We start from the raw sequence: 57,671 nt of genomic DNA, 5'->3' as shown, positions 1-57,671 counted from the left end.
CGGCACCGCGTACCCCTGCCCGGAGCCGTGGAGGTCTTCACCGACAAGGCGCAGGGGCTCTCGAAGGTGCTCGGGCTCAGCCGCGTCCTGCACCCGGCCTTCGTCGCCGAGACCGGGGAAGCGGCCCGGGTCCGTGCGTGGCTGAGGGACCAACAGGTCTTCATCACAGGCGCGGATCCGGTGCCCGCCATCCGTCAGCTCGCCGCACGTGGCAGCCGAAGGGACATCGCGCCTCTGGCCCTCGACGATGCTCAACTGGTGGCGCTGCGCGACGGATTCCTGCGCGTCCCCGTCAAGGAGCGCAGTCGGCTGGGCAAGGAGGTGGGTCGCGCCGTCCTGCTGCAGGGCCGCCGGTCCGGGGCGGGGAGCCGCTGGGAGGACGTACAGGTCTGTCCCGCGAACGCCTACCTGCCGGCCAGGCTGGACAGTGTGGACCGGGAGGACAGCTTCGAGACCGCCTCAGGCGCGGCCAGCGGCCTGACCTGGCTGCGCCCCCGCTATGCCCAGGTCCTGCCCGGGGCGGGGACTGGCCTGGGCGCCCGGGCATTCTTCCACCTGCTCGGTGCCGAGAAGGGACCTCGGCTCAGGCCGCACCCCGGAGTCGAGCACCGTTTCACCGCCTCCTACCCGAACGAGGGTCTGCCGGCCCGGATCCAGGGCGGCCCGGCGGAGCGCCGGAAGGATCTCCAGAACCGGTCGGCGACCTATACCTTGGAGGACTGCGACAGCCCTGACCTGATGGCCGTCGTCCATGACATCGCCGCGGAGCAGGACGGGACGGTACGACGCCGGCGGGCCGCCGCACTGCTGCGGGTGCTGGGACGCTCCTGGGGCGCCTTGTCCGAGCACCACAAGGTCCGCGCCGTCTCTGACTACCACACGTGGAACCCCCGCGGAGAGACGGACGGCTTCTGGCTGTGGCAGCTGAAGACCGCGGCGTGGCTTGACAACCAGGACGGCGAACCGGCCGCTCCCTGCCTGCTGCGCGAGCGTACGACCGGTACCGTCGCCGTCTACGGTGCGGACAGTGCCGGCTTCCTGCACCCCGACCTCCAGCAGGCGGTGGGCAGGCGAGGAGAGGCTCTGGTCGCTCTGGGCGTCACCGGCGAGCCGGGCGTGGCCGACCTCCTGGAGGCACTGGGCCGACTGCGCGACCGGGAGGCCGGCGCCTTTGACCATCCATCGGCGCAGCTCCTCTACCGGGCGCTCGCCGATCGACTGGCCGCCCACCGGGGCAAGGACGCAGCACAGGTGACCGCTGGTGTCGTGGGTGCCTTCGGGCACGGCCGCGGACTGGTTCTCACGACCCTGGGCTGGCGCCGACCGGGCGACTGCTTCCGCGGCCTCCCGGTTTTCGGCCGGTGGGCCGCCTTCGCGCCGTCGTTCAAGGGCAGTGACGTCCTCTGGGAGACCCTCAAAGTCCCGGAGGCCAGTGTCGAGGACGCGGTACGGGTTGTCAGGGAGGTGGCCCGTGAGGCGAGGGAGGAGCGGGACGTGCGGGCGCCGGCCGACGCCGAAGCCGAGACCGTGATGCTTGAGACCTTGCAGATGCTCGCCAGAACAGCCGGCGAACGGCCCGAGAAGGTGACCGCCTCCCTGGTGGGGAGACTGCCGTTGCGCACGAGCCGGGGGTGGACCAGCAAGCGTCCGGTCTACGTGGCCGACGCGACGTCGGCCGAGGCGCTGGGCTCACGGATCCCGGTGTGGCTGCCGGGCGCGGAACTCGAACAGTTCAGGGCACTCCTCGGACCCCTGCGGGTGACCGAGCTGGGAGCGACGGACATCACGTTCCGCCCGGCGGAGGACGCGCCCGTCGACAAGGAGGCGACCAACCTGGTGCGTCATGCCCTGGATTTGCTCCGTGAGGACCTCCAGCGCAACGCCGTCGCCGTCGCGGGATCGCTCGACTGCCCCTGGGAGGACCTGGCCGCGGTGGAGGTGCGGATCACCTCGTCGTTGGAGTGCCTGGTCACCCTCCCTGGCGGGGAGTCGGCTCGGGGGCCCGTGCGTACCGCCCTCGACCGGGACTCCCGCACGCTGTGGACGGTCGACCGCGAGCTGCTGAGGCGGCCGTCAGAGGCGGGCCGGGCCATCGCGACGTGTTTCGCCGAGGACCGGCGCCAGGTCGCCCATTCCTGGGCGGCAGCCTACGACGAGGCGGAGCGCGGCCGAGAGGCGGTGCGGCTCGAACTGGCCGAGGAGCGGGTCGCACAGGACCAGGCGGCGACGGAGGCCAAGCGTGCCCAACGCCTTGCCGCGCTGGAGGCCGAAGTCAAGGCGGCCCAGAACAAGGAAGGCGTCCGGCCGACCGCGTCGGCACCCCTGCCGCCGGTCACGGTCCGCCCCGCCCCGGCGATCCCCTTTCCGGAACCGAGAGAGTTTGTTGATCCGGCAGCTCTCCGCATCACCGGCATCCGCCGGACCCCCCAGACGCCGCCGTCCGATGGCGGAGTATCCGGGGCCGGCAGAGAGACACCCGCCAGGACCCGCCTCACCCTGCCCACACCCGCACCAGCCGTGCCCACCCCGCGCCCGGTTCCTCCTGCACCCAACATCGACCGCCAGGAGAGTGTGGCTCTGGACCTCCTGCGCAAGGTCCTGGGCACGGAGCAGGAACCGGAGTGGCTGCGCGATCTGCGGCACCGGCATGGCGTAGGCGCCGACGCCGTGGACGGGCTCGATCGGTTCTACGAGCTGAAGACGACCTATGGACCCGAACAGGACACGGTGACCCTCACTGCCAGGGAATGCGAACGGGCAGCCTCGGGAGCCGAGTTCTTCCTCGTCGTGGTGTCCGGACTCGCAGCGGACTCCGATCCCGTCCTGCGCCTCGTCCCGGATCCACTGCACCAACTCGGCACCCGCCCGAGCGGAAACGTCATGCTCACCGGGATCAAACAGTCGGGAAGCCTCATTGTCGAGTTCGGCGCAAGGGAGGAGCCGGAGCCATTGCCGCCCGCGGAAGCGGGTGCCGACTCATCCTTCACATGACGGCGTGCCGGGGGCAGTGCCAGCGGTCCATGTGAAGGCGGCGGATAGGGACATGAGGCTGACTGCTGGGGGAGAGCGTCAGCAGCACCGCCCCTGCCAGGGCGGCATCGCACTCACCCACCGTGAGCGCCCCGCAGGCCACATCCAGCGCCCCAAGCCCGACGAACAGTTGCCTGGCGCCCTGAGCTGTCCGAGCGGGGCCTTGGCTGGACGTGCATGACCGCTCCGGGGCATCCGCATCGTGAGCCTGGCTTCAGGTGCCCGCCGACGCGAGTCGCTGCTGACATCCTGTCACCGTCGGCAGTTCGTGTAGATCGCAGAGGAGCAGCGCAAGGACCAATGGGCCAACCGCCGGCGCCGCGGTAGCGCGGGCGGTCGGCCCAACCGGCTTCGACGAGGCGATCTCCCAGCGCCGCCGATTCCGGGCGCGGGGGTGCGGTTGAACCGCCGCACCACCGCGCCCCCGAAATGACCGCTCGCACCCGGGCTGGCGTCCAGCATCATCTCGGCACCCCCGAACCCGTCGTCCAGGTTGTCGCCCCGCCGACGGTTCGCGTCGAGAGGCGTGGACTGACCGGGCAGAAATCAGCAGAGGTCGTAGTACCAGCCTGTCACGGCCAGCCTTGCTCCACCTTGGCGGGGGCGGTGTTCCAGCTCTTGGGTATGAACGTGATCACGTAGGCTCCGCGGTCGAAGTCCGCGTACCCGGCAGACCACTTCCGGAACTTGCTCTCGTGTACGTGCATGGGGCCCAGGTCGCTATTGGGCGCGTGGTAGTGGTCGCCGTGGGTCCATGTGGTTTTGTCGGCATCCGCTTCTGTTTGAGCCCCGAACCAACCGTAGTCGAAATTGACCCAACCTTCGCCGGGCTTGGCCGGACTGCGCGGAATGCTTCTGTCCTTCGACATGTCGACCAGGCCGGTACCCTGGTCGGGGCGGAAGGCTTCCGGGTCGCCGTACTTCCTCTTGTCGGAGGAGCCCCGCTGGTCCTGCCCGCTCCAGAAGTGCTTCGAGTAGATCACCGCCTTCATCTTGGACGGGTCGTAGTTGCCGCCGTCCCTTTCCTTGAAGGACGGTGTGTTCCTCAGCGCCGAGTAGAAGTTCGAGCGGCTGTCCTCGCGGAGCAGAGCGTCATTGTTGTTCGTGAGCTCCGTCTTGAGGTTGTTGATGTAAGTCCCCTCGTCGTGGGCATTTTCCAGGGCCTTGTTCATGACGGACGCCACATCACGCGCCCGCTTGAAACCCTTCCCCTCGTCGAAACTGCCCTTGGCGATGCGACCCTCGAACTCCGCCCGCGTTTCATCGGGTCGGGGGCTGGTGTTCTTCAGGTCGTTCTTGTACTTGTTCTCGTCGAAGGACGCGAACGCCAATCTGTTCGTCGGGTAGGGGCCCGAGTTGACCCAGGTGACGCCAACGCAACCGTAGGACAGCTTTTCTCGCTGCTCTTCGGTCATTTGCTGTTTCTTTCCGTCGCGGTGACTGTAGACCTGCTGCCACTTGCGTATGTAGTTGTTGACGACCGTAGTGGCCCTGCCTCCGTAGGCCCGGTACGCCTCAGGCATCCTGTCGAGCGGCTCGGCGGGAGGAGTTTCCCGGTCATCGGAGGGGGCCCGGGAGGGCGCGCTGGCGCTCGGAGGTAATTCCTTCGGAGGCTTGCCAGGTTGGCCCAGAGTCAGAGCTCTTTCGTTCAGTGCGTTGATGCTCTCGACGTCATCCGCCGTCAGGCCGTGCGTTTCGGCGTAGGACCCCTTCTCTTCCCCATCGCCACTGCTGGCGGCCTGGCTGACCGAAGGTGTGAATCCTGCGGTGCATATGACCGCACCCACAGTGGCGAAGGCGAGAAGTCTCCGACGTTTGTGCATGGAAATCAATAACTCCCTTGTGGTGAAGCCTCGTGAAACGAGGGCATGTGAGAGCACGACGCGATGGAGGGGTTTGCGACGAGCTGCCGCTCAGGGCCTTGGCCGCGCCGTCCTGCGTCGCTGCGCCGGCGGCAAGGAGGGCTGCCGCCGCGAGGCGGAAGGGGATGCAGTGAATGCGGGAGATGGCGGTGGCGGCGCGGTCGTCGCCGGTCATCACCGTGGTGGCCGCCGGGCGGGCTGGGCGCGACTCGGTCGCGCGCCCGGCGGCGCCGGCCGCCCGGGTGGGGCGGGGCCGGTGGCTCGCTACATCAGGGTCGTCGCCGATGCGGCGACGCGGGCCCGGTCCGGGTGGTCGGGGTCGCCGTAGCGGACCTCGACGCGCGGGTGGGAGCGCATGAACTCGGTGTCGACCAGGCGGACCTGGCCGGGATGGTCGACCGTGCGCACGGCGATGTCCGTGTCGAGGAAGAAGCTGAACTCACCGGTGGCCGGGGCGGTCGTGTCCGGGTGGCTGCCTGGGCTCTCTGGGTGAGGGGCAGGGCGGGGGTCCCGGTCACGGCGACGGTGGTGAGGGCGCGGGGAGCGGTTCGGCGTATCACTTCTCGGCTCCTGGATGAGTGATCAGGTGGATACGAGCAGTGATCATGTCTCTGTGTTAACTCCCCGGCAACATCACGGCTTTAAATCCGGCCAACGTGTCACGTGGGACGGTATCTGGCCATGCATCCGATCCGGCCCAGCGTGGGTGATGCGATGCGGCAGCAAGCCCACGGTGCGGTCGATGACGTGGTTGCCGGCCGGGGCGAAGCGTCCCATTCAGCGGCGGTAATCCGGCTGCGGGAGATCCAGCGAGCCTGCCGCGGCAGGCTCGATACGCGGTGCGTTGTGGGCAGATGGAGGGTCCGGCTCGGCTGGTGGACCGCGTGGCCGCCCCAGATGGTCCACGTGGGAAGAGGGCTGCTGGTCTGCCGGGCGGCGAAGGCGTCGAACTGTACGCCGGCAGCAAGGACGCCGGGAGCCACCCACGTGAGGTAGCGCCCGTCGATGGCGTGTTTCCGGCCCGTGTCGTGGAGGCTGTGGCTGTGCCGTGCCACAACAGTCGCTGATCGGTATTTCGTGGGCCGTGATGATCGACTTGATGTCGCGGCCTTCGGCGCCGTGGCCGAAGAGGGCGCGCAGGGTGAGTGATTCGTGGCTGGCGACGGTCGTGTTGTGGGCGTGGATGACGAGGCGGCCCGAGCCGACCCCCGCGTCGGTTGTGGAGGCCGTGGTCAGGTGGCGGTCAGGACCAGCACCGCTTGGTCGTCGTGCGTGGCATCAGCCGCGAAGGCGGCGACCGCGGTGGAGATCGACTCGAGGAGCACGCCGGCGGTGGGGGACGAGGTCCGGAGTGCGCCGAGGGCGTCGGCCAGGCGATCCTCCCCGAAGAGTTCGCCGCTGGTGGAACGGGCCTCGGTGATGCCGTCGGTGACCAGGATCAGGCTGTCGGCCGGGTACAGGTCGACGTCGCACGGGGACGAGTCGGGGTCGGGGCCGATGCCCAGGAGCAGACCCGGTTGGGCGACTTCTTCGACCGTGCCGTCGGCCCGGCGCACGAGTGGGGGTACATGACCGGCTCGAATCAGGGTCAACGCCAGGTGGGATGCGACGTGCCGCAGTTCGCCGTAGACGAGCGAGACGAAGCGTTCCTCGTCGACCGCCGGATCCGTCAGAGCGGCGTTGATGACGGTGACCACGGTCGCGGGGTCGTTGAGGAGACGGGCGGCGGCGCGTGCGCTGTGGCGGACCATGCCGGTGGTGGTGGCGGCGCGGGCGCCGCGTCCGCATACGTCGCCGATCATGAGCGCCCAGCGGTCGTCGGGAAGCGGGAAGACGTCATAGAAATCGCCACCGACGTCGAGTCCTTCGCCGGCAGGGTGGTAGGAGGCCGCCAGCGTGGCGCCGGGGACCTCGGGCAATTCGGGAGGCAGCAGGCCGGCCTGCAGGTCGCGGGCGAGTCTGGCCCGGTCGGTGAACTGGCGGGCATTGTCGGCGCTGGAAGCGGTCCGGCGGGCGAGCTCCTCGGCCAGGGCGACGGCGTGGCCGTCCAGGGGCCGGTCGGTGGTCAGAAGGGTCAGTACGCCGAAGGCGCGGCCGTGGGTGGCCAGTGGCACGCACACGTAACCGCTGACACCGAGATGTGCGGACAGGCCGCCCGGACAGGAGCCGACCTGACCGGTTTCGGTGGTGCCGGAGGCCAGCACACGGGCGACCACCTCGTCGATCTCGCTGCTCAGTCCGGGCGAGGCGAGGAGGCCCTCCTCGGCGCGGGTGGCGGCGGCGACGGCGATCCGCTGGATCTGGTCGCGCTCGACCACGTGGACGGCGCACAGTGGCGCCAAGGCCGGCACGGTCAGCCGAGCCATGCGCTCCAGGCAGTCGACGTAGTGGGGCTGGCGCGCGATGGCGGTACTGGCCTCCAGGACGAAGGCCAAGTCCTCACGGGCCGCCTTCTCACGCTCCTGGGCGGCGTGGCCCGCCTCCACCGCGCGGTGGCGCTCGATCGCCAGGGCGGCGATGCGGGTGAAGGCTGCACTGAGCGCCAGGTCCCGGTCGTCGGGCGCCCTGGGAGTGCGATGGTAGATCGCAAAGGTGCCCAGCAGCCGGCCGTCCGAGCCGCGGATCGGAGTGGACCAGCACGCCGCGACCCCGGCCCGCTGTGCCAGGTCGCGGTAGCCCTCCCACAGGGGGTCGGTGGCGATGTCGCTGACGATCACCGGTGCCTGCCGGTGGGCGGCCGTGCCGCACGAGCCGACTCCGTCGCCGATGGCGATCCCGTCGATCGCGTCGTTGTAGAAGTCGGGCAGGCGTGGGGCGGTGCCGTGGCGCAGGTGACGGCCGTCGGGATCGAGGAGCAGCACCGAGACGATCATGTCCGGAGAGAGCTCCTCGATCGCCCTCGCCATGCCGGTCAGGATCTCGCTCAGCGGGGCGTCACGAGCGATCTGCTCCAGCAGGACGCGCTGCTCGGCGGCCAGGAGCTGCGCGTGGTGGTACGCCGTGGTCTCCACCGCGATCACCGTCACCCCGTTGACCCGGCCGGCCGCATCCCGGCGGGGCTCGTAGGTGATGTCGAAGAACTCCTCTCGCCGGGCCCTTCGCCCACCCAGCACGAAGTGCCCGCCTCGGTTCCGGTACACAGTGCCGGTGCGGTACACCTCGTCGAGCCGAGCGAGGACACCCTGCCGGGCCAGTTCCGGAACCAGCTCCCCGACCGGCATGCCGGTGGTCGTGCGGCCGTCCGTGAAGGCGTCGAAAAACGCCGGACTCGCCGCCTCCAGTACATGTTCCGGGCCGCTCAGCGCAGCGAAGACCACCGGAGCCTGCCCGAACAGGTCCGTGTAGTCCTCGCTCCGCCCGTGCAGGACCATGGGACGTGCAGTGGCGAGGCGATCAGGCTGTGCCGGCATGACAGGAAAACCTCTCCCGCGTCCTCACCCGCGCCGTCGCGCCGTACCTCCACTCTGGCACATCGCTGACACGTCGCTGGCACGTTGCTGCGCGGATTTCCGGGGCCCAGCCCCGGACCGGTGCAGCGCGGACCATGACGTGCCCCCGGAACCACCGGCCTCCGGCCGACGCCGACGAGGGGTGCCCGCGACGGCTTCGCTGCTCTCCTCACCGGACGGCCGCGAATGTCCCCCACGTGGCGGACCCGCACCTGCTCGGAGCGCCATCGTCTGGCGGACCTGATCGACCACGGGGAGAATGGCGATCATGAGCTCTCTCGGGGGCGCGAGCTCTCCAGGCGAGATCGCGAGCCCTCCAGGCGAGATGCGGAGATGGATGCAGGGGTGAAGCTCTTCGGTGGTCCGGTCGACTCCGCTGCGCCGCTCGCGCCCGGCCCCGGGGCGGGCGAGAAGGGGCTCAAAGCCGGCGCCCTGGGACTGTTCTCCTCGGTCGCCATGGGGCTGTCCTCCACCGCTCCGGCGTACAGCCTGGCGGCGACGCTCGGCCTGATCGTCGCGGGGGTCGGCCTCCAGGCGCCGATCATGACGATGCTGGCCTTCATCCCGATGCTGCTGATCGCGTACGCCTACCGGGAGCTCAACGCGGGCGACGCCGACTGCGGGACCACCTTCACCTGGGCCTCCCGCGCCTTCGGCCCGCGCATCGGCTGGATGGGCGGCTGGGGCATCATCGTCGCCGACGTCATCGCCATGGCGAACCTCGCGGAGATCGCCGGCATCTACGGCTTCCGGCTGCTGGGGTTCGACTCGCTCGCCGAGGACCAGCTGTGGACCACCGTCGCCGGGGTCACCTGGATCGCCGTGACGACCGCGGTCTGCTACGTGGGCATCGAGGTGTCGGCGGCCCTCCAGCGCTGGCTGGTGTGCGCCGAGGTGGCGGTGCTGATCCTGTTCGCGGTGACCGCCCTGGTCAGGGTCTACACCGACGGGCCGCCGACGGCGATCCACGTCTCCGCCTCCTGGTTCAACCCCCTCCATGTGCCGTCGGCCAAGGAGCTGACCGCGGGCCTCCTCGCCGCGGTCTTCATCTACTGGGGCTGGGACACCGCCGTCGCGGTCAACGAGGAGACCGCCGACAGCAGGCACACCCCCGGACGGGCGGCGGTCGTCTCCATCGTGCTCCTGCTGGGCATCTACGCCCTGGTGGCGACGTCGGCGCAGGCGTTCGCCGGGATCGGCACCGAGGGCACCGGTCTGGGCAACACGGCCAACTCTGGGGACGTGCTCTCCGGCCTGGGCGGTGCCGTCTTCGGCACCACGGGCCCCGGCTGGATCCTCACCAAGGTGCTCATCTTCACGGTGCTGACCTCGGCGGTCGCGTCCACCCAGACCACCATCCTGCCGCTGGCCCGCACCGTCTTCTCCATGGCGGCCCACAAGGCCGTCCCCTCGCGCTTCGCCCGCGTGCACCACAGGTTCCTCACCCCGACCTGGTCGACCGTCGGCATGGGCCTGGTCTCCATCGGCTTCCTCGTCCTGCTGACCGTGATCAGCCGCGACGTGCTGGCCGACTCCATCAGCGCGGTCGGCCTCGCGATCTCCTTCTACTACGGCCTCACCGGCTTCGCCTGCGTCTGGTGCTACCGCAGGCTGCTCACGCGCAGCCCCCGGGACCTGCTGTTCAAGGGGGTGCTTCCGGGGCTGGGCGGGCTCCTGATGCTCAGCCTGTTCTGCTACGCGGCCTTCGTCGTCTACGCCGCCCCGGACTACGGCTCGACCTCCTTCGACCTGCCGCTCCTCGGGCGGACCGGCGGGGTGAGCGTCGTGGGCCTGGGCGCCCTGCTGGTCGGTGTCGTCCTGATGCTGGTCATCACGCGGGAACACACCGCCGCCCTCAAACTGCAACGCGGCCTGCTGCCCCACCACCTGCCGTCGCTGACCGGGGTCGAGGCGGCCAGCCGCTACGTGCCCGCCGACAGCCGCTCCGGGGTGGGCGGCGACTGGTTCGACGTCATCCCGCTGTCGAGCTCCCGGGTCGGCCTGGTGGTCGGGGACGTACGCGGCCACGGGCTGCGCGCCGCCGCCACCATGGGTCGGCTGCGCACGAGCGTACGCGTCCTGGCCCGGCTCGACCTCGCCCCGGACGAGCTGCTCGCGCGCCTGGACGACGTGGTCGGGCGGACCGCCGAGGAGCAGGCCGCCGAGGAACGGGCGAACGGCCACGGCGGGGGCACGCCGGGGGCCCGCGGCGACGAGGCCCTGGGAGTCACCTGCCTGTACGCCGTCTACGACCCGGTGTCCGGGCGGTGCAGCATGGCGCGCGCTGGCCACGCGCCGCCCGCCGTCGTCGACCCCTCCTGCGGTGCCGTCAGCCGTCCGGGCCTCCCGGAGGGCCCGCCCCTGGGCCTGGGCGGCGCGCCCTTCCAGAGCGTGGAACTCCAGCTGCCCGCCGGCAGCCTGCTCGCCCTGTTCACCGACGGTCTCGTCCAGGCCCCGGACCACGACACCGAGACGGGGCTCGGCCTGCTCACCGGCGTCCTCACCGAGTGCCGGCGCCCCCTGGAGGAGCTCTGCGACCGCACCGTGGCCGAGCTGCTGCCCGGCCCGGTGGACGACGACGCGGCCCTGCTCCTGGTCCGTACCCGGATGCTCGGCGAGCACCAGGTGGCGGTCTGGGAGCTGGACGCCGACCCCGCGAGCGTCGCGCGGGCCCGGTCCGTCACCAGCGGGCAGCTGGGCGAGTGGGGACTGGAGGACCTGTCGTTCACGACCGAGCTGATCGTCAGCGAGCTGGTCACCAACGCCGTCCGCTACGCCTCCGGCGGGCCGGTCCACGTCCGGCTGATCCGCGACCGCAGCCTCGTCTGCGAGGTCGCCGACACCGGCCACACCTCGCCCCACCTGCGCCACGCCGCCGCCGACGACGAGGGGGGCAGGGGCCTGTTCATCGTCGCCCAGCTCACCCAGCGGTGGGGCACCCGCTACACCCCTACGGGCAAGACCATCTGGACCGAGCAGCCCTTGCCGGCTGCGGAGTGAGCCCCCGGCTCGGTGAGGCCGAAGCCAGTGGCCGGCCTCGCTGTCACCCGAGACCGCCGTTGCTCTGGAGAAGCTGGGCGTTGATCCATCCGCCCTCCGCCGAGCAGAGGAACGTGACCAGATTCGCGCAATCCTGCGGCACACCGAGACGTCCCAGGAGCGTGAAGCGGATCATCTCTGCCTTTTGCCCTTCGGTCATCCACCCGGTGTCGGTCGGCCCGGGATTGATCGCGCTACAGGTCACTCCCAGGTGGGCGAGCTCAGGGGCGGCGGCCAGAGTGATCCGATCCATTGCCCCCTTGCTTGCCCCATAGGGCAGGTTGCCGGCGGTGTGGTCGCTGGTCAGGCTGACGATCCGCCCGCTTCCGTGCCGCCCGCGAAACCGGAGCCCGTACTCCCGGATCAGCAGCCAGGTTGCCCGCGCATTGACCGCGAAGTGCAGGTCGAAGCTCTCCACCGTGGTGTCCAACAGGCCGGAGTCCACCGACTCGCAAGGGCAGAGCACCAGCGCGGTGACGTTCCCCAGTTCGCGCTCGACACTCTCGAAGAGCTGGGCCGGCACAGTCGGGACGCTCAGGTCCGCCTCGACCGCAAGTGTTCTCGCCCCCAGGGAGGCCACCTTCTGCTGCAACTCTCCGGGCGCCCCCGGCTCCCTGCCCCACCGCATCCGGGCGTCATAAGGAGTCCAGTATGTGAAGGCCACGTCCCAGCCGGCCCGGGCCAGATTCAGTACCACGGACGCCGCGATCCCTGCCGAACGTCCCGCCCCCGTCACCAAGGCGAGCGGGCGCCCGGCCTCTCCCCCGTCCTGCCGACTCCCCACGCGCGTCTCGCCGCTCATGATCCTCATCCTGGCGGGCCGCCACCTCACACGGCACCCGATTTCTCGGACACGCCGCACGTCCCAACTCTGAGGCGCACGGCCGAGCCACCACCACGAGGCACCGAGGGCGCGCAGATCGGCCAGGCATGATTATCTCGTCGACCAGCCACACGGCGCGGACCGGCGTCCACCCCCTCGACACCCTTCTTGACCTCCGGGTCGTCGACGTAACCCAGCAGGCTCGCATGCCCGCGGGCCATCAGATGCTGCCGCGCTACCAGGTGCGCACGCGGATGGGCTGAGAACTCTACGACGGCCACGCCGTCGGGCACCCGGCCGGCGACGGGCGCCCAGAACTCCGGTGTGAGGGTGATGACAAGACGGGACCCGATGCCGTCGAGCGTTGCCGTGTGCCACACGTGAGCAACCCGTCCCCCGTTCGGCTGGCGATCCGGCACCGACAAGACACGGTCGGCCGGCCGGTACCCGCCACGATGCGTGGGCGCCGGCCAACAGGACACCAAGGAACTCACGGTCGGCCAGGACCACCCTCCGTGCTGCCGGGGCGTTCTCACCGCCGTGCCCCCGCGTCTCGCCCTGAGGTGCCGTATTCGCAATGGTGATCGATCAATCCTTGCCGTAATGGGCTTGGCGATATACCGCCCTTTGCGGCCGGTGAACTCGCCGCGAAGGTAGAGGTCGTGTGCCGGTGGGTCCGCCGCCGGTAGCGGAAACGTGAGAGAGGACGTGCCACGCATGGCCCCGATTCCGGTCAAGCCGGGCAAGTACAAGATCCACGCTCACATCATCGGACCGACCTCCCTCCTGACGGCGACCGAGTACGCCGTCAAGCACGGTGCTCCTGTCATCACCGACCGCCTCAATCCCCTGCCGATCGAGCAGGAGTGGATCATCGACGCCGCCGATCACGAGATCGCGGGGTCGCCTTACGTGATCCATCTGGCCTACCACCCGGCCGCGGGTCTCGTGGTCCCCGAGGACAAGCTCTTCGTGAACAGCGTTCCGCGCGCCGAATGGGCGAAGTTCACGTTCGAGCGGGTCATCGGCGGACTCAAGATCCTGTCCGACAAGGGTCTCGCCCTGCGAGCCGGACACCGGGGTGCGCAGATCACGCTCGTGCCGCCCCAGCCCGAGTTCCAGGAGACGTGGACCCTGGAGTACCTGGGCCCGATCCCGGCCGAGGAGCAGTAGGAGCAGCAGGAGCAAGGAGGCGGGGCGACCGGTAGCCGTTCGTGGCCCGGTCGCCCTGTCGTTGCCTCGATCGACACACCCTCCGGATGTGTGGGGCGCGCTGACAGGACGTCCGGTGTCCGGAGATGAGCCCCTTCCGGGCGTCGCGCGTCCTGCACCGGGTCCTGGTCGGCTGAGGGGGCGACCACCCCGTACATGGCGAGACGCGGCACCCTGCCGGCAGGAGGACTCCGTGGGTGCGGTCCGCCCCCCCCCGGCGCTTTCGTACCCCGCCCGCTCCAGCCGGGCGGCAGCCGTTACGTCCAGGTCAGAGGTGTGTCCGTCTCCGGCAGCGGGGTGGGTGCGGCCCCGTGGTGGGCGCGGGCGAAGCCGGGCAGGGGGCGGGTGCTCTCGGCCGCCTGCGTTATCCACCGCAGAGCGCCGTTCGGCGTGCGGGCCGCCTGCCTCTGCGCCTGCGGTGTGCCTGAGATCCAGGTGGTGAGGGTGAACCGGTGGTCGGCGAAGAGGCCGGAGGGGCAGGCAGAGGCGGTGACTTCGTGGAAGGCGCTGGCGGGGAAGAAGACGATGGTGTCGTGGTCGGGCTCGATGGTGCGGTAGGTGTCCGCGCGTTCGGCCCGTCCGTTGCGCACGGCGGTGTCGTACAGGCGTAGCCGGCCTCCGGTGAAGCCGCGGGGGCGGCGGTGGAGGTTGTAGATCGCGGAGACGGCGGTGGACGGGTCGGGGACTTTGGTGGCGTCGGTGTGGATGGTGAAGTAGCCGCCGTGGCCGTGGGCGGTCATGACGGTGGTGGTGTGGGTGAGTTCGGCGTCCATGCCGAGGAGGCCGGTGACCAGGGGCAGGCAGGCTGCAAGGTGTCGGCTGCATCGTTCCGGCCCAGCCAGCCACGGTGGTGAACGAGCTCGTGACGGCAGCACCCTGGACCGGTCCGGGCCGTCCGGCCCGGACGTCGGGGCCGCTCCTCGGACCCGTGGAACGGTCGGAGGCGTGGTCGCCACCAGTTCGCCGACCCGCCCCGGACATCACCACGGGGGCCGGGACCGGGCGGATGACGAGCGCGTCGACTGCGACCGACAGTGCGACGGTGACGCCGATGGCTTTCACGGTGGTGAGGGCCGGATGCGGCCGGGTTCAGCAGAATGGCGGCGACCACGGTGGCCGATGTCGTGAACAGCGGTCCTGCCGCCCGCAGGCCGGCGGCCACGGCCGGGGCGGTCCGGCCCATGCGACGGACCCGTTGCGGACCACCCGCCAGGTTGCGGCAGAAAGCCCTTCTGATCCCGGTCGGTCCTGGAGCGGGCAAGGGTGCGTCAGGGTCACCCTCCTGGGCGCCGCGGCGGTGCCCCGACGCGCGGCGGTCATGCCGTCCGGGAACCATGGAAACGGTGCCTGGCGCTCCGGCCGGTGCATCGCGTCGGCCACGCCGTATCAGTCGGGCGGAACGGAAGCGGATCGCAAACGGTGCGTCCGGGAAGGGAAGTGGTCCGTGCCTGGCCGGATGCGCTGGACGGAACGGAACGTGGGCCTCACTGCCGGGCGGGGCAGGCCGCGCCGGCCGGGGCCGGCCCGTGCACGCGCGGCGGCTGCGGGCGCCCTGGGGCCTCTGCAGGCCGCCGGGAACGCCGCGGTGGCGCGGATGCTGCGGGAGAGGTACCGGGGCGGTCCCCTGCATGACGGCAGTGCCGTACGGAACGTGCTTCGTACGGCAGGGCGGCCCCTGGAACAGGGAGTGCGGCAGGAGATGGAGGAGCGTTTCGGCGCGGATTTCTCCACCGTACGGGTGCACCGGGACGCGGCGGCGCAGCATTCCGCCGCGTCGCTCGGCGCACGTGCCTACACCGCCGGGGAACACGTCGTACTGGGCCGTGACGGTGACGACAAGGATGACAAGAGGGTGCTGGCCCACGAACTCGCCCACGTCCTGCAGCAGCGCCTGGGGGCTCACCGGCCCGCCGGGACGGACGGCGAGGTGTGGGTGGGGGAGCCGGGCGACCGATGGGAGCGCGCTGCCGAGGCGGACGCCCAGCGGGTGCTGCGGGGGAGCGGCGGCCTCCGGGCCGTGCCCGGCACGGCCGACGCTCCGCCGGCTCGTCCCGCCACCCACGGAAGCGTCACGGTGCAACGCCTGCTGGACCACAACCGGCAGAACGGCACGGGCTTCGGCTCCATGCTGGGCCGGGACGGCCGGGTGGAGGCGGCGTGGATCCGTACGGACGGAACACTGACCGGACAAGCGCCGATGGTGGACCCGCCGGGCTACGCCTACATCCGTCGGCTACGGCTTGCCAACTTCTGGATCCGCTTCCACCTGATCAACGAGAAGGCCGGTGGCAAGGGCACCGCGGACAACCTCGTTCCGGCCTCGAAGCGGGACAACTCGCGTTACCACGCCGACATCGAGCAGGGTCTCAAGGAGGACGTCGAGGACGTCCGGGAGAAGAACCGGAAGAAGAAGGGGCGGGGAGAGGTCTTCTTCGGCGTCGAGGTGGACTACCCGGCCGCACCGCTCGCCGGCACCGGCACGGCGGCCCAACTGGCCCATGCCGAGTTCTTCCCGAAGAGCCTGCGTGTCTTCTCGGAGGTCCGCGACCCGGGGAGCGGGCGGTGGACGGAGCGCCAGCGGGGCAAGCGGTTCGCCTTCCTCGACGGACAGCCGGCCGATCCGGGCACCTCCGCCGCCCTGAGCGGCCTCACGCGCGACACGCTGAAGACCCTCGTGCCCGTGCGGAGGGAATGGACCGACGACGAGGTCTCCTTCTTGAGGGCACTCGGCGGCGCGAGGAAGGGCGAGTTCGAGGAACTCATCGACAAGCACAGCGGTGCGGGCCCGGTCGAGTCGCTTGAGGCGGCCTTCGAGGAGATTCCCGTCAGCGCGCCTGCGACGACACGGAGCAGGAGTGGCCGTGCGGTGAAGCTCCCCCGGGTCTCGTTCGCCCACCGGATCGGCAACGACAAGGTGATCAAGGCGCTCAGCGAGGCCATCGCCCACGGCGTTCTGACGCTCTGAGCCCTGACGCGCCCTGCCGGGCCCTGCCGTATCCGTGACAGCGACTTGGAGGGCTGGATTGCGATGTCGGACCTGTGGCGGGTGGAGGTGGAACAGGTCGAGGACGGCCCCGTTCCCGCCGTGACCCTGCGCGTGCGAGCGGTGCACCCCGACGCCGGGGGCTTCCCGGAGACGAAGGTGTTCGCCCTGAGACTACTGACCGGTGCCGTGCGGGACAGGTCCCTCTCCGAGGCTGCGGTGACGAGCGAGGAGGCCGAGCGGGCGGTGGACTCGGTCGAGGTGTCCGACGTGCGCAACTGTCCCTTCGACGAGGAGGCGGCCCGCCGGGGGGTGGAGGGGGCGCTGCGGAACAGGGGCCTGGACCCCGGGCACGAGGACGCCTGGTGGCAGGCGCTGGGCGAGGAGTGGGCCGCCTTCTGGAACGACCCCGGCCGGACGCCGTCGGCCCGGTACGCGATGCGTCTCGCCGACCCGCAGTGGCTCCGGGGCACCAGGCCCGGCGAGGGCTGGGACAGCGCCGCATACGGTTGAAATGTCGACGGAGAGCGCCCTTTCCGCTGCCGGCCGTAGCGGGAACGGACCTGCCGCTTGCTCCCTTCGCATGAAGTCGTCGACGGGGGAGTGGACCGACCGGCGTCGATGGATAGGAGTGTGCGAGTCGGCATGGCGGGGGCACACGCCGTGCGGGTAAAGGCGAGGTGGCGGTTCGATCAGGAAGAGGAGAACCCGAGATGGGCGACCAGAACCCGGTGGAGTTCAAGCTGCACGGTGGCCAGAAGCCGCATTCCATCACTGTTGGGCCGGACGGGTATCTCTACGTGACCACCGACGACAGGTGTGTTGTGAGGGTCCATCCCAAAAATCCGAACACGCAGACTTCCCTGACGGCCGACGTTCCCCTTCTGTCCGCAGGTGTCCTCAGGGATCCGATGGGTGCGAAGGCCATCTGGTTCGCCTCGCCCGCCAATACTCAGGAGTACGACCCTATCTACGAGTTCGGGGTTGCCCCCTGGGAGTACAAGAAGAAGCACGACCTCGACCCGAAGGAACGTGCCCAGACCATCACCCCTCTGCGGCTTAAGGTAAAAGACAATCCGGCAACGTACGAGCACAGGGTGCTCTTCGCCGCTCCCATGCAGAAGGCGGTCGGCTATGTCAAGTGTGGTTCGAAGGGGGCCAATTTCCACAACCTTCCCCGGGGTGCAGGGGAGGAAAAGTTCGACACCTGGCCGTGGTCGGTGGCAGCGAGCCTGAGTGAGGACAAGAAGAAGTTCACCTACTGGGTGACGGGGCGGAAATGGGAGCATGTCCCCGGCAACCATAGGTCGATCAACGGCGTCTATTACTTCACGCCCGGTGGCGAAAAAAAGTGGGACAAGGTTGACCTCGACAAGAAGGAGCAGTCGCCGGTCCACATCATCACGGACTCGAAATACGTGTGGGTCGGTACGGAGAACCCCAACAAGATCGTCCGTATCGACGTCGACGACAAGTCCACGAAGTCCACCAGAGACGACCTTCCCGGGGCGCCCCGTCAGATGATTTTCGGCGTGGACGACTGCATCTGGGTCGCCGGAAAAGACAAGATCTACCGCTTCAAGAAGGACGACGACATCACGCCGGACGACAGCGTCAAGTTGCCGGAGGGCAGCGAGGCGCTGGGACTGTGTCTGGGCACCGTCGATGGAGAGCCGGTGGTCTGGTACACCAACCCGACGGGCAAGTCGATCGGCCGCTACGTCGTCCCCAGCCCCCCGGATCCCCCGAAGGCGGGGACGCATGCCGAGGACACGCTGGTGGAGTCCATGGCCCCCGGCGAACTGTGCGAGACGCCGCTCACCGTCCGGTACATGACCGACGGGAACCCCATTCCCAACGTTCCGCTGACCTGCCGGCTGATCGCCGACGAGGCGACGTTCGCCGACGGAAGCCGCGAGTACGTCCTGCACACGGACAACGCCGGCCGCGTCGTCCTCCCGCCGGTGCAGGCGGGGGACAAGGCGGAGCAGGTCCGGCTGGAGGTCGCGTACGGCGACACGGAACCCCCCACCACGGCGACCATCCGCGTGGGCGCGTAGCAAACGGCCGATGGTCCCACCGAGCAAGGAGAGCAGACGCATGTCATCCGGAACGGCGCTCGCGACCGGAAACCACTATGCGCTCGCGGAGTCGGCGAAGCCCGCCGCGGTGACGCTCTACTCCCATGACATCTGGTTCGTCACCCCGGAAGCGAAGATCGGGTACTTCGCGCCACGCGACTCCCACAAGTCCAAGGTCTTCCCGCCGGAGTACAAAGGAAGGTCCGCGCAGACCCTCGCCGCCTGGACCAGCGCGGTGTGGACCTACGCGCACGACACACAGGACGGCCGGACGGCCAAGTGCGACGCCGGCGGTACGTATCCGCCCCTCGGGAAGGGCGATGCGTCGGCTTGCCTGGCCATGGCGGTCGGCAAGAAGAAGGGCGGAGAGGAACGTCTCGTCGCGACCCTCAAGGGCGCTGCCAAGCTGATGTTCGTGGACGGTGCCGGTTCGGTCTCCACCTCGGGCACCAGTTACACGAAGCCGCTCCATGGGGTCGCCGTCAACCCGAAGAAACCCATGGAGTACTGGGTCAGTTGCCCCGACAAGCAGCATCTGGTCACATTCGACGCCGAGAAGGGGAAATTCTCCACGGACCCGGTGGAAGTCAGCGGAAAACCGCAGCACCTGGCCTTCACCCAGAATAAGGGAAAGCTCCTGCTGTGGGCCGGGACGACAGAGAAGAAAATCATCAGATATGACGTCGGCGATGGTTCGGACAGCCTCGTCGACACGTCCTCCGTGCCGGGCCGCCTCTTCGCCCTCCCCGACGGAACCGTCTGGTACACCATGCCGTCCGCCGACGCGGTGGGGTACATCGCCCCGAACGGCAAGACGGAGCAGGCCGTCATCCCCACGGGCCCGGGTAGCAAGCCGTCGGGGATCGCCTTGGACACCAGCGGCCAGCTGTGGGTCGGCCTCGAAGGCACCGGCCAGATGTTCCGTGTCTCCGAGCACCTGCTCAGCCCCGTGTCCGGTGAGGGACAAGAGGCCGCCGTCGGGGCGGAGTTCCCCCAGCCGCTGAAGGTCAAGGCCGCGAAACTCGACGGCAAGGGTGTCAAGGACCAGTCCGTCACCTTCACCATCGAGGGTGGCCGGGCCACGTTCGTCACCGGCTCGGCGACGGACAACCAGAAGACCGCCTCCGACGGCACGGCCACCAGCGCCAAAATCAAGGCGGTGGCCGCGGGCCCCTGCACCATCACCGCCACCTGGAACGGCAAGGGGATCACCGTCCCCTTCAAGAACATCACGGTCACGGCCGAAGCGGGCCCCCCGGACCACGTGCGCTACCTGTCCGGAGGCGGCCAGACCGCCGAGCCGGACGAGGACTTCGCCGAACCGCTGAAGGTCGTCGTCACGGACGCCAAGGGCGCCCCCGTGAAGCCGGGGACGACGGTCACGTTCCGCGTCATGGACGACTCCGCGGCGTTCGGCGGCAGTCCCGTCGCCGAGGCGGTCAGCGGCAAGGGCGGCGTCGCCGCCTCCCCCACCCTCACCGCCGGGTCCGAGACCGGGCGCTTCAAGGTCGAGGCATGGGTGAAGGACGCCACCGCCGGCATCGTGTTCCGCGAGTACATCCGGAACGAGCCCTGAGCGGACCGCCCCGACGCCCGGCTCCGCCCCGGAGCGGGACACCACCGAAAAACCCCCACGAGCACCCATGGGAGGGAGCAGCGGCATGCAGCAGCACGCCCCGGAGCTGCGCACCGAGTTCGACTTCGTGCTGCCCCACGGCTACGTGGACAGCGACGGTACCGTCCACCGCCAGGGCAGGATGCGTCTGGCCACCGCGCGGGACGAGCTGTCCCCGCTGATCGACCAGCGGGTCCGTGCGAACCCCGCGTACCTGGGCATCGTGCTGCTCAGCCTGGTCATCACCCGGCTGGGGACCATCACGGACGTGCACGCCGAGGTGGTCGAACAGCTCTTCGCCGCAGACCTGGCCTACCTCCAGGACTTCTACCGGGAGATCAACGGGCTCGGTGCCGACGACCAGGCGGTCGCCTGCCCGTCCTGCGGCAAACAGTTCGCGGTCCCGGCGGGCGGTAGCCGCCTGGGGGAATCGTGACGCACTCCGCGCACCGCCTGCGGGAGGAAGTCGCCTACGTCGCCTACCACTTCCACTGGGCGCACCACGACATCCTCGGCCTCCCGCACGCGGAGCGGCGCGCGTGGGTGCGGGAAATCGCGCGGATCAACACCTCGCTCACCCGGAGCGGGACGGGAGGAGCGGAACGGTGAAAGCCGCACGCTTCCTCCTTACCCGCCCCTTCCGGCGCCGTTCCCGCTGCCGGCCCGGAACCACAACCACGACCACGACCGTCCGGTTCGCCGTGGGGGCCTCGGACCGAGTCGTGCCGGTGGCGGCACTCGTCCGACTGCCCCGGCCGCCGTCCGTCGGGCTGTCCGCGTTCCGGGAGGGGCTCGCGGCCTGGAGTCCGTCACCGGCCGTCGCCCTGCCGCGTCGGCTGCTGCCCCGTGCCGTACCGCTCGGCGGCCGGGGCGTTCTCGCCCGTCCCGCACCCGGCGTCTCCCACCCGGGGCGGCACGGCCGGTGGGAGGCGCTGCCGTTCGCGGTTCCCCTGGTCCTCGCCAACCATGCCGGCATGAATCTGCCGGGGCACGGCGATGCCATGCCGTACCCCGGTGGGGCGAGCCACGCGGGCGGCGGTTCCGGCGCGAGGCCCGTGCACATGACACGAGCGGGGGCCCCGGCAGGTGACACCCCCACCGCTGTCGCGCGCGTGTCCCAGGGGGCCGCTGCCCTGGCCGTACGCCTTCTGGGCAAACGGGGGAGACCGGTACGCGTCGATGCGCCCTCACCGCCCGCGCCCTGTGGCACGGTCCACGCACCTTCCGTACGGGAGCCGGTGACCGCACCTCCGGCCCCGGCCCCCGCAGCTGGTGAGCCCGGAGAGGAACAGTTCCAGTGGACCGCCCGGCAGGACACGGGAGCGGAGTCGCTCCAGGGTCACCCGGAGCTGCAGCCGCACGCGGACCCGACGCCGACGCCTGCGTCTGCGGAACATCGGCCCGCGACGCCGCGACGTGCCCTGCCCGCCACGGCTCCTGCCCACGACGGCCACGTCCCCGGTGGTTCCTCGGACGTACAGGAGAACGCGGGGCGGGCCGGGCGGAACGTCGCGACTCCCGTGTCTCCGCCCACACTGCTGCGGAGGCCCGCCTTCGCCCGCGTCTTCCACCCGTTCACCGGTACATGGAGAACCAGTACTTCCGACAGGGACGCGGCCCACCCAGCCGCTTCCAGCGATCCCCCCGCACAAGCCGGCCCCCGTTCCCGGGGCAGCGCCCCGCTCCTCGCCCACCGCTCCGGCAGCCCCGAAGCGGCCGGAGCAGCCTCCGTCGCGCCCGCAGGTGCCGACGGGCCCCGTATCGCCCCGGACCGGGCCACTCCGCCCCGAGGCCGGCAACAGCCCTCCGCGTCTTCCGCAGCACCGGCCTTCCCCTTCGGGCCTGCCGACGTCCCCCCTCATCACCTCCGCCTCCACCTCGCCGGCGCTTCCACCCCCGTACCGGGGCGCCGAACGGTCCGCGCACCCGTACCCAGCGGCAGTCCCACCCCGTGTGCTCCGCTGTCCCCTCCCTCCGGACGGCCGGACACTGCCGAGCCCCCCACCCGCCCCTTGCGAACACCCGGCGCGGAGCTGCGGGTTCCGGAGTTCGGTCTCGGGCCGGCGATGCCCCAGGTGCCCGCGACGGCCATACCTCTGCCGCCGCCGTCCCGGCAGGACGGGCACGGCCCCGGGAACGGACCTGGGCGCGGACCCGGCCTGCCGGAACGCGACCGGCCGGCGCCGGACCGTGAAGCCCGCGCTCCTGCACCATCCGCCCGCCCCGCGCCGGATCGTGCCCAGCCGTCACCGCACCCGCCGGCCGCGGTACGGCAGCCCGGACCGCCCCCGGTCGCTGCCGGACCCGATCCGGCCGAGCTCGCACGGCAGATCGCGCACCGCCACACCGACCTGCTCGCACGGGCGCTCCTCCCGGTGATGGAGCGCCACCGCACGCCGCCGTGGCCCTTCGCCCGACCGGAACCGTGGCGAGGCCACCCCCCGCGCTGACCCGTCCGACGACCGCAACCGGCTCACGCCCTGGCGATCGCCCCTGATGACCGCCCCTGACGACCGCCCCTGACGACCGCCCGTGGAGCACCTGCCCATGCCAGACCAGCCGTTCGCCGTCAGCTCCCTCTTCCAGCTGTCCATCGGCGACCACGCCATGGGCTCCTTCACCTCGTGCGAGGGCCTCGGCTGCGCCATGGACGTCGAGGAGCGGTGCGAGGGCGGCGCCAACGGGCACGTCTGGCACCTGCCCACCCGCCTGCGCTACTCCAACATCGTGCTGAGCAGGCCCCTGAGCCGGCAGACCACGCTGGTGTGGGACTGGCTCCGGCGGCAGGTGCACGAGCCGGCGCGCATGCCGGGCCGGCTGGTCGTCCTCGGGCCGGACCGCAAGCCCCTGGTCACGTGGCTGCTCGACGGCGTGCTGCCGGTCCGCTGGACGGGGCCCAGCCTCGACGCCGAGCAGTCCCAGCCGGCGCGCGAAACCCTGGAGCTCGCCCACAACGGGTTCTTGGAGGTCACCGCCTGAAGCCGGTGACCCCGGAGCCACCCGCTCCCCGTTCCTCCACCCCGCACCACCGGAAGGACCACATGCCCGCCCTGCCCGTCAGGGGTGCGCCGGTACGCGCCACCCTGGTGATCCACGACCCGCCGGCCGGCACCGGGAACACCCCGGGCCGCGAACGCGACCGGATCAGGCTGCACTTCAACCCCGACCGGATCTCCGTGCGGAAGCAGGCACGCTGGGACCGCAGCAGCGGACCGTCCAACGCCGCGGCGGCCCCCGCCCAGTTCGTCGCCGCACAGCCGCGCACCATGACCCTCGACGTCTTCCTGGACGCCCCCGGCGGCCGGGGAGGGGTCCAGCGGGAGGTCGAGAAGCTGCTGGCGTGCTGCAGTCCCACCGCGCGCAGCACGACGGAGAGACCGGCCTCCGCCCCCTGGGTCCGGCTGGAGTGGGGACGGTCGCTCAGCACGGCGTTCCTCGCGCTGGTGACGGAGGTCAGCGCCACCTACACGCGGTTCGACGCCGACGGCACCCCGTTGCGCGCGGAATGCACGCTGAACCTTGAGGAGGCCGGCGGGGCCACGCCCCGGCAGAACCCGACCTCGGGTGCCGACGGTCCGGTCGGCACGCACCGGGTGGCGGCGGGCGACACCCTGCCGTCGGTCGCCTGGTCCGCCTACGGCGACCCCGCGCGCTGGCGTGTCGTGGCCCGGGCGAATGACATCGACGACCCCGAACGCCTGGTCCTGGGCAGTGTGCTCGTCCTGCCCCCGGTGGAGGAGGTCCCACCGGGGGCAGGGGTTCCCTCGGTGGGGGACATGCCGGGGTCCCCGCCCCCGGCCGTGCCTGCCGCCGTGCCGGGAGGCTCCTGGTGACGGAACGGGCGTACGCCGCCGAGCCGGTGCTCGCCTTCGCGGGCGTCCCCTTGCCGGAGACGTGGAGCGAGCAACTGGTGGCCGCCGCCGTGGAGTCCGCGACGAACCTGCCGTCGACCGCGTACGTGCGCTTCCGGGACCCGCAGCACCGGCTGCTGGCCGCGGCCCGCATCAAGGTCGGGTGCGCGCTGACCGTCTCGGTGGCGGCGGCCCGCCACCGCACCCGCACGGTGGTGTTCGACGGGGAGGTCACCGCGCTGGAGACCGAAGTGGACGCGGACGGCAGCTTCACCGCCGTCCACGCCGCCGACCGCGGACACCGGCTGATGCGGGGCCGCAGGGTGGCCGCGTACGTGGACAGCACCGTCGCTGAGGTCGCGGCCCGGGCGGCGGCGCGGCACGGGCTGCGCACCGGGCGGGTCGAGGCCGACGGCACCCGCGTTCCCCATCTGGCCCAGCCCAATCTGACCGACTGGGAGCTGCTCGCCCACCTCGCCGACCAACAGGGCCTGCACCTGACGGCCGAGGGCGCGGTCCTGGAGATGCGGCGCCTGCCGCCCGCCACGGCGGCCCCCGGCACCGGCGCCGACCGCAGCCCCTACGTCCTCCAATACGGCGTCAATCTGCTGTCCCTCCGGGCGGCGGTGTCCTCCACCCGGCAGGTCGGCGAGGTGGAGGTGCGCGGCTGGGACGCGGTGGCCAAAGCACCTGTCGTGGGCAAGGCCCCGGCCACCGGCAGCAACCGGCTGCGGTTGGGCACCACACCGGGCGAGCTGGCCGCGGCGTTCGGCGGGCAGAGCGGGCCGGGGCTGCTGCTGGTGTCGGGCCGTCCGTACACGACAGCCCGGCAGGTGCAGGCCGCGGCACGCGCGCTCGCCGACGAGACGGCGGCCGGCACGGGCGAGCTGGAGGCGACGGTGGCGGGCACCCCGCAACTGCGCGCCGGGGTGGCGGTGTCGGTGAACGGCACGGGGGCGCCGTTCTCCGGGCAGTACGTCCTCACCTCCTGTCGGCACACCTTCGACGGGAACCACGGCTACCTCACCCAGGTGCGCGTGGGAGCCCTTCCGCCGCCGGTGGTGCCGCACCCACCGCCGCTGTGCGTGGCGGGCGTGGCCGTCGGGGTGGTGACGGACATCAGGGAACCCGGTCAGGGCCAGCGGGGCGCTGTGCGGCTGCGCCTGCCCTGGCTGTCGCAGGACTACGTCACGGACTGGGTGCGCACCCTCCAGTGGGGCGGCACGGGCGGGGGCGGGGTGATCAGCCCGGAGGCCGGCGACGAGGTGCTGGTGGGCTTCGAGCACGGGCGGCTGGACCGCCCCTACGTACTCGGCGGTCTCTACAACGGCAAGGACGCGCCCACCGACCACGCCCTGCCCCTGGTCGACTCCGGCACCGGCCGGGTCAACCGGCGGTCGGTGGCCTCCCGTGCCGGCGACCGGCTGGAGCTGCTCACCGCCCCCAAGGGCGGTCCCCAGGGCGTGCGTCTGCTGTCCGGCGACGGCAAGGTGACGGCACACCTGGACCGCGCCGGGACCGCGGTCCGCCTGCGCGCCGGCGGTCCCGGCAAGACCGTACGGGCCGAGCTGGACGGGCGCGGCTCGACCGTCACCATCGACGCCGGGCCTGACGGCACGGTGGTGCTCAAGGCGGGCACCGTGCGGGTGGAGGCGAAGAAGCCGGGCGGCGGCGTGGTCATCACCGGCTCCCGCGTCTGTGTCGAGAGCACCGGCGAGCTGTCCCTCAAGGGAGCCACCACCCGCATCACAGGACTGCCCGTGAAGATCAACTGACTCCGGCGGTTCCCCACTCCGTATCGCCGACCGCCTCTTTCCCATCGCCTCTTTCTTCCACTTCCTGTTTCCCGCCGCCTGTTCTCTCCACCGCCCTGGGAGGCGCCACCGTGCAGCACACCAGCGTCACTGCCGCGGACCCGGGCGCCCCTGAGGCCGTGGTCACCCTCGGGACCCCCGCCCGGGCCCCCGGCGGCAGCCTCGCCGACGTCATCGGTGCGGGCTGGGCCCATCCCGGCGCACTCACCGCCGACGGGCGGGTCGCTCTGGTGTCCGGCGACGAGGAGGTCCGGCAGGCCATCGCCCTGATCCTGGGCACGGTCCCCGGGGAGCGGCCGATGCGTCCCGAGTTCGGCTGCGGCATCCACCGCCTGGTCTTCGAACCGCTCGACGCCGGCACCGTGGCCCGTGCCGACGCGGCGGTGCGACAGGCGCTGGAGCGCTGGGAACCCCGGATCGAACTCGACGACCTGCTGTTCAGCACGGACGCCGAACGGGCCGGCGTGCTCTACATCGACGTCCGCTACCGGCTCAGGGCCACCAACGAGCCGCGCAACCTCGTCTTCCCCTTCTACACGCTGCCGCCGGGCTGACGCCCCGGACGGCGGCACGAACGACCCAGTGGCCAGAGGCCCGAGAGAGGAGCGGTATGCGGCACCTGTCCGTCCCGGACCTGGACGACCTGCGCTTCCAGCCCTTGGTGGACGCCGCCAAGCGCGCGCTGCCGCGACGCGCTCCGGGCTGGACGGACCACAACGTCTCCGACCCGGGTGTCACCCTGCTGGAGGCGTGCGCCCAGCGTGTGGACGCGCTGCTGTACCGGACGGCCCGGATGACACCGCGTGTGCGCGACAGGCTGCTGGCGCTGACGGGGCTCGCCCCGGTGCCGGCCACGCCCTGCCGCGTGCGGGTCGTCCTCACCCGGGCCGCCTCCGGCGGTGGCGTGGAAGTCCGCGAGGGCACCCGGCTGATCGCGCGGGGCACGCCGGACGTGGTGGTGCGGACGGCGGCAGCGGTCACGGTCCCCGCGAGCGGGTCCGTCACGGTCGAGGCAGTGGAGGAGCCGCAACGCGTCGACGAGCGGATCGGCGTCTCCGACCACACGCCCGGGCAGCGCTTCCGCCCGTCCCGCCGCCCCTGGCACCCGCTCGCCCCGGCCGCGGCGCCCCCTGCCTCGCCCCTCCGCACGGTGACCGTCGGCGGCAGACCGTGGGCGCCGGTGCACAACTTCACGGAGGCGACCGGCTCCACGACCGAGTGCTATTGGTGGGACGCCGCCGCCGGTGAGGTGGTGTTCGGCCCGGCCGTACCGTTCGCCGCCGGACAGGAGCAGCTCGGCGCGGTCCCCCCGGCCGGCGCCGAGATCCGCGCGGTGTACGAGGCGCACCGGGGCACCGTGGGCGACCTGCCCGCGGGCACCCCGCTGCGTCCGGCGGACGCCGGGCGCCACGACCTGCTGCGGGCCGCGGTGGACCGCACCCTGGCGGCGGGGCAGGACGCGGAGGACTGGCGGCAGGTCCTGGACCGCGCGGCCCTCGGCCTGGCCCTTCTGTGCCGGGCGGTCACCGTGGCCGACTACGAACGGCTCCTTCTGGAACACGCGGACCTGGTCGTCAGGGGACGGATCACCACGGCTGCCCGCCCGGAGGACACCCGCGTACCGGGCGGACTGTCGGTCCCGGACCGCCCCGCCCGGGTCTCGGCGTCGGCGGTCGCCGTCCGTGCCCCCGAAGTCGTCGTTCACTACCGGCCCGGCGCCGACGGCCGGATCACGCATGTGCGGTTGCCCCTGGAAGGCGGGCACGGCCCCGACGTCATGACGCCGCGGGAGGACGAGGGGGACTCGCCGCCGGAGTTCGCCCGCAGCCGGCTCGACGCCGTGCTGTGGCTCGACGAGGACCGGCCGCGGCTGTGGTTCTCGGGAGACCGCTGCGCGTGGAGCCGCACGGGGCCGAAGCCGCTCAAGGACGTCTTCCCCGGGCTGCCCGCCGAGTTCCACGCGGGCGTCGACGCGGCCGCTGCCCTCCCCGTGGGCATGGGCATGGGGGCGGGCGACACGTACGAGGTCTTCCTCTTCCGGGGCGACGCACTCTTCCACCGCCGTTTCACGTACCGCAACGACGGCTCGTTCGAACCGGCCGGCGACCGGGGGATGCGGTCGCTGATCGCCGAGTCGTTCCCGGCGCTCTCCCCGCGGCTGCACCGCTCGCTCGACGCCGTGGTCGTCCTCGACGAGGTCTTCTACTGCCTGAAGGACGACAGGACCGAACCGGCCCTGTGGCGCCGGGAGGACGCCGCACTGCGCGCCCTCGTGATGCCGCGACTGCCCGACGACGGGGAACCGGTCCCCGAGGACGCGCTGAAGGTGCCCCGGCCCGTGCTGCACCAGGCCCGGGCGGTCCTCGACGGCGCCCGGCTCCTCGGGGAGCGGCTGAGCCTGGGACCGCCCGACTACCGTGCCTTCACCGCCAGGGCGACGGTACGGCCCTGGGCGGGCACCAGCCGGGAGGACACCCGGCGGGCCGCCCGGCGCGCCCTGGTGCGGTACTTCCACCCCGGCCGGGGCGGGCCCGACGGCGACGGCTGGCCCTGGGGCCGTCCCGTCCTGCCGGGCGACGTCTTCGCGGCGCTGGAGACCGTGCCGGAGGTCCGTGCGGTCGACACGGTCGCGGTCATCGACGCCGACGGATTCGAACAGACCGCTGTACCGGTGCCCGAGAGCGGTCTGCCGTGGCTGCGCGAGGCCCGGATCACCGTCACCACCGGCTGAATGCACCGCCGGCCGAAGTCCCCCGGGCTCACGCCCAGGACCGAAGGCACCCCGGCTCACCACCAGGAGGGACACCGCACCCATGCCCGACTCACCGTCCGCCGTACGGCCCGTGGCGCTGCCCGCGCTGTACGCCCATGACACGGTGGCGAAGGCGTTCGCCACCGGCATCGGTGCCGCGCTCGCCCCCGCCGAGGACCGGCTCGACCGTCTGCACGAGGTCTTCGACCCCTGGCAGGCACCGCCCGCCTTCCTCGACTGGCTGGCCCGGCTCACCGGCGCCCGCACCGAGCCGGACTGGACCGAACGGCAGCGGCGCGCCGCCATCGCCCTCGCCCCATGGCTCGCGGCACACCGGGGCACGCCCCGCGCGCTGCGACGGGAGGCGAAGGAGATCTACGGCTGGGATCTGGACATCGCCGAACCCGGCGGGGTCTTCACCGGTGAACAGCGGCCCCCGGAGGGCCGGATGCTCACCGTCACCCTGAAGGCCCGGCAGGGCGAGGACCGGGCCACCCTCACGCACCGGCTCACCCGGCTCGTCCTCGCGCACCGCCCGGCCCACCTGCCGTTCCAGGTCGTGGTCACGCCTCCGCCCGGCTGAACCACCCGAACCCGGTGCCCGGGAACGGCACCGCAGCCGTCCCGCCCATGACCCGAGCCAGCCCGACCAGAGAAAGGCCGTCCCGCCATGACGCTGCCGACCCCCGACATCGACGGGCGCGGCCGCGCGGACATCACCGGTGCCGCGGCAGCCGCCGTGCGCGCCCTGCTGCCGGCATGGACCGGGCAGGACCGCGCCGATCCCGGCCACGCGCTGATCGAGTGCTGCGCCGACATGACCGGGGCCCTGCGCGACCGGCTCAACGGATGTCCCGACCGGCACCGGCTGGAGCTGCTGCGGATGCTGGGAGTCCACCCCCACCGCGCCGCGCCGGCCCGGGCCGAGGTGGTCTTCCAGCTCGCCGCGCCCTCCCCGGAACCCGTGCCGGTCCCCGCCGGCGTCGAGGTGTCCACCCGCCCCGTCCGCGAGGACGAGGAGCCGGTCGTCTTCAGCACGGTGACCGACGCGCTGGTGAACCCCTGCGTCCTCATCACCGCCGGGGATTTCACCCAGACGGGAGCCACGGACGGCGCGGTGGAGGGCTCACTGGCCGCGTTCGGCCCGGGGCAGCCGGACACCGTCGAGCCGCGCGGTCTGCCCTTCGCCGGGCCTCCGTACCACCTCAACCTTCCCTGGTTCGGGGACTTCTCGTCCGGTACGGGCGGCGACGAACCGCCCGAGCCCGGCGCCGACGGCGTCCTCGTCGTCCTGTCGGTGCCCGTTCCGGACACCCGGATCACCGTGGACCTCGCCTTCCCGCTCCCCGACGCACCCGCGTGGCAGGACCCCACCGGGGCTCCGGACGGTGAGGACGGTGAGGACGGTGAGGCGGTCTGGGAGGCGTGGCAGGGCTCCGACTGGGTGCCGTGCCGGACGGTGACGAGGACCGCGGGCGCGGACGGAGCCGTACGCGTCACCCTGGAACTCCCCGCGAACCACGCCCCCACCGAGCTGCGGCTGCACCTGTTCCGTCCCGGCGCTCCCGCTGTGCCCTGGCGGCTGCGCGACGTCGGGCTGCTCCGGCGCAGGAGCACCTGGGAACCCGGCCCCGCGGAAGTCCTGCTGCAGCCGGTCCTCACCGCCAAGGTGCCCGTGGTGCAGGCCCTGCTGGTCCGCGACGAGCACCTGGGCAGGGCCCTGGGCGTCCCGGGCGAGCGCCTGCGCTTCACGCACCCGCCGCTGCGGCCCGCGGCCGACACCCTGGCCGTGGAGGCCGTCACCGGCACCGGCACCCTGCGGTGGGTCCATGTGCCGTCCCTGGCCGGATCCGGCCCCCACGACCGGCACTTCACCCTTGACCCCCGCACCTGGGAGGCGGTGTTCGCGCCCGTCACCCGTACGGCCCGGGGCCCGCGACGGCACGGGGCGCCCCTGCCGCCGGGCGCCACCGTCCGCGCCCCGCGCTACCTGACCGGCGGTGGCGCCCGCGGCAACGTACCGGCCCGCACCATCACCGCACTGCGTACCCCGCTGCCGTACGTCGCCGCCGTCACCAACCCCGCACCCGCCACCGGGGGAACGGAGGCGGAGACCCCCGAGGCGTACGCGCGGCGGCTGCCACTGGGCTCGCCGGTTCCCGAACGTGCCGTCACCCCGCACGACTACGAGGAACTGGCGCTGGCCGCCTCGGCGGGGATGGCCCGCATCCACCTCGTCGGTGACGCCGACGACGCCCTGGACCCGGCGCACAACTACCGCATGCCCGTACCGGCCAGGACGCAGGTACGGTTCCGGCTGGAACCCGGTGTCACCTCCGTCCCCGGCAAGACCCGGGTCAGGACCGAGGACGGGAAGGTCTTCACCACGCACGGCACCGCCTCCCGGGGCGCCGTCCGCCCGGCGGACCTGGCACGGCTCACCCTCGATCCGGCCGCCACCGCGGCGCACGACCTGTTCACGGCCGGGGACTTCCTGACGCACGGGCCGGTGAGCGGACCGTTCCGCACGGGCGGCGGGCTCGTGCTCGCCCTCGTCCACGTACCCGCGGAGGTGGACCTCAAGGAACTGACCCTGTGGGTGAAGCCGAACCGTGCCGTGGCCGCGGGCGAGCGGATGGCCCTCTCCCTCTTCCTTCCCCGCACCGGCGTCCCCTGGTGGAACCCCGAGGCACCGGCCGCCTACGCCTCCGCACCAGCCGCCAGCATCACCCTGGGCGGGAAGTCGGCTGCCCTGGCACACCCCCTGCCCCTCGCCGGTTCCCCCCGCTGGCGCCCGGACAGCGACCGCCCCGCCGACCGGCCCCAGGACGCCGTCAAGGTGAGGGGGAAGAACTACCCCGGCGCCGGCGGCTCCTGGCTCGCGCTCCAGATCCGCGATCCGAAAGGCAACGACAAGACGACGTACACGGTCCACCTCGACGACGGGACCACCGGCCCGGTGCGCGCCGACCAATACGTCACGAAAAAAGCCGGACCGGTGCCACACGGAGGCGAGCCGGGGGAGTCCATCGCCCTGATGGAGGGCAGACTCGGCGAGCTGCCGAAGGTGCTCGTGGGCGGCGAGCCCTGGGAACCCCGGACGTCCTTCGCCGCGTCGGACAAGCACAGCAAGCACGTCGTGATCAACGCCGCCACCGGGCAGGTGCACTTCGGCCCGGAGATCAGGGAGGCCGGACGGTCCGTCCGGCACGGAGAGGTTCCCGCCAAGGGAACCCCGGTCACGGTCACCTCCTACAACAGCACCCTGGGCCGCCTGGGCAACGGCATTCCCAAGGACCGGATCCGCGTCGTGGACCCACCCGTCCACGGCGTCCGGGCGGTGTGGAACACCGAGGAGTCCTCCGGCGGTGACGACGGCTACACCGATACCAGCGGCGGCACCTTCCAGGTGGGCGTACGGCTGCTCGTCGTGCCGTACGTCACCGCGGACGACCGCGGCTGGTTCCCGTTCCACATGCTGACGCCCGGCCAGGACGCCTGCGACGTGCTGCGGCGTGCGCTGCGCGCCCGGCAGCCCGCGGGAGTACCGGTGTGGCTGGACACCCCCGACTACCAGGGCATCCGTGTCGAAGCCCATGTGGTGCCCACCGACTACCGCACCACGGCGGAACGGGCGGCGCTCGCCGCGGCGGCGGAACGCGCGCTGTACCGGTGGTTCAGCCCCGTGGACGGTGGACCGGACGGCACCGGCTGGCCGCTGGGGCGGCCCGTGCACGCCGGCGAGCCCTACCGGGTGCTGGAACGCGTACCGGGAGTGGCACGTGTCGCCTCCCTGCGCCTGTTCGAGGCCGATCCGCGCAGCGGGCGGCCCACGGGGGAGGTCGCCGTGGTGCCGTGCGGTGACCGCCAGACCGTGTACTGCGTCGCGCACCGCGTGACGGTGGCCGAGACGCCGTGAGAGAGGTTCTGCCATGACGCACGGGACATCGCTGATCCTCGCCGTGGACTGGGCGGCCGACGCCCTGGCCACGGTGGAACTGACCGGCGAAGGGCTGCCCGGGAAGCCGGAAGCCCGGCCGGTGGGCACGAACCCGCGGGCGGTGGCGGCTGTGGCGTCCGGCCCCGCCGCCGGGCGCCTCTACGTCTGCGACCACGCCTCGGACACGGTGTCGCTCCTGGACGGGCACGGCGGCGCCGCCCGGCCCCTGCCCGCGCCCGGCCGGCCCTGCGCGGTGGCCGCCGGACTGCACGCCGGTCAGGTCTGCGTGGCGGGCTGGGCGGAGGACATCGTCCACCTGTACGACGCGGACGGTCTCGGGCCGTTGCCCGTGCCCACGGGCGGGGGCCCCTTCGCCGTGGCCGGAGCGCCCGGCGCCACCCGCGTGTGCGTCGCGTGCGAGGACCCCTCCGCGCCGTTGACGGTCATCGACATCGGCCATCCGGGCAACCCGCTGCCCCTCCGGCCGGAACCGGCCCTGCCCGGCCCCGTCCTGGCGCTGGCTGTCTCACCGGACGGCGGCTTCGCGTACGCGTCCTACCGGGCGGAGGGCCAGCCGGGCGGCGGACGGCTGGCGGTGGTGGACCTGCGTCAGGACAGCCCGGGCGTCACCGGCTCGTTCGCCGTGGGCGCCGAACCGCTCGCCGTCCTGGTCGCACCCGCCGGGGACCGGCTGTGCGTGGTGAACCACGGCTCCGCCTCCGTCTCGGTGGCCCTGCTGAACCGGACGACCGGTACCCCCGGGCCGTTCACGGAGCTGCCGGTCGGCCTCCAGCCGTCCGCGGCGGCGTTCGCGCCGGACGGCCGGCTGCTGCACGTCGTCAGCAGGGTCACCGGTGCGGTGTCGGCGGTCCATCTGGCCGGCCCGGGAAGCGACGGCCGCCTGCGGACCGGCGCCCGACGGGACGTCCGGCTGGGCGGGGTACCCGCGTCGGTGGTGTTCGGCCCCTCCGGCGCCTACTCCCATCTCACCGACCAGGCGACCGGCCGGCTGATCACCGTCCGGGCGACCCCGGCGAAGGGAGCCGCGTACGGCACGGGGTCCTCCTCGCGTCCCCTCTCCGTGGCCCTGACACCCGACGGCCGGTGGGCCTGCGCCACCGACTCGGCGGCCAAGCGCGTAGCGGTGCACGACGTCACCCGGCCACCCGCGACGGCGAAGGAACTGCCACTGCCCGTGGACGCCGCGAGACCCTGGTCCATCGCGACCGGCACGCCGACCGGAAAGCCCACGTTCGCGTGCGTGACCAGCCCGGCCACGGGCCACCTGTTCACGCTGCGCCCGAAGGCGGGCGGTGACCTCGGGACCCCGGGCACGGTGACGTGCGAGACCACCCTCATCGGAACGACGGCCGCCCCCCACGGAGTCGCCGTCACCCCCGAGGGCACGTACGCCTTCACCGCTGATGCGGGCGCGGGCACGGTGTCGCGCGTCGACCTGCTGGGCGGGGCGGCCAAGAGGAAGCTGCACACGATCGAGAAGAAGACGGTGCGGTGCGAGAAGCCGTACGGGATCGCAGCCGGCGACGGCATGCTCTTCGTGACCGACACGGAGGGGGCGGCGCCCGGGGAGCAGAAGGGCACGCTCTCGGTCCTGCAGTACGACGGCACCACGTGGAAGAACGTTCAGCAGGTCGCGGCGGCGGACGGACGGTTCTCGGCGCCGATCGGGGTCTCCCTGTTCCCGGACCGGACCAAGGGGGAGTTCCTCTATGTCGCCAACCACATGAGCACCGGCATCCAGGAGAGAGTCTCCGTCCTGAAGAAGAACGGCGCGAGGTGGAGTCACCACAAGAGCATCAGACGCGACGACCTCACCCTTCCTCACGCACTGGTGCTCAGCCCCGACGGGAAAACCCTGTACGTCTCCAGCACCGACAAGGGGAAGGTGGCGCAGTTCTCACTGAAGGATGACCACTCCGCCGAGTTCACCTGCTGGCTGGAGGTCAACACCAAGGGCCCGAATATCTACGTCCCTTCCTGGCTCGCGCTCTCGAAGGACGGGAAATACCTCTACGCGACCGACCTGCAGGGCGACGCCCTCTACGGCGTGAAAGTACCGGCGACGAAGGACACGCCCATGGAAGTGGTGCGAGACGTCACCGTCAAACGGCCCCGCGGCATCGTCTGCGACGGCGACACCGTCATCCACCTCGTCTCCGAAGGGCCGGAGAAGAACCCCAAACCAGAGCTCGTGACCGTCATCCTCGACGACGCCAACCGCCTCAAGGCCAAGTCAGTCAGCAGCCCCGTCCCTCTCGACAACAAGCCCTACACGATCGCAGCCGCAGGTGAGAACAGCCCCCTGTACGTGACCGAGTACGCGAAGGGGACCGTCGCGGTGTACGGGGGCGGCATCACCACCGTCCCCGTGAAGAAGCAGGACGACTCACGCCCCTGGGAAGCGGCGTGCACGTCCGACGGCCGGTACCTCTACGTCACCGACCGCTCGGCCAAGGCGCCGGCCGTGCACTGCCTCGCCCTCCCGGGCCTGGACGTCACCACCTTGCCCGTCGCCCCCGACCCCAGGGGCGTGGCGTGCGCCCCGGACGGGATGCGCGCCTACGTCGCGCACCGGGACGGTACGGTCACGCTGCTGCGCCGGACCCCGGAGTTCACCGGTCAGCTCCGGGACACCACCGATACCGAGCCCCCTCGCGCGGTCGCCGTCCACCCCTCGGCCCCCTACGCCTACCTGCTGCGCCGGGACGGCCTGGGCCCGGTGAAGCTCACCGGCTCCGACGACGGCCAGAAACTCGCACTCATGGCGCAGCCGGCCGGGCTCGCCCTCGCCCGGGACGGCCGACGCGCCTACGTCGTGGGTCCGGACCAGGGCGGTCAACTCCTGCGCGTAGCCACCCTCACCGACCCTGCCCGGCCTGCCGCGGGGAGCAGCGTCACCCTGACGGGAGGCATCGCCGCCGCCATCGCCCTCCACCCGCGCGAACCGCACGGATACGTGGCGGGTCACGGCACCGGCGGCGCCGGACTGCTGTGGGTCGTCTCCCTGGCCGCACCCGACAGCCCCGTGGTGACCGCCACGGTCAGCGGCGTCCCTCCGGCGCGTGACCTGGCCGTACGACCGGGAAACCCGGATCATGTGCTTCTCCTGTGCCCCGACGGGCAGGCGGACAGCGCCCTGCACGTCCTGGAGGTGCCCGGCGGCCCGGCGGCCACCGTCGAACGCCGGGCCGGGCGGCTCCCGCTGCCCGGCAAGCCGTGGGCGCTGGCGCTGCACCCGTCCGGCGGGTACGGCCTGGTCGCCACCGAGGACAAGGGTGTGCACCTCGTGGATCTCACCGACCCGGCCCGACCCCGGATGGCGGGAAGTACCACGGAGAAGACCACCGGAGCCGTGGGGTTCCGGCCGGACGGACGTGAGGCCCTCCACGCCCGGAAGGGACAGCTTCACCGGCTTGCCCTGGGCGCTCCCGTACCGGTCCACCCCTGGGCGGCGGGACTCGGCACCGCCGAGCACATCGCCGTCTCGGCCGACGGGGGCGAGGTGTACGTGACGGGCGAGACCAGCGGCGCTGTGCAGGTCGTCGACGCGCCGACCGGCACGCTCCGCTGCACCCTGCCGCTGGGCACGGCTCTGGGCGGTCTCGCACCGCACCCGGTGCGTTCGTGCCTGTACGCCGCGGACACCGGCGGGTCGGCCGTGGTGGAGGCGGACACCGTTGCTCCCGTCCGCGCCGACGAGCGGGTCATCGGAGTCGACGTGCGGCAGGTCGTCTGCACGGTCTTCTCCGGTGATCAGCCTGGTGCGTCAGGGTGAACCACGGGGAACGCGGCAAGCCGCCCGGGAATATGGCATATCTGATGCTTTGCTGGGACCCTGCCGGGAGAAGGGCGAGTACCGCATGTCCCCAACACCGCTGGCTCCAGGGGTTTTCGTCAAGGAACTGCCGAGCGGAACGCGCACGATCACCGGCGTGGGAACGTCGACCCCCGCGTTCCTCGGCTACACCCTCAAGGCGCCGGACGGCCAACTCTCCGGAAAACCGGTCCTGGTGCGGGGACGGCAGGAGTTCGTCGAGTCGTTCTGGGTGCCGTACGGGCTCTCCGAGGCTCGGGACAACCAGGAGCGGGCCGAAGAAGAACTGGAACGTGTTCGGGGTGAGTACGAACGCGTCTACGGCCACCTGCTCGCGCTGCTGCCCGAAGAGGGAAACGAAGAGCTGTACTACCTCAAAAGCCAGAGCTGGCGCGAGCAACTGGACCCTCACAGCCGGTCCAGACTCGAGGAATTGGAGCAGGGCATCCCCTCGGAGGCGTGCGATGCCTACGCACAATGGGGTTGCACCGGGCAGCGGTACACCGACTGCGGGAGCGAATCCGAGTACTGGGACGAGACGGTGAAGAGGCTGGATCAGGCCGAGGCCTGGCGGCTCGTCGACGCCGTCTCCGGATTCTTCGCCAACGGCGGCACCTCCTGCTACATCGTCCGGCTCGACCACACCAAGCCCCTCTTCACCGCCCTGCCCGGCGACGAGGACGACCGCACCGGGCTCGCCGGCCTGCGGACGGTTCCGGAAGTGGCGATGGTGGCCGTGCCCGACCTGTGGACCGACGACACGGACGAGCAGTACGGCGCCCAGTGCATGCAGCTCGTCGTCGCCCACTGTGTGCAGATGCGGAACAGGCTCGCCGTGCTCGACGCCCCGCCGGACACGAACGTGGCCGGTGTGAAGGACTTCCTCACCAACCTCGGCACCACCGACCCCGACGCCGCGTTCACCACCCTCTACTATCCGTGGATCTCGGTGCCCGCCCCCGGCGATGACGCCCGCGCCGCACCGCCGTGCGGCCACGTCGCCGGGGTGTGGGCGCGGACGGACGCCGAGCGCGGCGTGTTCAAGGCTCCCGCCAACCAGGTGCTGCGCGACGTGACGGGGCTGACGCAAGCGCTCACGGACGACTTGCAGGGCGAGCTCAACGACAAGGGCGTGAACTGCCTGCGGACCCTTCCCGGACAAGGGCATGTGGTGTGGGGCGCCCGCACGCGTTCCACGAGCCGGGACTGGGTGTATCTGAACGTGCGGCGGTTGGTGTGTTTTCTGGCGGAGTCGATTCGGTTGTCGTCGACGTGGGCGGTGTTCGAGCCGAATGATGATCGTCTGTGGGCGTCTCTGCGTCATTCGGTGACGAGTTTTCTGACGGATCAGTGGCGTCAGGGTGCGTTGCTGGGGCGTACGCCGGAGGAGGCGTTCTTCGTCGTGTGCGACCGGACGAACAACATCAGTTCGACCATCGACCTGGGCAAGGTCATCTGTGACATCGGGGTGGCGCCCGTGCGTCCGGCCGAGTTCGTCCACTTCCAGATCACCCAGATCGCCGGACAACCCGCCAAGACCGGCTGACTCTACGAACAGGAGCGACGCCCGTGCTGACAGGCGACAGTTTCAGCAGCAACTGCTTCGGCATCGAACTCGGCAAGTTCCAGGTGGAGACCGTCCAGGAGATCTCCGGTCTCACCCTCGAACAGGACGTCGTGGAAACGCGTCAGGTGTCACCCACCGGGGAGCTGGTCGTGCGCAAGCAGCCGGGGGCTCGCCGCACCGGGGAGATCACGATCACCCGTGGCATGGACAAGAGCACGGCGTTCACGGACTGGATCAAGGCCACGATGGTCAACGCCGATCTCGACAGCGCGCGGCAGAACATCACCATCTCGTTGAAGGACGCCCGGAAGAACACCGTCCGGCGCATTCACCTCACCAACGCCTGGGCCTCCCGGTGGGAGGGGCCGGCGCTCGGCGCGGCCGACTCGAAGAGTGCCACCGAGCAAGTCACCATCACCTATGAGGACATCAGGGTCGAGTAGTCGGCCGGCAAGGCGGAAGAGTCATGACGACAGCGAAGGCGCCCGGCGTCTACGTCACCGAGCGCCCCAGCGGCGTGCGGACCATCACCGGGGTGAGTACATCGGTCCCGGCGTTCGTCGGGTACACCAAGAAGCTCAACGCGATCGGTGAGCAGACGCTGCTGCCGTTCACCGATGAGGAGCGGCGGGCTCCGCAGCGGATGGACAGCTGGAAGGAGTTCACCGAGCGCTACAACATCACGGCTGTGGCCGACGAGCTCGCCAAGCAGAAGAAAGCGCTCTCCCAGGCGGGAGCCGAGGAGGACAAGAAGAAGGCGCGCAGAGGCATCCGCATCGCCGAGCGGTGCATGGTACTGGCCGAGGCGGTGTACGGCTTCTTCGCCAACGGGGGCAGCACGTGCTACGTCGTCGGCTTCACCGATCCCGCGAAGAAGGTCGTCGCCGCAGGGGTGGGAGGGCTGGAGGGCTCGGCGGACCGGCCCCTGAAGGGGCTCGCCGGCCTGCAGACGGTTCCCGAGGTGTCGATGGTGGCCGTTCCGGGCCTGTGGGACATGACCACGGACGTGAGCGAGGAGGAGACTCTTCCGCCACCCGTCGATGCCGATGGCAAGACGCTCATCGGCAAGGCGGTGGCCCACTGCGTGACGATGCGCAACCGCGTCGGGATCTTCGAACCGCCGCCGGGAAAGAAACCGACCGATGTCGAGACGTTCCTCAAAGACCAGCCCGCCCAGGGGAGCGACGCGGCCTTCACCACCTACTACTACCCGTGGATCCGGGTACCCGGCGTCGACGGCGTGGACCGCACGGTGCCGCCCAGTGGCCACGTCGCCGGGGTGTGGGCGCGGACGGACACCGAGCGCGGGGTGTTCAAGGCCCCCGCCAACCAGAACCTGCGCGGCGTCCTCGACATGCCGGTCCTGCTGACCGACCTGGCCCAGGGGCGGCTGAACGAGATGGGCGTGAACTGCCTGCGCGTCTTCCCCGGGCAGGGGCTCCTCGTGTGGGGTGCCAGAACCCGGTCGAAGGACCGCGACTGGGTGTATCTGAACGTGCGGCGGTTGGTGTGTTTTCTGGCGGAGTCGATTCGGTTGTCGTCGACGTGGGCGGTGTTCGAGCCGAATGATGATCGTCTGTGGGCGTCTCTGCGTCATTCGGTGACGAGTTTTCTGACGGATCAGTGGCGTCAGGGTGCGTTGCTGGGGCGTACGCCGGAGGAGGCGTTCTTCGTCGTGTGCGACCGGACGAACAACATCAGTTCGACCATCGACCTGGGCAAGGTCATCTGTGACATCGGGGTGGCGCCCGTGCGTCCGGCCGAGTTCGTCCACTTCCAGATCACCCAGATCGCCGGACAACCCGCCAAGACCGGCTGAGCCACACCTCACCCGGGGCCCGGCGGAGCTCAGCCGCCGCCGGGCCGCCGCCTGTACGCCGGCCCCGGCCCCGGCCGCGGCCCGGTGGTCTCCGTCTCCTCGACGTAGCGGCGGCCCAGCTTCGCGTACTCGGCCCGTACCGCCGACAACAGGTCCTCCGTGGTGACCGGACCACCCGTCACGGCGACACCGTAGGCGGCCGTGACGGCACAGCAGCGGATGGCACCACCCGGCAGGTCGAATCCGCGCGCCAGCCGGTCCAGGTCCAGGTCCTCCGCCCGGGGCAGCCCGCCCAGACAGCGGTCCCACAGGGCACGCCGCTCCTGCGCCCCCGGGGCCGGGAAGTGCGCCACCACGTCGAACCGGCGCAGGAACGCGGGATCGAGGTGCGCGTAGAGATTCGTGGTGAGGACGGCCACGCCGTCGAACGTCTCCAGGCGCGCCAGCAGGTACGCCGTCTCGCTGTTGGCATGACGGTCCTGCGCGTCCCGCCCCGCCGACCGCCTGCCGAACACCGCGTCCGCCTCGTCGAACAGCAGGACCGCGTCCACGGTCTCGGCCTCCTGGAAGACCAGGTCGAGGTGCTTTTGCGTCTCTCCCACGTACTTGTCGACCACAGCGGCCAGGTCCACCACGCACAGCTCCAGGCCCAGCTCCGCGGCGACCACCTCGGCCGCGAGCGTCTTGCCGGTCCCCGAAGGCCCGCTGAACAGCGCCGTGACACCTTGGCCGCGGCCTCCGCCGGGACGCATCCGCCACGCGCCGAGCACCCTGTCGCGGTGCCGTGCACGGTGGGCGACATCGCGCACCAGGCTCCCGGTGGGCTCGGGAAGCACCAGGTCGGCCCAGGACACGGCGGGAACCACCCGCCGGGTGAAGCGCCCGAGGGCTCCTCCGGCGGATGCCCGGGCGGCCGCGGCCAGGTCTCCGGCCTCCACCTCTCCGCCGTCGGCCACCGCCCGGCGGCAGGCTGCCTCCGCGGCGGCGCGGATCTGCCCCGGCGAGAGCCGGTACCGGGCCACCGCCGTCACGGCGGCCTCGGGAACACCTCCCGCCGTTCCCGCAACCCCGCGGTCCCCGGCGGACAACTCCCGGCGCCACAGCCGCGCCCGGTCCGCCTCCCGCAGCGTGGGGCAGTCCAGTGACAGAGGCAGCGCGACCGCCCACCGGGCGTCCCACGGCCGGTGACCCACCAGCACCACGGGGACACCAAGCGCGGTCAGCGGCTCGATCGCCCGGCGGACGGCGGTGGGGTCGTCGCCCAACGCCTCGGCGTGCTCCAGCACCAGGCCGCTGCCGGTCAGCCGGGCCTCCAGCAGCGCCGCACGCAGCAGCCCGCCTGTCTCCTCCGGGTCCGCGCCGGACGGCAGGGACACGCGGAGCACACCCTTTTCGCTCTCGTGCAGGGCCGACTCGGCGACCAGCGGCCCGGGGCCGCCGTGCCGGTCCCGCACGTACACCAGCCCCGGCCGCGTGACGGCCCGGGCCAGCCGGGTGACCACGCCGGTGAGGGCGTCCGGCAGGGGCGCCGGTACCCGGCCCGGTGCGCGGGAGCTCCCGAGAAGGTGACGGGCCAGGCCCGGCGGTGGCGTGTCGCGGCCGAGGAGGTGGTCGGTGACGCGGTCGGGCACACGCAGCGGACGGCTTGCGTAGGGCTGCCCGTCGTCCTCGACCACCAGCAGCCCACCGGACCGCAGCGGGCCCTCCGGCGCCAGCGCCGCGCGGCCCTGGAGGCTGCCCTGCGCCGACCCGCACAGCCGCAGGGCCAGGCCCGTGGTGGCGCGCCGGGCGGACACGTCGTCGTTGAGGTAGGCGTAGGCCCGCTCCAGCCGGGGGTCCAGATCGGGAGCGAGCGCCACCAGCAACAGGTCGGTGTCGTGCGCGGAAAGGCCGAACGCCGCCGCCACGGCGGCCAGCCGCGCCGGAGCACCGATCTCCCGTGCCTGTTCTTCCTCGTGAGGATCGGGGAGCAGCGGACCCGCCGGAAGGTCCAGCAGCCGCAACGCCGACTCGTCGGAGATGTACAGCCCTCGCAGCGGGTCGTCCGCGGCCTCCGGGTCCGCGGCGGCCCGTTCGGCGACGGCCCGGAGCACGCGGGACCGGAGCAGGGCCAGACGCGCGGCCAGTGGGTCCGGCGCCGGCGGCCGGCCGGCCGGGGGACGGGCCGGGGCCGTGGTGCCGGTGAGCTCACTCACCGGTCGCGCTCCTCTCGGCCTCGGCGCGCGGGGCCCGCTCCTGGAGGCGCTTGGTGCGGAGACGGACGTCGGGCGGGTGCCGGACGAGGTGGTCGAGCCCCTTGAGGGGCAGGAACGTGAGCAGCGGCAGGGACACCGTGACGTTGAGGGACGGCACGACGACGTGGTCCAGGCCGCCCCAGAGGTCACCGATGCCCTGCCCCCCGGGCATCGGGCCTCCCACGTCCATCATGGCCGAGAGGTCCAGAACCTCCAGGTCGGGGTGGAGCCGCAGGGGCAGGATGCGGTTCCGTGCCAGCCCCACGAGCAGCACGCCGAGCATGAGATGGCTGCTCGCCACGTCCGTGGCCCAGGTGGTCAGCAGGTAGGACAGTTGCGCGTACCTGGGCGGGTCGTGCTCGTAGCTCTTGATCCGGACCAGCGTGCCGTCCGGCCGCCGGCGCAGGTCGTCGTGGTGGACGACCGTGCCGTTCTGACGGCGGTCCAGGTCCTCCCGCACGTCGTAGAGGTACAGACTCACGGTGGGACGGCCGCTCCCGCCGAGGTCACGGTCGCGCGACGGCGGGCCGAAGTCGACATCGACGTCTCCCTCACCCGCTTTGTCCAACTCGTCACAGACGCGCCATTCCAGCGCCCTGTCCACCATTTCGATCACTGCCAGGCCGTTCCTGTTCCTGTTCCTGTTCCTGTTCCCGTTTCCGATCCCCTGTGTCCTCCGCCTGCATCCGTCGCAGGCGTTCGCCGTCGCACATGCAGTCGTACCCCCTCTGCCGGCCGCCCCTTCGCCGCGGCACCCATCAGGCCGATCACCGGCACCCGCAGTGGTGACCAACCGGCCCGCCTGCGTGCGATCCGGCCGGAGGACGTGGGTCAATCGACCTCTCGCTGCGGCCGGCCCGGTCGGCGAAGGTGGCCCGGCAGAGAGGATCGTCCTTCGTGGTGGCAGACTCCGTCATCCGGACCGGCGACCTGCTCAAGGTGACGTTCGATCCGCTGATCGCCCCGAAGTCCACCCTGGTGGTCCCCGAGCTGATGACGCCGCAGCCGCTCCTCGGGTCGGGCAAGGACGTGCTCGTGGACGGCAGGCCCGTGTGCCTGAAGGGTGACGAGTACCCCCCGGTCGCCCGGCCGTTCACGTTCCTGCACTACACGGTCACCGCTCTCCCGAACCCCTACCTGGGAGGAGTGGGGTGGCTGCGGCTCGCTCCGGGGCCGTCGAACACGACCGCGCACACCACCGCCGACGGGCTGCCGGTCCTCATCAGGGGGACGGCCTTCACCGCGGCCTTCGACGTCTTCCGGCCTGCGTTCCAGGCCCAGCCCAGCGGCTCGCCCGTTCCGGACACCACCCGGAGCTACTCGGGCACAGCCGAGTTCCTCCGGGGAAGCGACACCGTGAAGGCGGGCTAGCGCCGGCCACGGTGGCGGGCCGGGTGGGGCGGCCGATGGGAGGCCGGCTCGTGCCTCGGGCCGTCCCGCGTTCAAGTGCGGGTGTTGCGGGTAGGCATGGCGCGCTGTCGGCCGGGCGTGCGGCGGACAGGCCGGCCCCGGCGTCCTGCAGTCCGGCGGCGGCCGGCAGGACCTTAAGCGGCATCAGGAGAAAAATGCAGACCGGGTCGGGACGAACGGCGAGACCTCCGCTGTTCCGCATGCTGGAGTTGCACGAACACATCGAGGCGGAGCGCCAGCAACCGGGTGCCCGCGTCTTCCTTTCCGACTACAACGGCGGCCATCCCCACGTGGGGCGGTATCTCGGGCCGCTCGCCCACACCGCGCCGTGCCATCTGGCGGACATCACCCGGTACGCGGGTCTGGACGAAGACCTGGATCTCCGGTCAAAGATCGCCGCCATGCATGAGCGCTATGACGGGGTGGCCTACGGTGAGCGGAATGTCGTTCCGGCCGGCGGTTCGAGCAGTGTGCTCGGAACGTTCGTCACCTGGCTCGCCGTGAACGGCCACCGGCGGATCCACTACGTGGCGCCCGTGTACTACAAACTGGCCTATCTCTTACGCGCATTCGGTATTGAGCCGGTTCCGGTGGCCTCCGGGCACGCGTACCAGCCGGAGTTCGACCTGAGCCTGCCCGAGGAACCCACGGTCCTCGTGCTGACCGACCCCGTCTGGTACGCGGGGCGCCGGGTGCCGACGGCCGTCCTGGACGCGATCGCGGCGTGGCAGCAGGCCACGGGGTCGCTGGTGTTCGTGGACGGCACCTTCCAGTACATGCCCTGGGACGGAAGGCCGGGGGAGGCGAGCGCCCGGCTTCCGGCCGAGCACACGCTGCGCATGGTGTGCCCCACCAAGTACCTGTCCGTCCACGGATACCGCTGCGCCCACCTGCTGGTGCCCGCCGCGCTGCGCCAGGAGCTCGCCGACCTGCACATCAACCTCCACGGTGACGTCGCCGTCTCCGACCGGCTGTTCGCCCACCACGCCGCAGACCTCATGATCCTGCACGGCAACGCAGACTTGGTCCGGCACATTCGTGACAACTACGCGCGCCTCACCGCGAGCGGCGCGCTCGCCGCCTGGACACCGGTCGAGACCGGATTCTTCCTCTTTGGCCGGCCACGCGTCCCGCACCGCTGGTTCCTGGCGCTCGACGAGCGGCACTTCGAACTCGACGGCCATCCCGGCTACGTCCGCATCAACCTGCTCAACCCCACCGCCGTCGAAGCCCTGACGGCCACCGTCCCCGACCGCGGCCGTCCTCTCCTGAGGAAAGGCCGTCGGCCGGGCTCCCGGCCGACGGTGTGAGGGGCCCCTGGGGCCCATGGGCGCAGGGTGGTGCGGACCCGGACCGAGGCTGTCCGCTACCTGAACAGGCGGTCGCCGCTGGTGGCCATGCGGTGGGTGGTGCCGTGGCGGTTCACCCAGTCACGGATGAGGTTGATGGAGTTGGCGCACTGCCAGCTGTCGTCGTATTCGCGCACTCCGGTGAAGGCGCCGTAGCCGGCGATGATGCCGTCCACCCGAGCGTCGCCCAGCAGTTTGTCGACGTACCACGGGTCGTTGTAGGTGGTCGTCCAGGACAGCGTGGCCGCGAGCCGGCCGGCCGCACGGTCCCCGGCGCCCTTCTTCAGTTCCGCGCACGTGTTGCGGCTGGCTTCCGTGCAGTTGCCGAACCCCTTGGTGATATCGGAGTCGCCGTAGTCCATCGCCCGGCGACCGGCCGGGAACCCGGAGCCGGACCGGTTGAAGGCGGCCTGGACCTGATCGCGGGTCCCGGTCGTCGTGATGCCCTCCAGCTTGCCGAGCTTGCCCTCCAGGCTCTTCCAGCCCCTGCCGCCGACGTCCGGGGTGCTACCGCCGTGGTACTCGTAGAAGCCGTAGAGCACCTGGATCCCGGCACCCGTCAGCCGCTGCGCCTTGTCGCGCAGTCCGGCGACGCTGCACCCACGGTTCGGAGCTTCTCCGCAGTAGTTCGGGTCCTTGATGTCCAGCCAGACCAGGGCCAGCCGGCGCCCTGCGTTGGCGTGGGAGACAATACGGTCGATCGTGCTGTCGAAGCTGGGGCCCCGCCGGTTGTCACCGGCCGAGGAACAGTCGTGATAAGCGCGCCATTCGTTCGGGTTCCACCAGGCACAGACGTCGATCTCGATGGCGTTGGCGCCATGCTTGAGGGCGGCGTCCACACCGTCCAGGGTGTCGACCCGGTGCGCGATGGCGTAGATCGCCTGACGCTGATCGGCTGCGGCCGCCGGGCTCGTACTGAGCGCGGTGGCACCGATGATCCCGCACAGTGCCGCCATCGGCGCCAGTAACTTCCGCGGGCCGGCGCCATGTCGAAGGTGAGTGGTCAAGAAACGTACTCCTTCGTGTCGGTGTCCTGAAGGGGGAAGCTGCGCAAAGTACGACGGCGAGGGGACGGGTCAGGTGCACCGGCGTATCCGACGTATTCGGCGTATTCGGCAGCGGCGGCCTGCGGGCGTCGGCGTTTCCGTCCCCTCGGCGCTCCCCTTCTGAAAGGGCGACGGCGGCAAGCCGTCCATCCCTCGCGAAAATATCGCGCTCGGGACGGTTTTCGTGACACGTTCTCGGTCTGATTCCGTCCTCAAATAGCCATCTCATACACCGAGTTACACCCACCTTGCTGCCCCGCATGGTGCCGTCCCTTCCACGAGGGGCACGGGCCTTCCGAGATCGCCGCTGTCAGTGCTGGGCGCTGATCAGCTGGGCCACCCTGGCACTCGTCAGTTCGGTGGCGAGCACGCTGTTCTCCAGCGGCAGCAGGCGGTGCGCCTTGCACAACTGCGTCGGAAGCGCCGCGTACTCCTCGCCGGTGACGCGTGCCCAGGACGGGTCGAACCGCACCCGGATGATGAGGTCGCGGGCCTGCTCGGAGACGATCGTCGACGCCAGGAGCCACAGTCCGGGCTCCCGCGCCGTGCCCGGCGGGTCGAAGGCCAGGTGCAGCAGCGACGCCGACTGGCCCAGCGGGTTGCCCAGCCGGTGCCAGACGATCTGTCCGTCCGCGGCGATCCGCCCGAAGGTGCCGGTCCCCGCCTTCGCGGTGCCGAGGAGCACCACCCAGATGCCGCCGGGGCCGCTGATCAGGCCGACCGGGGTGCTGCCCCGCTCCGCCGGAACGGGGATCTGGGAGGTGCGTCCGCTGCGCGGGTCGATGCGCAGCAGCGAGCTCGCACCGTCCTGGCTGACGTAGAAGTCCCCGCTGACCGGGTGCTGTGCGGCGAAGATGGGGTGGGGCTCGGCATCGAAGAGGCGGTGGCGGCCAGGACGCGTGTGGTCCAGGGCCAGCACCTGGTCGCTCCCCTTCAGGGTCACCCACAAGGTGTCGCCGTACTCGTTGACGTAGTGCGGCCCCCGGCCGCCGCCCGGAACGGCGATCTCACGTTCGACGCGCGGGGCGGCCTCAAGGGAATCCGCCCGGGGATCCACCAGGAGCAGCCGGTCGGCGCCCTCGTGCGTGGCCCAGATCCGCCCGGGATGGCGCGAGGAGACCGCCAGCCCGTGCAGCATCGCGTCGGAGGAGCCGAGCGGGAACGCCTTGACGTCTGTCACCTGCTCGGTGCGGGTGTCCAGCTGGAGCTTCACCAGCCGGCTGTTGGACATCTGGGACACGAGGACCATCGGCCGGCCCGGCATTTTGACGATCTCGTGCGTTTCCTCAGCGGGCGGCAGCTCGTACTCCACCACTGTCCGTCGGGAGGACCCGGCTGGTGGGGAGAGGACGTTCCGGTACCGCGGACCCGCGGTCGCGGTGGCCGGCATTCCGAGCAGCGTCCCGGCTGCTGCGAAGCTGCCCAAGGACATCAGTCGGCGGTGGAAGGCGCGGCGGTCCAAGTTGCTCTCCTGATGGACGGTAGCTCTTGGGTGACGCGTCCATGCAAGCGGTGCATCGGATCATCGGACAGCGGATCCGGTGGATTCCCCCTTGTGGGTGAGGCGGAAATCGCCGCCCGATCGTGCCCGTCGACCTCCGTCTCTGCTCACCCGGCACCCGCCAGAGCGGGATGGGGTAGGGGCAGGTGGTGTAATTGGGGGATGCAGTTTTCTGTTCCCGACCGATCTTCCGTCCACGCCTCGGGCCCGGAGCCGGCGCCGGTGCCGGTGAGTGAAGCAGGTCGGTATCCGGTGTCCGATGCGGTGGCTCATCTGACGGGGGACTGGACCGTCGAGCGCGTCTTGTTCGACCTGGCGGCGGACCGCAGCGGATCGTTCCACGGCACGGCGGTGTTCGGGGAGGCCGACGACGGTCGGCTGGTGCACACCGAGGACGGAGAGCTGCAATGGGAGGGTGCGACGAGCCCGGCAGGCCGCACCCTGATGTTGCTCCCGGCCGCGGACGGCACCTGTGAGGTCCTGTTCTCCGACGGCCGGTTCTTCCACGAGCTGGACTTGCGCACGGGGCACTGGACGGTCTCCCACGCGTGTGCGGCGGACAGCTATGAAGGAACGTTCGACGTCGTCTCCCGTGACGAATGGCACGTGTGCTGGCGTACCACCGGTCCGACCAAGGACCACCTGCAGCGTTCGATCTACCGGCGCCGGGTCGTCCCGGGGCCGTGATGGTGCAGGCTCCCCGAGTGAAACGACCTGTAAAGGCGCTGAACAGGCATCGGTGAGGTAATTCAGAATTCAAGCGAGCCGGTTTTTCTGATCCATCGACCGCGGCCCCGAAAGCTAATCGGAGGGGATCGATATCACTTCTGTGCAAGTGATTGACCATGCTCACTGGACAATGCTACCAACAGGGGGCACGAGTCCCCCAGTAGATGAGGAGCATCGGCATGCTGCGCATCGACATCAGTATTTTCTCCGGCCGTCCCGACCCGTCCTGGATCATCACGGACGAGAGCGTGGCGAGAAGTCTGTTGTCGGATGTGGCCGATGCGGCGGAAGGAGCGGTGGGGATACCCGGGGCGGGATATGACGGCCTCGGATATCGCGAGGTCGTGGTCTCGGCTGTCAGCGACGACGAGCCCTGGCCCGAGTCCTTACCCCGCAGCTTCGCCCTGGGCACCCTGGGCGCCCGTGATCTCGGTCGCTCGGCCGAGCTGGCCCGCCGGGTCGTGGAAGGCATGACCCGCCACGCGGACACGCGGCTGGCCGAGCACGAGCAGACACCGCTCAGCGATGACCTGCGCGAGCTGGTGCTCGGTGAGATCAACGCCTTCGAGGCCGAGCCGCCGACCTGGACCCGGTCCCCGGCACTCCCCGCGCACCCCCTGCGCACGACTGCCCAGGAAACCGCGCCGGCCGCCACCTGCTACATCGAATTCGGCCAGTTCAACCCCGGCTTCTGGAACACCCCGCAAGTCCAGCCCAACAACAACTGCTACAACTACGCGCGCAACATCCGCACCGACACCTTCGCCCAGCCCGGCCGGGCGCACGGTGCCCAGACCGGGACCATGGCCTGTCCGAACGTCACACAGGCCGCATTGGCCGACGGCTTCGTCCGGCGCTTCCAGTGCCTGCCGGACAGCGAGAAACCCCGTTGGCTCACTGCACTGGTTGTCTGGCCGGGGCAGGACTACCACTGGTACAGGTTCCACAGCGGAAATTTCTGGGGGCACAAGCCAGGCCGGACGCCGGCCCGAGACTATGACAACAGCGGTAACCGGATCACGAATCCGGAAACGTGCAACCGCGGGGGTTATCGTGATTTCTGCGGGTACTTCTATGCCGGACGCTCGGTCGTCATCAGGTGACGTCATCAGGTGACGTCATCAGGCGAGGCGAGCCGGCCGGGCCTCGTCGGCCGTATCCGAGCAGCGTGAGGAGAGCATGTAGAGCATGAAGGGGGACCGGTGCTGGTGGAACTGGACCTGTTCAGTGGTCGCCCCAATCCTCGTTGGCGCCTCGATCCCGGGGCTGCCGAGGAATTCCGCGCGCTGACGGCTGCTCTCCCACCCGCAGGCCCGTGGGCCCAGCCCCCGTCTCCGGGGCTGGGCTACCGCGGCTTCACGGTGACGGACGCCGACCGCGTGATCCACGTCTTTGCCGGCCGGGTGACCGAGGGGACCACGTCCCGGACCGACCGGGACCGCTCCCTGGAGCACTGGCTGCTGACCCGGCTGCCCTCGTCGCTGCGTGACCTCCGCTCCTTGGTGGCCGAGGCGCTGGAGGACGGACGGGACGACTGACGACCCCTGGCGGGCCCGGTTGCTCTTCGCGCACGGAACGGCCGGCCCGGACTCCGCCCGGCCGCTGGATCACATGCCGCAGGAACTCGGCCTCGGCCTGATCCCGTTCTTCGTCGGCTCCTACAGCGTGGCACTGCTGCTCACCGCCGTCCGCCTGCGGAGCCCGCCCGGGGTGAAGTGCCCCCGTAGCGGCCGCGCGCCTGCTGCGAAGGCCGACCGTTGATCGGCCGTCAATCGAATGGTGAATCCTTCCGCCTACGGTCCGGGCACCACCAACCGCACCCGTAGATGGATGGAGCATCCGTTGCGCAGACATGCCGTCACCATGAGCCTCGCCGCAGCGAGTCTGGTCGCCGCTCTCCCCGTCGTTCAGGCGTACGCCGCCACCCCGGCCACCGGTCCCGCCGTGTCCACGCCGGGCACGGCGGACGGCGGAGTCCACGCCCGGGCCACGGCCACCGACGCCCAGCAGCGTGCCTTCTGGACCGAGCACGAATGGAACAACACCTTACGCGAGTTCAAGGACACTCTGAAGGACTGGAATCCGAAGGCCGAGCAGCCGAGGGCGGAGGAGGCAGGCGCCGGACAGACCGTGACGGCGCCCGCTGCCGCTCCACGGCAGAAGGGGAAGAGCCGGTTCGCAGCCGGCTCCCTGGGCGAGAGCAGACTGCGGGCCGCCACCGGCCGTATCCGGATCGCCTGGCCCAACGAGACGGACCCCACCTCCTGGTGGGGCAGCGCCCAACGGGCCCCGGGCCCTGGGCTCAGCGCACGAACTTCCAAGTGATGCCGTCGACCACGCCCCGGTCGAGCGGTGCCAGCTTCTCGAAGGCCGGCCGGCCGAGGTCGATGTGGGTGCGGTCGCAGGAGCGGCACTTGTCCCTGACCGGGACTCTGATGGTCTTGCCGTTGTAGCTGACCTCGACCGATATGCCCTTGCAGAGAGGATCGTTGTTGGGATTGGCGGAGGTCCACCAGGAGGGCGAGACCGCGACCAGGTCCTGGGAATTTGCGTCGATGGCGGTCCCGCAGGCGCCGAATCCCTTGTCGGTGTAGTAGGTCATCTTTCCGTTCATCGGCTGGCCGATCGGAACGTCGGCGGCCGCCGGGCCCGCGGCGACGGCAATTCCGGTGACCGCGGCGGCCAGGGTAACGGCCGCGGAGCGTACAGCTCTGCTTCCACGCATGGTCTCTCCTCGTCGAGGTGTAATGGCGGGCGGGTGTGCTCCACGGACCCGTGGAGCGAGCGCCCCGGAAACCGGCATTACGGAGCCGTCACGGCTCGCCGGTCAGGAAGTCGACGGACAGCGGTATTTCTTCGGAACGCGTCCGCCTTTCGGTCCATGAGTGCCATGCGGGACGACGCCGACGCAAGTCCCCGCAGCGACAGTTGTCCGGAACCGGCTGCCAAATGCACCTGGTTTGGCCGCCCATGATGCATGTCGTTGACAACGAAGTTGAAGAGTTATTCACTGCGCAAGGGCGACGGCCGCAGCGCCTTCCGCCGGCCCCGTCGCGCTTTCAGCAAGCGAGTGTCATCTCAGTGATCCGACCCCACAGGAGCTGCCGTGAGAAGAAACCGCTTCGTCACCTTGCTGCTGGCCGTACTGGCCCTGGTCGGTGCGGCCCTCCTCGTGCCGTCCGGCACGGCGAGTGCCGCCGGCCCGTGCGACAACGCGTCCAACTGGACGGCCGGCACCTGGTATCCGACGGGCACGGTCGTCCGTTACACGGACGGCAGGTACTACATCGCCGAGCACGACAATCCCGGCTACGACCCGCTCATCAGCACGTGGTACTGGGACCCGTACACCTGTCAGGGAGGCGGGAACCCGGGGACCGGAAGGTTCCCCGTGACGGAGGCCCAGTTCCAGCAGATGTTCCCGGGCCGGAACTCGTTCTACACGTACAACGGGCTGGTCGCGGCGCTGGCCGCGTACCCGGGATTCGCCAGTACCGGCAGTGACCAGGTCAAGCGGCAGGAGGCCGCGGCCTTCCTGGCCAACGTCGACCACGAGACCGGGGGCCTGGTCCACATCGTGGAGCAGAACACGGCCAACTATCCCCACTACTGCGACCGGAACCAGCCCTACGGTTGCCCGGCCGGTCAGGCCGCCTATTACGGCCGCGGTCCGCTCCAGCTCAGCTGGAACTTCAACTACAAGGCGGCAGGCGACGCCCTCGGAATCAACCTGCTGAACAATCCGTCGCTCGTCCAGACCGACGCGGCCGTCTCCTGGAAAACCGCCCTGTGGTACTGGAACACCCAGCGCGGCCCCGGCACCATGACGCCGCACGACGCGATGGTCAACAGCAGTGGATTCGGGCAGACCATCCGCAGCATCAACGGTGCCGTGGAGTGCGACGGCCGCAACCCCGCCCAGGTGCAGAGCCGGGTGAACAGCTACCAGCGATTCGCCCAGACGCTGGGTGTGGCTCCGGGCGGCAACCTCTACTGCTGAGCCCCGGGGGATGCGCTGACCGGCGGGCCGGCGGCGCATCCCTCGTCCCCTGTCCGCTCCGCCGTCGCCCGTGTCGCGGCCGGCATTGCGGCAGGGGCCTCCTGACGCCTTCCCGATTGAGCGTAACTACCCATCAGCGGCTAGGCTTTGGTTGTTCTTGGGAAGGGGCACTGATGGGCACCAGATTTATTGAGGTGGACGAATCGCGACAAGGCGAGCCGGGTGTGCGGAAGGGAGGCAGAACTTTGACAGTGGGAGACCAGTCGATCACCCAGGAGACATGGGTGAAGGTCGAATCCTACGACGACCTCGATCCGAACGTGACCGAGGACGTCCATCTGCACACGTTCGCAGTTCCGGGTATGGAAGTGCGGGTGGGGGCCGCGAAGGATGACGAGGACGGAAGCAGCGAATTCGAAACCAGGCTGGTCCCATCTGTCCAGTATTACCAGATCGAGCTTGGGCCCGACTCGCTGAATAAGCTCCATGACGCACTCAAGCCCTTCATCGCAGCCGCGCAGGAATGCGAGCCGCCGAAGGGCCGCAAGGTACGCGCCAAGTAGCCCACAATGTCCCCTCCTGTGAGGGGACATTGCCATATTGCAGACGGCAGGGCCCGTCTTGAGCAATGAGCGGTTCTACCGCGGCCCGTCCGCCCGTGCAGCCGCATTGTCCACCCGTCAGGCGGTCCTCAGGGCCGACAAGTCCAGCCGCCCCAGACGCTCGGGGTCCGCAAGGATCTCGATGGCGGCGATCCTTCCGTCCACGACGGTGAAGGCCATGACGGACACCGGCTGCTTCTGGGGGACGACCACGACCCCGGCGGCGCCGTTGATGAGCACCGGGCGGACGAACGGGGACAGCTTGCCCCAGGTGGTCGCCTGTGCGGCCACCGTCTTCGCGCCACGGACGGCGACCGTCAGGCCGGCGCGGGCGACGCCGCCGTCGGAGCGCAGGACGACGTCGGGGTCGAGGACGGAGACGAGGGCCTCGAAGTCGCCGTCGCGCGCGGCGGCGAAGAACGCGTCGACGGCGGCGCGCTGGCGGGCGATGTCGGGGTCGGGCGCCGGGGCCTGGCCCTGTACGCGGCGGCGGGCACGGCTGGCGAGCTGGCGCGTCGCGGCCGGGGTCTTGTCGACGAGCGGGGCGATGTCGTCGAAGGGGACGTGGAACATGTCGTGGAGGACGAACGCGAGCCGTTCGGCGGGGGCGAGCGACTGCAGGACGACCAGCAGGGCCAGCCCGACCGAGTCGACGAGCAGCGCCTTCTGCTCCGGGTCGGCGTCGGCGGCACCGTCTTCGCGGCTGATGACCGGGTCGGGGATCCGTATGTCCAGGGGGTCCTCGCGCCGTTGTTCCCTCGACCGCAGCAGGTTCAGGCAGACGCGTCCGACCACCGTGGTCAGCCAGCCGCCGAGGTTGTCGATGTCGGCGGCGTCCGTACGGTCCAGTCGCAGCCAGGTTTCCTGGACGGCGTCGTCGGCTTCGCTGAGCGAGCCGAGCATGCGGTAGGCCACGGCCCTCAGGCGGGGCCGGTGTTCTTCGAACAGCGCGGTCACCGTGGTCACGCAAGCGGGGGAAGTTTTTTCGTCCACCTGTCACATTCCTTCTTCGCGGCGGGTCATAGAGGCAGAGGTAGAGGCAGAGACCTGGGAGATCATCTCCCGGGCGAGCACTTGGGAGATGGTGGAGATGCCGGAGATGACCGCGAAGACCGCCCCCGTTCTGGTCACCGGTGGCACGGGCACGCTCGGCCGCCTCGTCGTACCGCTTCTGCGGGAGGCCGGCTGCACCGTCCGGGTGCTCAGCCGGCGTGGCGGCGAGTCAGGGGGCGGCATCGAGCACGTCTCCGCCGACCTGCTCAAGGGCGAGGGCCTTGACGGCGCACTGGAGGGCGTGGAGACCGTCCTTCACCTCGCGGGCGGTCCGAAGGGCGACGACGAGGCCACGCGGCACCTGGTGCGGGCCGCGCAACGTGCCGGTGTGGAACACCTGGTGTACATCTCGGTCATCGGGGCGGACAAGCTGCCGCTGGGCTACTTCAGGGCCAAGCTGGGCGCGGAGCAGGCCATATCGGAATCCGGGATTCCGTGGACGACGCTGCGGGCCGCCCAGTTCCACGACCTGGCCCTGACGGTCGTGGAGAAGATGGCGAAGCTGCCGGTGGTGCCCGCCCCGGGCGGCCTCCGCTGGCAGCCGGTCGACGCGCGCGACGTCGCAGCCCGCCTCGTGGAACTGGCCCTCGGCCGGCCGGCGGGCCTGGTGCCCGACCTCACCGGACCGACGGTGTACGGCCTGGGCGACCTGAGCCGCGGCTATCTGCAGGCGCGCGGCAAGCACCGGATGATGCTGCCCGTCCGGATGCCGGGAAAGGTCGGCCGCGCCTACCGCGCGGGCGAGAACCTGACCTTGGAGAGCGCCTCGGTCGGGCAGCGGACCTGGGAGGACTTCCTCGCCGAGCGGGTGGCGGCCTAACCCTCGGACCGGCGCTCGGCATCGCGCCCGGACCGGCGCCCGGCCCGCAGCCCGCCTCCGCGGCCGGCAAGGCCGGTGCCCCCGCTGCACCGCTTCCCCCGCAAGTGGTCGACGGCCATGCGGTCCGTCGTGTCCGACGTGCCGCCGAGGCGGTGGACGAGGATCCAGCGGCCGTCGGGGAAGGCGCCGGCGAAGACCGAGGAGTTGCGTGTGGCGCCGTTGTGCCAGACGAGTTCGCCCGCCCGCCGCCATGCCGGGGCCGGTTCTCCCAGCACACGTTCCACCACCAGGCTGGTGAGGATACGGGCCGCCGCCCGCGGGGTCGCCCACAGGCCGCCCGCGGGGAGGATCGCGCCGGTCATCGTCCACGGCCGGAGCCGGCGGCCGAAGACCCCGGTCGCGACCAGACTGCGGTCCTGCGGCGGCTGATGAGTGACCTCGTTCCGTACGCCCAGCGGGTGCAGCACATGCTCCGCCAGCAGATCCATGTACGAAGTGCCCGCCGCGGCCGACAGCGCCGCGCCCAGCACCGCGTATCCGAGGTTGGAGTACTCCTCCTTCTCTCCTGGAGGGGCGACCGCGAGGGTGTCCAGCCCGGCGGCCAGAAGATCCCGCAGCGCCTGGTCGGTGAACGGGCGGTAGGGGTCCGAGCGCTTCGCCCCCGGCAGCAGAGGCGGCAGACGGGGCAGACCCGAGGTGTGCTCCTGCAGCTGCTGCAAGGTGATGCCCGTACCCGCCGGTGTCGCGAGCCACCGCTCGACGGGGTCGTCCACGGAGACGACACCCTGCGCCGCCAGCCGCATGAGCAGCGTCCCGGTCAGCGCCTTCGTCAGGGAACCGATCTCGACGAAGGCGTCCGGGGCGTGGCCGCGGCCGGTGTGGGGCGCGCAGAGGCCGTCGCTGCCCAGGACGCACGAAGGCGTGGAGAAGTCCATGGCGACCAATTCTGGCGGAAGGGCCAGGGCAGCTCCGAAGGGGCGGAGCCCCCTGCCCGGGAGGTGCCCTGGGCATCACTGGACGTCTCTGCGAACCGGGCCTCACGGGCGCCGAATTCCGCGCCAGGCACATGATGAGTCACCTGTGTGCGCGGGCAACTGCGTGGTTCACTCGGCTTCGGCGGGCCGGCGGGCGTCGAAGTCCGGGAAGAGGGCCGCGGCCACGTGCTGGGTGTCGGCGTATTCGATGACGGAGGTGATCTTTCCATCGCGGACGGTATAGACGCCGATGCAGCGGTTGTCGTAGACGCCGCCGTGGACGGTCGTGGCCCTGGAGGTCCATTCAGCGACCACGCGGTCGCCTTCGGCGATCGTGCTGACCAGTTCGATCTCCACGGTGCCGGGGACGAGGATCGGTCCCATGCCGCCGAGGAACTCGTTGACGATTGCATCGCGGCCGCGCCACACCTTGGAGATGGGCAGGTGGCCCGGGTAGTGCCAGGTTGCGTCCTCGGCGAAGCTGTCGTGGATGACGTCGGCGTCGCCGTCGCGGACGGCCTCGACGTAGCGGATGACGACGGCCCTGGGGTCGGTGCTGGTCATGGTCGTGCTCCTTCGGTGGTTGATGTTTCCCGGTCGTTCGGATGTGAGTCATGCCCGGGTGTGGCGGCCGGGACCATCTGACCGGGCGGGGCGGTGGCTCGGCCAACAACGAATCCGCCTGGCCGACAACGGGCGGTTGTCGCATGGGGTCAGCGGCATGGATCTCGACCTCGCCCTGGTCCGCGCGTTCGCCACGACCGCCGGGACGCTGCACGTCGGGCGGGCCGCCTGCCGACCGCGCGCGAGGCGCTTGCGGAGGGCGAGCGCCCTCAGGCGCGCAAGGGCTGCTGGGCGGCGACACCGACTGGGCTTCGGCCGGGTGCATCCGCTGCCGGGTGGCCGCGACACGGAACTCACCCAGCGGCTCTTGCCGCGCGGCTTCACCGAAGCCGGCCGCACCCGGCGCTGGCTGGACCACACACCGCAGCGCGACTGGCTCCCCGACACCGACCGCGCGAGACTGGCGGCTCGCTCAAGGCCTGGGCCTCAGGTTGGCCGGAGCCGGGTGGCGTCGTTGCGGTTGCCGCCGGTCAGGATGACGGCGAGCGGGGTTTCATGCGCCTCAGCGGTCAAGTGGTGTTGGCAGCGGCCGAGCTCGTGGGGTTCCGTCATGGCGTCAGAAGGTTCTCCGCGGCCTCGCGCAGTGTCGTCCTGATGGTGCGGGCGTCGTCGAGGTAGCCGCCCACCATGGCTCCGTCCCGCAGGATGACCAGGGCCCGGGCCACGCGCTCGGGATCGGGGTGACCGGCGTCGCGGACCACGGCGTGCAGCACGTCGTGGAACCAGCGGCGGTGCTCGGCGATGCGGACGCGTACCCGGTGCGTCGGGTCGGGGTACTCCGCGGCGGCGTTGAGGAAGCCGCAGCCGCGGAACCCCGGCCGGCAGAGGTTGTCGCCGATCATGTCCATGATGGCGAGCAGGGCGTCGCGGCCCCGATGAGCGTCGAGGATGACCGCCACGGCGTCCTCCACCCTCGCTCCGCGGGCCTCCAGGTAGGCGTCGACCAGCCCGTCCTTGCTGGAGAAGTGGCGGTAGAAGGTCGCCCTGGTGACCCCTGCCTCCGTGACCAGCTGCTCCACGCCCACGGCTTGGATGCCCTGTGTGTAGAACAGGCGCTCCGCAGTGTCCAGCAGGCGTTCTCTGGGGTGGGTTCTCTCGGTGGCTCCCGTGGTCATGCGCACAGCGTAGGGAGGGACGGCCGGTCCGTGCGGTCAGGGGCGGGACTCCGTGGGCCCGCGCTCGTACGTGGTGACCAGAGGTTTCGTCTCGTCGACGACGTAGGTGGACAGCATCATCGTGGTCACCGTGCCGACGTTGCGGGCGTTGTGGACGGCGCCGGAAGGGATGAAGAAGGGGTCGCCGGTGCGCAGCCGCAGGACGTGGCCGTCGTCGAACACCATCAGCACGTCGCCGCGGACGATGTATCCGACCTCCACCCCGGGGTGGCTGTGCCGGCCGGACTCCTTGCCCCTGGGGATCTCCACCAGGGTCTGGACGGTGTCCCACCCCTTGGCGGGGGAGGGGTGGCGTTGGAGCACGGTCCGGGTGACTCCGGAGGTCGGGTCCGTGGGGGTCGCGGCTCCCATGGGGTTGGTGTGGCCGGCGGGGTAGGGGTGTTGAGCCTTCCGGGTCCCGTGGCCGGTGGCCGCTGCGGCCGCGGTCGTCGGGGCGACGGCGGACATGGCGAGGGCACCGGCGGTGGCTGCGCCTCCGTGAC

Annotated in this window: 49 protein-coding genes (2 of these 49 cut by a window edge); 31 read left to right on the top strand and 18 right to left on the bottom strand. The window is 71.0% G+C overall.

Translation table 11 applies throughout. From position 1 onward, the window contains the following. Positions 1 to 2,991 carry the 3' portion of a sacsin N-terminal ATP-binding-like domain-containing protein gene (locus tag IE182_RS09660; protein WP_190109283.1) on the top strand. 1,602 nt of this gene lie to the left of the window's left edge, so 2,991 of the gene's 4,593 nt are visible here — the last part of the coding sequence; its start codon lies beyond the left edge, outside the window; it ends in the stop codon at positions 2,989 to 2,991. On the opposite strand, the gene IE182_RS32725 is transcribed toward IE182_RS09660, so the two are convergent. From IE182_RS32725 to IE182_RS09640, 4 genes are all read right to left on the bottom strand, one after another. Continuing rightward, positions 2,984 to 3,139, bottom strand: coding sequence for a hypothetical protein (locus IE182_RS32725; protein WP_373303536.1), 156 nt, complete (start codon positions 3,137 to 3,139; stop codon positions 2,984 to 2,986). The genes IE182_RS09660 and IE182_RS32725 overlap by 8 nt on opposite strands. Positions 3,140 to 3,602: 463 nt before the next feature. Next, positions 3,603 to 4,853 carry a protein-glutamine gamma-glutamyltransferase gene (locus IE182_RS09650; protein WP_190109451.1) on the bottom strand — a complete coding sequence of 417 codons (1,251 nt, stop codon included), beginning with the start codon at positions 4,851 to 4,853 and terminating at the stop codon, positions 3,603 to 3,605. Between the two features lie 303 nt (positions 4,854 to 5,156). Continuing rightward, positions 5,157 to 5,300: a hypothetical protein gene (locus IE182_RS09645; protein WP_190109281.1), complete on the bottom strand. Its 144-nt coding sequence runs from the start codon at positions 5,298 to 5,300 to the stop codon at positions 5,157 to 5,159. Between the two features lie 824 nt (positions 5,301 to 6,124). Next, positions 6,125 to 8,302, bottom strand: a complete 2,178-nt coding sequence (locus IE182_RS09640; protein WP_190109280.1) for a SpoIIE family protein phosphatase — start codon at positions 8,300 to 8,302, stop codon at positions 6,125 to 6,127. 372 nt (positions 8,303 to 8,674) lie between these two features. Between IE182_RS09640 and IE182_RS09635 the strand changes: the two genes are divergently transcribed. Continuing rightward, on the top strand, positions 8,675 to 11,341 hold the full coding sequence (locus IE182_RS09635) for a SpoIIE family protein phosphatase (RefSeq protein WP_190109279.1): 2,667 nt from the start codon (positions 8,675 to 8,677) through the stop codon (positions 11,339 to 11,341). Positions 11,342 to 11,384: 43 nt separating this feature from the next. Here the strand turns inward: IE182_RS09635 and IE182_RS09630 are convergent, their stop codons facing one another. Continuing rightward, complete coding sequence (locus tag IE182_RS09630; protein WP_373303528.1) at positions 11,385 to 12,191, bottom strand: SDR family oxidoreductase; 807 nt, start codon at positions 12,189 to 12,191, stop codon at positions 11,385 to 11,387. A 119-nt stretch (positions 12,192 to 12,310) separates the two neighbouring features. Here IE182_RS09630 and IE182_RS09625 point away from each other — a divergent pair, with 119 nt between their 5' ends. Both IE182_RS09625 and IE182_RS09620 read left to right on the top strand, forming a co-directional pair. Further along, positions 12,311 to 12,466, top strand: a complete 156-nt coding sequence (locus tag IE182_RS09625; RefSeq protein ID WP_190109277.1) for a hypothetical protein — start codon at positions 12,311 to 12,313, stop codon at positions 12,464 to 12,466. 454 nt (positions 12,467 to 12,920) lie between these two features. Further along, positions 12,921 to 13,376 carry a hypothetical protein gene (locus IE182_RS09620; protein ID WP_190109276.1) on the top strand — a complete coding sequence of 152 codons (456 nt, stop codon included), beginning with the start codon at positions 12,921 to 12,923 and terminating at the stop codon, positions 13,374 to 13,376. A gap of 296 nt (positions 13,377 to 13,672) precedes the next feature. Here IE182_RS09620 and IE182_RS09615 read toward each other — a convergent pair whose 3' ends face one another. Further along, the gene (locus IE182_RS09615) at positions 13,673 to 14,188 is read right to left on the bottom strand and encodes a 2OG-Fe(II) oxygenase (protein ID WP_190109275.1); all 516 of its coding nucleotides are present in this window, start codon (positions 14,186 to 14,188) and stop codon (positions 13,673 to 13,675) included. A gap of 233 nt (positions 14,189 to 14,421) precedes the next feature. Here IE182_RS09615 and IE182_RS09610 point away from each other — a divergent pair, with 233 nt between their 5' ends. The 6 genes from IE182_RS09610 to IE182_RS09585 all read left to right on the top strand — a co-directional run bounded on the left by IE182_RS09610 (position 14,422) and on the right by IE182_RS09585 (position 20,703). Then, positions 14,422 to 16,380, top strand: coding sequence for an eCIS core domain-containing protein (locus tag IE182_RS09610; protein ID WP_308432095.1), 1,959 nt, complete (start codon positions 14,422 to 14,424; stop codon positions 16,378 to 16,380). A 63-nt stretch (positions 16,381 to 16,443) separates the two neighbouring features. Continuing rightward, positions 16,444 to 16,911, top strand: a complete 468-nt coding sequence (locus tag IE182_RS09605) for a hypothetical protein (protein ID WP_190109274.1) — start codon at positions 16,444 to 16,446, stop codon at positions 16,909 to 16,911. Positions 16,912 to 17,111: 200 nt separating this feature from the next. Beyond that, positions 17,112 to 18,458, top strand: coding sequence for an NHL repeat-containing protein (locus IE182_RS09600; protein WP_190109273.1), 1,347 nt, complete (start codon positions 17,112 to 17,114; stop codon positions 18,456 to 18,458). Between the two features lie 40 nt (positions 18,459 to 18,498). Continuing rightward, the gene (locus IE182_RS09595) at positions 18,499 to 20,055 is read left to right on the top strand and encodes a hypothetical protein (protein ID WP_190109272.1); all 1,557 of its coding nucleotides are present in this window, start codon (positions 18,499 to 18,501) and stop codon (positions 20,053 to 20,055) included. Positions 20,056 to 20,122: 67 nt separating this feature from the next. After that, the gene (locus IE182_RS09590; protein WP_229844685.1) at positions 20,123 to 20,530 is read left to right on the top strand and encodes a hypothetical protein; all 408 of its coding nucleotides are present in this window, start codon (positions 20,123 to 20,125) and stop codon (positions 20,528 to 20,530) included. Further along, positions 20,527 to 20,703: a DUF6760 family protein gene (locus IE182_RS09585; RefSeq protein WP_190109271.1), complete on the top strand. Its 177-nt coding sequence runs from the start codon at positions 20,527 to 20,529 to the stop codon at positions 20,701 to 20,703. Before IE182_RS09590 ends, IE182_RS09585 begins: the two co-directional genes overlap by 4 nt. Before the next feature lie 200 nt (positions 20,704 to 20,903). On the opposite strand, the gene IE182_RS09580 is transcribed toward IE182_RS09585, so the two are convergent. Both IE182_RS09580 and IE182_RS09575 read right to left on the bottom strand, forming a co-directional pair. After that, a complete protein-coding gene (locus IE182_RS09580) occupies positions 20,904 to 21,062 on the bottom strand; it encodes a hypothetical protein (RefSeq protein WP_190109270.1) in 159 nt (52 codons plus the stop codon). Between the two features lie 1,278 nt (positions 21,063 to 22,340). Beyond that, positions 22,341 to 22,484: a hypothetical protein gene (locus IE182_RS09575; protein WP_190109269.1), complete on the bottom strand. Its 144-nt coding sequence runs from the start codon at positions 22,482 to 22,484 to the stop codon at positions 22,341 to 22,343. 157 nt (positions 22,485 to 22,641) lie between these two features. Here IE182_RS09575 and IE182_RS09570 point away from each other — a divergent pair, with 157 nt between their 5' ends. The 11 genes from IE182_RS09570 (at position 22,642) to IE182_RS09520 (ending at position 39,672) form a co-directional block, all read left to right on the top strand. After that, positions 22,642 to 23,073 (top strand): phage tail protein, encoded by a 432-nt coding sequence (locus tag IE182_RS09570; protein WP_190109268.1) that lies wholly within the window; start codon positions 22,642 to 22,644, stop codon positions 23,071 to 23,073. A gap of 62 nt (positions 23,074 to 23,135) precedes the next feature. Continuing rightward, positions 23,136 to 23,927 (top strand): CIS tube protein, encoded by a 792-nt coding sequence (locus IE182_RS09565; RefSeq protein WP_190109267.1) that lies wholly within the window; start codon positions 23,136 to 23,138, stop codon positions 23,925 to 23,927. After that, positions 23,924 to 25,720: a VgrG-related protein gene (locus tag IE182_RS09560; protein WP_190109266.1), complete on the top strand. Its 1,797-nt coding sequence runs from the start codon at positions 23,924 to 23,926 to the stop codon at positions 25,718 to 25,720. Before IE182_RS09565 ends, IE182_RS09560 begins: the two co-directional genes overlap by 4 nt. A 212-nt stretch (positions 25,721 to 25,932) precedes the next feature. Beyond that, positions 25,933 to 26,313 (top strand): GPW/gp25 family protein, encoded by a 381-nt coding sequence (locus IE182_RS09555; protein ID WP_190109449.1) that lies wholly within the window; start codon positions 25,933 to 25,935, stop codon positions 26,311 to 26,313. A 56-nt stretch (positions 26,314 to 26,369) separates the two neighbouring features. Beyond that, positions 26,370 to 28,490 carry a baseplate J/gp47 family protein gene (locus IE182_RS09550; protein WP_190109265.1) on the top strand — a complete coding sequence of 707 codons (2,121 nt, stop codon included), beginning with the start codon at positions 26,370 to 26,372 and terminating at the stop codon, positions 28,488 to 28,490. 82 nt (positions 28,491 to 28,572) lie between these two features. Next, entirely contained in the window at positions 28,573 to 29,094 is a 522-nt protein-coding gene (locus IE182_RS09545; RefSeq protein ID WP_190109264.1) for a phage tail protein, read from the top strand. A gap of 87 nt (positions 29,095 to 29,181) precedes the next feature. Further along, positions 29,182 to 32,430, top strand: a complete 3,249-nt coding sequence (locus IE182_RS09540; RefSeq protein ID WP_190109263.1) for a putative baseplate assembly protein — start codon at positions 29,182 to 29,184, stop codon at positions 32,428 to 32,430. A gap of 13 nt (positions 32,431 to 32,443) precedes the next feature. Continuing rightward, positions 32,444 to 36,247, top strand: a complete 3,804-nt coding sequence (locus IE182_RS09535; RefSeq protein WP_190109262.1) for a beta-propeller fold lactonase family protein — start codon at positions 32,444 to 32,446, stop codon at positions 36,245 to 36,247. Next, positions 36,222 to 37,832, top strand: coding sequence for a phage tail sheath family protein (locus IE182_RS09530; protein ID WP_190109261.1), 1,611 nt, complete (start codon positions 36,222 to 36,224; stop codon positions 37,830 to 37,832). The genes IE182_RS09535 and IE182_RS09530 overlap by 26 nt, the downstream gene beginning before the upstream one ends. A 23-nt stretch (positions 37,833 to 37,855) precedes the next feature. After that, entirely contained in the window at positions 37,856 to 38,296 is a 441-nt protein-coding gene (locus IE182_RS09525; protein WP_190109260.1) for a phage tail protein, read from the top strand. Positions 38,297 to 38,319: 23 nt separating this feature from the next. Further along, a complete protein-coding gene (locus IE182_RS09520) occupies positions 38,320 to 39,672 on the top strand; it encodes a phage tail sheath family protein (RefSeq protein ID WP_190109259.1) in 1,353 nt (450 codons plus the stop codon). Between the two features lie 29 nt (positions 39,673 to 39,701). On the opposite strand, the gene IE182_RS09515 is transcribed toward IE182_RS09520, so the two are convergent. Both IE182_RS09515 and IE182_RS09510 read right to left on the bottom strand, forming a co-directional pair. Then, on the bottom strand, positions 39,702 to 41,867 hold the full coding sequence (locus tag IE182_RS09515; RefSeq protein WP_190109258.1) for an ATP-binding protein: 2,166 nt from the start codon (positions 41,865 to 41,867) through the stop codon (positions 39,702 to 39,704). Next, a complete protein-coding gene (locus IE182_RS09510; RefSeq protein WP_229844719.1) occupies positions 41,860 to 42,513 on the bottom strand; it encodes a Pvc16 family protein in 654 nt (217 codons plus the stop codon). Before IE182_RS09510 ends, IE182_RS09515 begins: the two co-directional genes overlap by 8 nt. Before the next feature lie 290 nt (positions 42,514 to 42,803). Between IE182_RS09510 and IE182_RS09505 the strand changes: the two genes are divergently transcribed. Further along, entirely contained in the window at positions 42,804 to 43,277 is a 474-nt protein-coding gene (locus IE182_RS09505) for a contractile injection system spike tip protein (protein ID WP_190109256.1), read from the top strand. A 239-nt stretch (positions 43,278 to 43,516) separates the two neighbouring features. Continuing rightward, positions 43,517 to 44,626, top strand: a complete 1,110-nt coding sequence (locus IE182_RS09500) for an aminotransferase class I/II-fold pyridoxal phosphate-dependent enzyme (protein ID WP_190109255.1) — start codon at positions 43,517 to 43,519, stop codon at positions 44,624 to 44,626. A gap of 56 nt (positions 44,627 to 44,682) precedes the next feature. Here IE182_RS09500 and IE182_RS09495 read toward each other — a convergent pair whose 3' ends face one another. Beyond that, complete coding sequence (locus IE182_RS09495; RefSeq protein ID WP_190109254.1) at positions 44,683 to 45,621, bottom strand: PI-PLC domain-containing protein; 939 nt, start codon at positions 45,619 to 45,621, stop codon at positions 44,683 to 44,685. Positions 45,622 to 46,021: 400 nt separating this feature from the next. Beyond that, positions 46,022 to 46,960 carry an NHL repeat-containing protein gene (locus IE182_RS09490; RefSeq protein ID WP_190109253.1) on the bottom strand — a complete coding sequence of 313 codons (939 nt, stop codon included), beginning with the start codon at positions 46,958 to 46,960 and terminating at the stop codon, positions 46,022 to 46,024. Positions 46,961 to 47,464: 504 nt separating this feature from the next. Between IE182_RS09490 and IE182_RS09485 the strand changes: the two genes are divergently transcribed. From IE182_RS09485 to IE182_RS09465, 5 genes are all read left to right on the top strand, one after another. Next, on the top strand, positions 47,465 to 47,899 hold the full coding sequence (locus IE182_RS09485) for a DUF6314 family protein (protein WP_229844684.1): 435 nt from the start codon (positions 47,465 to 47,467) through the stop codon (positions 47,897 to 47,899). 221 nt (positions 47,900 to 48,120) lie between these two features. Next, positions 48,121 to 49,044: a hypothetical protein gene (locus tag IE182_RS09480; RefSeq protein ID WP_190109252.1), complete on the top strand. Its 924-nt coding sequence runs from the start codon at positions 48,121 to 48,123 to the stop codon at positions 49,042 to 49,044. 99 nt (positions 49,045 to 49,143) lie between these two features. After that, on the top strand, positions 49,144 to 49,479 hold the full coding sequence (locus IE182_RS09475) for a hypothetical protein (RefSeq protein ID WP_190109251.1): 336 nt from the start codon (positions 49,144 to 49,146) through the stop codon (positions 49,477 to 49,479). Between the two features lie 73 nt (positions 49,480 to 49,552). Then, a complete protein-coding gene (locus IE182_RS09470; RefSeq protein WP_190109250.1) occupies positions 49,553 to 49,702 on the top strand; it encodes a hypothetical protein in 150 nt (49 codons plus the stop codon). Positions 49,703 to 49,804: 102 nt separating this feature from the next. Beyond that, positions 49,805 to 50,266 carry a hypothetical protein gene (locus IE182_RS09465; protein ID WP_190109249.1) on the top strand — a complete coding sequence of 154 codons (462 nt, stop codon included), beginning with the start codon at positions 49,805 to 49,807 and terminating at the stop codon, positions 50,264 to 50,266. Here the strand turns inward: IE182_RS09465 and IE182_RS09460 are convergent. Continuing rightward, positions 50,244 to 50,666 (bottom strand): cysteine/serine endopeptidase inhibitor, encoded by a 423-nt coding sequence (locus tag IE182_RS09460; RefSeq protein WP_190109248.1) that lies wholly within the window; start codon positions 50,664 to 50,666, stop codon positions 50,244 to 50,246. The genes IE182_RS09465 and IE182_RS09460 overlap by 23 nt on opposite strands. Before the next feature lie 381 nt (positions 50,667 to 51,047). Between IE182_RS09460 and IE182_RS09455 the strand changes: the two genes are divergently transcribed. Beyond that, a complete protein-coding gene (locus tag IE182_RS09455; RefSeq protein ID WP_190109247.1) occupies positions 51,048 to 51,941 on the top strand; it encodes a glycoside hydrolase family 19 protein in 894 nt (297 codons plus the stop codon). Positions 51,942 to 52,225: 284 nt separating this feature from the next. Further along, on the top strand, positions 52,226 to 52,504 hold the full coding sequence (locus tag IE182_RS09450; protein ID WP_190109246.1) for a hypothetical protein: 279 nt from the start codon (positions 52,226 to 52,228) through the stop codon (positions 52,502 to 52,504). A gap of 117 nt (positions 52,505 to 52,621) precedes the next feature. Here the strand turns inward: IE182_RS09450 and sigJ are convergent, their stop codons facing one another. Then, the gene (gene sigJ, locus IE182_RS09445) at positions 52,622 to 53,509 is read right to left on the bottom strand and encodes an RNA polymerase sigma factor SigJ (RefSeq protein WP_190109245.1); all 888 of its coding nucleotides are present in this window, start codon (positions 53,507 to 53,509) and stop codon (positions 52,622 to 52,624) included. A 133-nt stretch (positions 53,510 to 53,642) separates the two neighbouring features. Between sigJ and IE182_RS09440 the strand changes: the two genes are divergently transcribed. Beyond that, positions 53,643 to 54,416: an SDR family oxidoreductase gene (locus IE182_RS09440; RefSeq protein ID WP_190109244.1), complete on the top strand. Its 774-nt coding sequence runs from the start codon at positions 53,643 to 53,645 to the stop codon at positions 54,414 to 54,416. Here the strand turns inward: IE182_RS09440 and IE182_RS09435 are convergent. The 4 genes from IE182_RS09435 to IE182_RS09420 form a co-directional block, all read right to left on the bottom strand. Beyond that, a complete protein-coding gene (locus IE182_RS09435; protein WP_190109243.1) occupies positions 54,413 to 55,351 on the bottom strand; it encodes a serine hydrolase domain-containing protein in 939 nt (312 codons plus the stop codon). The two genes, IE182_RS09440 and IE182_RS09435, sit on opposite strands and share 4 nt — an antisense overlap. Positions 55,352 to 55,519: 168 nt before the next feature. Then, complete coding sequence (locus IE182_RS09430; protein ID WP_190109242.1) at positions 55,520 to 55,954, bottom strand: nuclear transport factor 2 family protein; 435 nt, start codon at positions 55,952 to 55,954, stop codon at positions 55,520 to 55,522. A 608-nt stretch (positions 55,955 to 56,562) separates the two neighbouring features. Continuing rightward, a complete protein-coding gene (locus tag IE182_RS09425) occupies positions 56,563 to 57,129 on the bottom strand; it encodes a TetR/AcrR family transcriptional regulator (RefSeq protein WP_190109241.1) in 567 nt (188 codons plus the stop codon). Positions 57,130 to 57,165: 36 nt separating this feature from the next. Continuing rightward, positions 57,166 to 57,671, bottom strand: the 3' portion of a protein-coding gene (locus tag IE182_RS09420; protein ID WP_229844683.1) for a cupin domain-containing protein. 28 nt of this gene lie beyond the right edge of the window; only the last 506 of its 534 coding nucleotides appear in the window; its start codon lies beyond the right edge, outside the window — the gene reads right to left on this strand; its stop codon occupies positions 57,166 to 57,168.

The sequence above is a fragment of the Streptomyces cinnamoneus genome, assembly GCF_014650495.1.
Lineage (GTDB): Bacteria > Actinomycetota > Actinomycetes > Streptomycetales > Streptomycetaceae > Streptomyces > Streptomyces cinnamoneus.
This window is presented reverse-complemented; position numbering and strand designations above follow the sequence as displayed.

Coding starts and splice junctions, on each gene's coding strand:
- IE182_RS09630 (WP_373303528.1), bottom strand. CDS start 12,191: ATGAGGATCATGAGCGGCGAGACGCGCGTGGGGAGTCGGCAGGACGGG.
- IE182_RS09425 (WP_190109241.1), bottom strand. CDS start 57,129: ATGACCACGGGAGCCACCGAGAGAACCCACCCCAGAGAACGCCTGCTG.
- IE182_RS09480 (WP_190109252.1), top strand. CDS start 48,121: ATGCTGCGCATCGACATCAGTATTTTCTCCGGCCGTCCCGACCCGTCC.
- IE182_RS09570 (WP_190109268.1), top strand. CDS start 22,642: ATGCCAGACCAGCCGTTCGCCGTCAGCTCCCTCTTCCAGCTGTCCATC.
- IE182_RS09465 (WP_190109249.1), top strand. CDS start 49,805: ATGAGCCTCGCCGCAGCGAGTCTGGTCGCCGCTCTCCCCGTCGTTCAG.
- IE182_RS09440 (WP_190109244.1), top strand. CDS start 53,643: ATGACCGCGAAGACCGCCCCCGTTCTGGTCACCGGTGGCACGGGCACG.
- IE182_RS09605 (WP_190109274.1), top strand. CDS start 16,444: ATGTCGGACCTGTGGCGGGTGGAGGTGGAACAGGTCGAGGACGGCCCC.
- IE182_RS09625 (WP_190109277.1), top strand. CDS start 12,311: ATGATTATCTCGTCGACCAGCCACACGGCGCGGACCGGCGTCCACCCC.
- IE182_RS09535 (WP_190109262.1), top strand. CDS start 32,444: ATGACGCACGGGACATCGCTGATCCTCGCCGTGGACTGGGCGGCCGAC.
- IE182_RS09540 (WP_190109263.1), top strand. CDS start 29,182: ATGACGCTGCCGACCCCCGACATCGACGGGCGCGGCCGCGCGGACATC.
- IE182_RS09620 (WP_190109276.1), top strand. CDS start 12,921: ATGGCCCCGATTCCGGTCAAGCCGGGCAAGTACAAGATCCACGCTCAC.
- IE182_RS09615 (WP_190109275.1), bottom strand. CDS start 14,188: ATGGACGCCGAACTCACCCACACCACCACCGTCATGACCGCCCACGGC.
- IE182_RS09470 (WP_190109250.1), top strand. CDS start 49,553: ATGCCGCAGGAACTCGGCCTCGGCCTGATCCCGTTCTTCGTCGGCTCC.
- IE182_RS09435 (WP_190109243.1), bottom strand. CDS start 55,351: ATGGACTTCTCCACGCCTTCGTGCGTCCTGGGCAGCGACGGCCTCTGC.
- IE182_RS09545 (WP_190109264.1), top strand. CDS start 28,573: ATGCCCGACTCACCGTCCGCCGTACGGCCCGTGGCGCTGCCCGCGCTG.
- IE182_RS09600 (WP_190109273.1), top strand. CDS start 17,112: ATGGGCGACCAGAACCCGGTGGAGTTCAAGCTGCACGGTGGCCAGAAG.
- IE182_RS09430 (WP_190109242.1), bottom strand. CDS start 55,954: ATGACCAGCACCGACCCCAGGGCCGTCGTCATCCGCTACGTCGAGGCC.
- IE182_RS09580 (WP_190109270.1), bottom strand. CDS start 21,062: ATGGTTGGCGAGGACCAGGGGAACCGCGAACGGCAGCGCCTCCCACCG.
- IE182_RS09610 (WP_308432095.1), top strand. CDS start 14,422: ATGACGAGCGCGTCGACTGCGACCGACAGTGCGACGGTGACGCCGATG.
- IE182_RS09590 (WP_229844685.1), top strand. CDS start 20,123: ATGGGAGGGAGCAGCGGCATGCAGCAGCACGCCCCGGAGCTGCGCACC.
- IE182_RS09510 (WP_229844719.1), bottom strand. CDS start 42,513: ATGGTGGACAGGGCGCTGGAATGGCGCGTCTGTGACGAGTTGGACAAA.
- IE182_RS09565 (WP_190109267.1), top strand. CDS start 23,136: ATGCCCGCCCTGCCCGTCAGGGGTGCGCCGGTACGCGCCACCCTGGTG.
- IE182_RS09595 (WP_190109272.1), top strand. CDS start 18,499: ATGTCATCCGGAACGGCGCTCGCGACCGGAAACCACTATGCGCTCGCG.
- IE182_RS09650 (WP_190109451.1), bottom strand. CDS start 4,853: ATGCACAAACGTCGGAGACTTCTCGCCTTCGCCACTGTGGGTGCGGTC.
- IE182_RS09635 (WP_190109279.1), top strand. CDS start 8,675: ATGGATGCAGGGGTGAAGCTCTTCGGTGGTCCGGTCGACTCCGCTGCG.
- IE182_RS09460 (WP_190109248.1), bottom strand. CDS start 50,666: ATGCGTGGAAGCAGAGCTGTACGCTCCGCGGCCGTTACCCTGGCCGCC.
- IE182_RS09495 (WP_190109254.1), bottom strand. CDS start 45,621: ATGGCGGCACTGTGCGGGATCATCGGTGCCACCGCGCTCAGTACGAGC.
- IE182_RS09640 (WP_190109280.1), bottom strand. CDS start 8,302: ATGCCGGCACAGCCTGATCGCCTCGCCACTGCACGTCCCATGGTCCTG.
- IE182_RS09520 (WP_190109259.1), top strand. CDS start 38,320: ATGACGACAGCGAAGGCGCCCGGCGTCTACGTCACCGAGCGCCCCAGC.
- IE182_RS09550 (WP_190109265.1), top strand. CDS start 26,370: ATGCGGCACCTGTCCGTCCCGGACCTGGACGACCTGCGCTTCCAGCCC.
- IE182_RS09490 (WP_190109253.1), bottom strand. CDS start 46,960: ATGGTCCTCGTGTCCCAGATGTCCAACAGCCGGCTGGTGAAGCTCCAG.
- IE182_RS09500 (WP_190109255.1), top strand. CDS start 43,517: ATGCTGGAGTTGCACGAACACATCGAGGCGGAGCGCCAGCAACCGGGT.